This is a genomic window from Gimesia maris, from assembly GCF_008298035.1.
Classification (GTDB): domain Bacteria; phylum Planctomycetota; class Planctomycetia; order Planctomycetales; family Planctomycetaceae; genus Gimesia; species Gimesia maris.
This window is the reverse complement of sequence record NZ_CP042910.1, coordinates 4,145,828-4,203,498: the sequence shown is the minus strand read 5'-3', so window position 1 is coordinate 4,203,498 and position 57,671 is coordinate 4,145,828. Positions and strand designations below refer to the sequence as shown.

The window sequence follows — 57,671 nt, the reverse complement described above, 5'->3', positions numbered from 1 at the left end:
TGTGTTTTACCGTGAGCAATTCCAGTTTAAGCAGTTTCCCGGCTGCAGAATGAGTTAGGATAACAGCATACTTTTGTTCTAATACCTGGAGATTCGATCTCCAGTGGGTAATGGCTGTTTCTATAATCAGCAGATCTTGTGGCAGGATTACAGCAGGCATCGGTTCGCCCTGAAAACAATTAATAGCCTCAATTGCGTAACGGGTTGGCTGATATATTGATGCAGGCAGCGCGAGATTTTGTGTGGTGTGCAGCGCCTTATGTCTTGAGGGGAGGCCAGGAAGTAGAGCATTAGATATCGGGATGAGAAATCTTTCTTCGGACGGCTGAAAAAGTAGTGGTTCTCCAAATCCAGTCTCAAGCCATTTCTGGTTCACGCTTGTAATTGCCGCAATCCTGCTGAGAATCTCTTTTCCCGCTTCTTGTTGGCCGTTAGCAATTTTTGCGATCACTGAATGGGAACAACCAACTTCTCGAGAAAATTTTCTTTGTGAGCCATTTGAAATTAAGTCGATTAAAATAATGATTCGTTGAGATTTTGGTGATAGTTTTTTCATTTCTGATCGTCTTCGATTTACATTTCAATTGACTCTGTTATAAACTTATTCATGGGTAGACAGTGTTGTCAATTATTGTAAACTCGTTGGTTCGCGGAGTCAAATCATCAAAGAGACGGTCACTAACCTAAAATTAAATTGCCCTTCGATAGATTGCTGCAGTGATAGGTAGTAGAGGAGCTAATTCAAAACGATTCCAGTGCGTCTGAATTCTGATTCTCAGGAATGATTTTTTGACTCTCCTCGACACCATACATCCCCGCGCAGCATGATGTCCGGCATTTCTGGGGTAAATGGCGTGATGATCCTCGTGGTATTTATTAACCAAACATGTTCGAGGTTTCGAACAATGAAAAATAAATTTGCTCTACCAGTTGGTGATGGTCCTCAAGATGATGATCAAAAAAACATTGCCGGGGAACTTCTTGCAACTTATCAATTTAAATCTGACTACCGGCCATCAGATGAAGCAAGATGTATGGCAGATTGGTTAAATCGTGCTGTTGCCCTCCGGGGAAAGTCACCGATACGAATGGCAATGCTGTTAACCCAACGGTCGATGAAGCTTGGGCGCACAAAATATCTCATGGTAACACAAGCGATGTTGACAGAGGTGTCGATAAGCCGAGTTTCTGCCTACGAAGCTTTAGAAGCGTTGGCATCAGCAGGATTGATTACTGTGGATCGGCGCCAGGGAAGATGTCCCATGGTTTCGATACTTCATTCTTGTATAAAATAAGTCGCTTTACCTGGATCGCTGAATGAAGTATGAAGGTGGCAATATTCCAGAGGTACAAGACCGTTGTTTACAGGGAGCACGGCATTAACTGGTCGATTATGAAAACGGGCAGTCTGTTTCCGGTAATAATCCAGAGGGCATAGTATCAGGCTTATTTCCAATGCGATAAATAGAAACCAATTTGGAATTTCGGACTTCGCTGAGAGCGGAAGGTGAAGACTCGTCGTCAGTAAATCAAACTGGGCTTTATCTGAGGGACTGTTTACTGTTTCCCGGTAATCGCCCGATTCTATTTACGTTTTTTGCCCCAAAGTTCAGCATTTGTCGAGGTCATCGCGATCCGTCGGGCGAAAATGTGCCCGTCTTCACTGAGTACCTCGATCCCCTGCAGTTCCGGCCCGGCCGGTTGCCAGCAGAGATCTTCGTAATCATCACACACCGGTCCGAACCAGCGATCTCCTTTGCGGACCTCTTCGTGCCGGTGCAGGCGGCGAAACCCCTCGGGCATGTGTTTTACAGCCAGGGCAATGACGGCCGCCTTGACCAGGCCCCGTTCTTTGGCAATATCGGCGACCGAACCCAGGGCAGGCTGGCGAACGTCGAGTTCATCATCGGTCGGGTCGATCGGGTCCATCGGCGGGACAAAATCGGCATAACTCAGGCCAATCAGCCGATCTTCCCGCAGCGGCCGCTCAGGGATGTCAAAGGCTTGTCGAGGCAGGCCAATTCGCGGGTCACCCGCCAGTTCCCAGAGCATCCCCAAAGGAGTCGCACCAGTCTGTTCTGCAGCAGCGGCAATCGCCTGCAGGGCATGCTCCCGAGACGGGAAGGGATCGGCATACCCACCCAGGCCCCCTTCCACGCCATTTTCCACATCATAGTACCAGTTCTGGGCGTTGGGGGAGACAGGCCGGCAGAACCTGGCAAAGGCATTGACTTTCTGGGGCTCGATTACTCTGATCCCCTTTACCGTCTCTGGTACTTCCTGCCAGCCCCCACTGTTTTTGTCGACGAATTTATCGCCCCTGCGGAGGCACTCCCCCGGGTAAACCTGCCTGTGATGTATGGGAATATCGATGACCGAGGGGGAATTAGGGTTCTCAAGTTCTACAAAGAACGTAAAGTCTTGTACGGTATTAACTTCCTTCTCCAGACTGGCTAATACCTCGGTCGGGGTCTTACCTACTATCTCCTGGGGAACCAGCGACCACGCGGACCCCGTCCACCATTGCCACTTCGCCTCTATCACCCGATCTTTCAGTGTGGTAATAAGTTTGTAGAGCAGAGGGGCATCTATTCGGGCAAATGCCAGCTTATCTTTCTCCCATCTGAGGCGAGAGCCGATCTCCCCCTCAGAGATAAACTCCCAGGGACCCTGCTTGTAGTAGATCAGCTTAATATCATACCGCTCCAGGATATGACCAGGCCCCAGAAGGCTGAAGGGCTTCGGAGGAGGATTCTTCAATATCTCAGGTGGCATTCCCTTGAACTTAAACCCGTCACACTGACGCTGTGAGTTGTTCAACCGCGGGGGCGTCTTCGTCATAACAATCTGTCCTCTGCTTCCTGCAAAAGGGGATTTACAGCAGTCACACCAAGCGACTTCATTCACAATAGAAATCATACGTATCAATCAATACTGTGACGATCCCCTTGAACAAAAGCCGGCCCATTCCAGGTTGTACGCAATCTTAATTTTTCCTCCCATCTGGTCTGCCTGTCAGGCACTCTTTCATCGAGATATAGCCAACGACTTTCTCTTGATTGTAATCAACTCAAATAAATCCCGCTGAAGCGTCGTTCCAGTACTTCAATAGCCAATTCGTCCAATGTTATCTCCAATACCATCTACGGGACAAAAGTCTGGTCCTGAACCCCGTCAACAGGACGGATTATATCGCTTCTCCGAAGGGACGACGCTTTCTTTGATAGCCATCTGTCTGAGGTGTGATGCTCAAATGTGGCAGCATCTAACTTAGTTTTATCCACTCTTCAGAGGCTTGACGAAGCCTGCAACAACCCTGCGCCAACCCCTGCAACAACCCGTTATCTGTGAGAGCCCAAAATGCCATATAACCCCGCCCAATACACAGTAGACGCAGACGCGCTTTTAGAGGCAATTGGTAACAGTCCCGTTTTCTTTGGTCGGGATTTGAGCATGTTAGCCCCAGAAACCACAGGTAAAGTGGCATCTCAGCATGCGCCGATACCCCCAAAATGTGAAAATAGGGGACTGAATCAGGCTGGAAAGGCAGCTGAAAGCGGGCAAAAAATACTGTGTGGTAGTGCATATTTAGTGCGGCAAGTCCTTTCAGCTCCAGTACATAAAGTGGATCATAGTGAATACCGGCGAAAGGAGTTTAGGCTCAAAAACGGGCTCCAATTAGCGCCGCACCCAGCCCCTTGTTCTGTTAAAATCGCGTTTGCGGGGCCGATTGTACAGCAGCCGCAGGCGCAAAATGCTATGGTGCCTGTAGTTACGGCACAGCGGCAAATGCAGCAACTTATGCCGGCTAAGACTCCTGTGCTGGGGCAGGGCGTACGGCCCACAGGTTTAGACGGTCCCAATGACACCAGGGCCACAGCATTACCGGGCACACCAGAGACATGCTGAGACCAAGGTGATAGACCAGCAGAAGAACCTGTTTTCGGAGGTTAATGATACGGTTGACGGGACTCTTGACGACGCCTTGGGGATGGTGATGACGTAGAGGAAAGGACAAGCTTCCGTAATGACTTTCTTCAAGTCAAAATGTGTTGAGCCATACACTAGATTTCAAACAATAGTCAGATTTACTGGAGCATGTTTTCGTCAACTTTACCAGAATCATCCACAAAGATGAGCTTCGTACCAGGACACTCAACAATACCCGGCTCAGTTTTCACGCTATAAATTATTATCCAATTACTGGCAAAACGTGATTGGACATTACGAAAAGTCTCTATCATCTCCGCGGAGCATTTCTCTTCGTCCTCCTGAAACCAACTTTTGTCAAAATACCGAACATTAATAATATGATCTACATTTATCGAATTTTTCATCCGGCAACGATGTAGGTATGTTTGACCTGGACTTCGAGGTTGTAAACCGGTTCTGGCGGGCCGCGGGCTGTGATGCTGGTGATGCCGTTTAAAGTCTGCAGCTGTTCGCCCACGGAGAGACTGTCGGCCCGGACGAAGGCTTCCCGATCGACGCTCCAGATAAGGTGATTCGGCGTGGTGCCGATCGGTTTTAATTCCGCTTCAACCGAGATATCCAGTGTCTGAGCGGCTTCATGCTGGAACGTGCCTGTGACGATCTGGAAACCAGGTCCCGGGTTCGCGGCTATGGGGGGACAATTCGCGATCTCAAGAACCTGCGCATTTCCATCGATGCCACACTTTGGCAGACTGACCACCACGTTACCCCGCGTGGTTAACCCAACTCCAGGTGGGGCCCATTTCCGCGCCAAAGTGGGTCCGCTTTACACGCCAATCTCCATCCGGCCATGGTGCTCACCGAACTCTGGTCGTGCCGGCTGGCGTACAATCTGATTCGGTTGAAAATGCTGCAGAGTGGCATGGCGACAGCCCGTGATCCGCGTTCGCTCTCTTTTACCACCACGCAGCAGCTGCTGGGGACAAACTGGCTGCCAGGGGGCGTTACCGGCGTCTGCGTTGAGTTAGCCGCACTCGGACAACAGGTTCCCTGCAGCGAACGTGTGGGACAAGCCGGGCGCGTAGAGCCCAGAGCCAATAAACGCCGCCCTAAAATACTGGCCCTGCTGGAGGAGCCCCGATCTCATCATAAAATGCAGAGGGCACTCGTATGGTAACCGTTTCAGCAAATACACGGTCTATCAACGGTCTGAACTGAATCACTGCCGGTTCAGCGTCGTCGGGGACGGTGGGCTTCCGGGTGATGCTTCAGCCATTGGTCCGGCAGCAGTTCTTCCAGGCGATCGGCGGCGTGATCGGTGATCTGCGCCAACACGTCGCGCAGATAGGCAAACGGTTCTACCTCGTTTGCTTTGCAACTGGCCATCAGGCTGTAGTGCACGGCGGCGGCCTCGCCGCCCCGATCACTGCCGACGAACAGATAATTCTTCCGGCCGATAGCACAGGGACGCAAGGTGCGTTCGGCCAGATTGTTGTCAATCGACAGAATGCCCTCTGTACAATACCGCGTAAAACCGGACCAGCGGCTTAACAGATATTGGATCGCGCCTGCCACCGGACTTTTCGGTAATAGCACACGCGATGTCTCTGTTAACCAGGCGCGGAACTGTTCCAGAACCGGTAACGCCTTGTCCTGTCGCAACTGTCGGCGGTGTTGCCACCAGCGTTCACAGTCCGCCGGCTGTGACAGATCCAATTTCAATTCGCCGGCTTCCCGTTCAATCGCGTATAACTGCTGGATAAACAATAATGCCCGGTGTGCGGCTTCCGGCTGCACGGTCCGCGCATCGTAAAACTTGCGTCGCGCATGTGCCCAACATAAAACCTGATGAATTCTGCCCGAGCGGTACAGCTCTTCGTAGCCGGCATACGCGTCAGCCTGCAGATAACCGCGAAAGTGTTTTAAAAACGCCTGGGGACCGGCGCGTTCCCGGTTCGGGGTGAAATCATAGACCGAATACGGGTGCGCGGCATCGCCGCAGTAAACCCAGAACCGGCCGGTCCGCGTGCGGGAAAGCCGTTGGTCCTGGACGGGAATCGTCGTATCGTCCGTATGCACGACATGCGACTGCAGAACCCGGTTCTTTATCAGATCAGTCAGCGGCTGCAGTAATTCCGCGGTTTCCAGTACCCAGCGGCTCATCGTACTCCGTGAAAGCTGTACGCCATTCCGGCTGAGAATAGATTCATGACGATACAGGGGGAGATGATCTGAGTATTTCCCCACCAGGATCGTCGAGAGCAAGCCGGGGCCGGCGAAACCTTTGGCAATCGGCTGGACAGGAGCAGGAGCCAGTGCTACATGCTCTTCACACTTCCGGCACGCGTATTTGAAACGCACGTGCTCGATTACTTTCAGGCTGGCAGGAATGAATTCCAGCTGTTCGTGGCTAACCTCTCCGATTCGCTGCCGCGTCTGGTCACAGCAGGGACAGCGTTTTTCGGATTCCGTCAGGTCATGTTCTACCCGTTCCCGAGGCAGATGATCGGGCAGCTTGTTGCGGCCGCCGCCACGACGGTGATGTGCGGAAACCGTCGTGGGAGGAGGTTCATCATCCTCGGGGTCGGTTGCTTCCTCGGCAGCCTCGGGTTCGTCAAACAGGCTCATTTGATTGGGGGCGATCTTTTCAGAACGGGCGCCAAACCGTTGTCGCAGCAGTCGATCAATGAAATGTTTGAGTTGCTCGACTTCCCGCTGTTGCTCTCCCACGGTCTCACCCAACTGGTGAATCATATCATGGCAGGATTGGACGTCGTTCGGCAATGAGGATCGTTTCTGGTTCATGTTCCACGTCTTAACATAATCGTTGTCAGGCGGGAACTGTTTTTTTATGAAGTCGATACTTTTTCTGAAATCTGATAGCGCTTTCTGCGCTGCACGCTGGTCAGGTCGATGCCCTGCAGCAGGAGTGCCAAATCGGTGGACGAAAGAGACAGACCATGTGTGCCTTCTGGACCGGAAAGACGCTGGTACGTGCCCGCTTCCAGCCGTTTATACCAGATGGCCAGACCATCGTGGTCCCAGTACAGCAGCTTGATGCGATCCTGTTTCTTGTTGAGGAACACAAACAGCCCCCCGTCGAGTACGTTTTGCTGTAGGTAGGTTTCGGTCATCCGCAGCAGGCCGTCAAAACTTTTTCGCATATCGGTGGGGACCGTGCAGAAATAAATGCGGGTGGGCAGATTCAGCATGTGCGCTGCTCCAACGCGGCGAGCACGGTTTCGAGAGTGATCCGATCACAGCCGTTTCCGACGCGAACCGTGGTGCCGTGTGAGAACACGATTTCAATCGGCGTGGGAAGCGGTTGGTGAGGGAGCTCGATGGGCAGGAAGGAAGTTGCAGCGGTGTTCTCGGCATCTCGCTTTTTCAATTCGCGTCGCCAGTAATGGTAAGCTGGTTCGCTGAGTCCCTCACGCTCACAAAAGGCACGGATCGAGAGCCCGGACTGCAGCCTGTCTGAAATTGTTTGTCGCCAGAACGCTTCGCGGTCCGGGTTCCGCCGCTGATCGGCACGTTGTGTTGGCTGGGATATGGGCATCGCATTCGCTCCTGAATATGCTGGGGTTGAAACACATTCAGAATACGATACACGTCAAGGTGTATTTCGTGGGCCGGTTACGTTGGACTACAACAAAAACCGCCCACACAGCTCACTGGGAAACCAGACCCCGATGGAATTCGCGAAAAAATCATCCCTGGCGTGACAGGGATGATTTAAACTTGGATCTTTAACATTCCAACTGGTACAAGGTTGGGGGCAAGGTCAAATCCTGATTAGTATATCAAGTTCTGGCTGCGGTTAAGGGGGGGAGTTCAAATCATTGATAAGTCCCATAGTAAATAACTGAAATGAAGTCGGCACACATTGAACAGTCTCTTCAGATATGATATTTCCGTTTAAGTCTTGTTTATTATCACACAAATCGCATTGACAAATAACTTTGTTACTTTTTTTATCCCACATGTAAATTAACTCTTCACCGAGACATTTGTTGCAATCACCAGCACGAACTGTAATGGCTAACTTGATAATCTCAATCACACCAGCGATGGCAGAATCTTTTTGCCCCCAAGTAACACATTTTACTAACCGATCAAGATCTGATATGACCAATCGTGAGGCAGCTAGCGGAAATTCATTTCGTTTACTTAGCCAAGCACTAAGCATTTTTTCAGCATGACTTTTAGTGACTAAAGTCACAAGTTCTTTGTTCAAACTCTCAAAGAGTGACTGGAGCAAGGCTCTTTTTTGTAGACTATCGTCAACCTTGTTTGCTTCTATTATTGCTGCTTTTAGAGATCGTTCTAATAACTTGGAAGTTATCATTTTCTATGTACCAGGTATGGGGAATGTCGAAATTAAGTTACCTGCCTCATCAACAAATATTCTAATCCAAGAAGTTGGATTGGCGCCATCAGCTGCACGAGTCCGTCCCATTATCTGTTTGACATCAACGTCACGAGACCACATAGCCTGTCGTCCAGTACCTATTTGTTTCAATGGTGCTTGTCGCACAATTTTGCTCTGTAACACTTCTTTTAATTTGTCAACAGAAACTGTGAACTTTGATTGAGAATTATTACTTCCTGGAAAGTGCCTTGCCTTCACATGGTCCATTCCAGCTGCAACAGGATTTCCATTGTCTCTTAGTGGGGTAAATCGAGTTTGTCCATTTGCGGGTTTAATTTGCCTTATTCGTCCATTTAGATTTACAGGTCTCCCTGTATTAGGACTTATATGGCAAGTCCCCCCGTTATGAACTAGCACTCCGGAGTCAGTTACGAAATAGGTGTGTTTCACCTGAACTTCGAGGTTAAAAACCGTTTCCGGCGGGCCGCGGGCTGTGATGCTGGTGATCCGGGCGATGCCGTTTAAGGTCTGCAGTTGTTCGCCGACGGAGAGGCTGTCGGCCCGGACGAAGGCTTCCCGATCAACACTCCAGATCGGGTGATTGGGTGTCGTGCCGATCGGTTTTAATTCATCCTCAACCGAGATATCCAGTGTTTGAGCGGCTTCATGCTGGAACGTGCCGGTGACAATCTGAAAACCGGGGCCCGGGTTCACGGCTATTGGGGGGCAATTCGCGATCTCAAGAACCTGCGCATTTCCGTCGATGCCACATTCGGGGACAGAAATATAAATGGTCTCTCCCACAGCGGCATGATGCAGACTTAACCAGAGATCCGGACGCAGGAGTTGTACGCGGGCCTTTGTGCCGTCCAGTTTTGGGGCGATGCAGGTCAGCAGTTTCCAGGTGGTTGGGTCCACGTGTCTGCCGAATTCCAGGTCGTCCTCTTCAGCAGGGTTTTCGGCTTTGACCCATTGGCCAGGCTGGATATCCTGAATCTTCTTGTGAGTCAGTGGAACTGTCGTTGAGGGGGCTATTAAAGCCTGTTGCTCTGTCTCCGGAGCCGCCAGCCAGAACAGGCTGCCGGAAATCAAAAAGGTTCCCAGCAGACACAATAGTCCCATCATGCTGACACCACCCCAGAGGCGGGAATGGGGGCGCGGAGCAGCGTTAGCAGGATGCTGGCTGCCGGAAGTTTCGGGGGGGCTGTTGTGCATTGCCTCTCGCTTTCTGAAGCTGCGTTTCCGTGGATTGAATTTACCGCCAGGGGCAATGGAAGTCGCCCCTGTTTCTGGATGCAGATCCCGGGCGACACGAAAATAGGGGGATGTTGAATTTTTCGGGGCTTTCTGACGAGGGTGCCAGAGCTCTTTGAAATCATCTTCGACGAAGATGCGGTCCAAGTGGGCAAACGGCTGTTGTTTCTTTTTCTGCCGTTCGATCATACCGAAGCCGATTAAGCCGACTGGGATCGCTATTGAAGCCATGATCACAGTAGAAAGATCCCACTCCGTTTTTGAAGATGCATCTGGCAGCAGACCAGCCAATTCCGGTTCAAACTGTAATTCCTCGGGGACCACAACAAGTGTATCTCCAACAAAGCAACCGCCCATAGCGCGTTTCAGTCCAATAATGGAGAGTACAGCGCCGGCGATATTCATTAAACCGCCAGCACTGGTGTCACCATTGGCAATGGTTTCTGCAGCAGCTCCCATACTACCGGCAAAATTAGCAAGTTCATAGCCTTGCAGAGCTCGCTGGGCGAGCGAGCCGCATTGCACGAGGCCTGGACCAAAGACACTCAGTGCAATACTGGTCCCAATGCCAACGACAGCACCAGCATCGTAACCACTCTCGTAAGCTTCTTCATTGCCAAAACCGACACCTAAATCGGGGATACTCCAGAACTGATCTAATGGATTAATTTTGTCCAGAAAACCATCTATTCCGCCTCTTGCTCGATCAAAGAGTGCACCATTTTCAAACTCGACTCCGACTTGTACGATGATATCATTTGCGTTGTAACCAAAGAGATCGAGAATCGATGCCATCTCAGGATTTAGAATTGCAAACCAGTTCTCTGCCAGCAAATCCATCAAACCAGAGGTAAAACTTGGATTTAGATCATCGACTTCCTCAAAAGTCATATAAGTCCCAAAACCATTAAGGGCGATCGGAGTTAACCCCTGATCCTGAATCCAGTCGACATGGTCAATTCCATCGAAATAACCATCAAAGTAAGCAATTACAAATGTAAACTCATAGTAAAATGGAATCAGATGTGCAAATTCATAATCAGAATCGTAAGTGAATTCCTCAACAGCGACTGTTGGAACATGGACAAATGAGAGATTTTCTGTGGCGGGATCATAAGAGTCACTCAGGCTCACTTTTACCGTCTGCGAGCCACTGCTGTAAGCTGAAATGGGAACCATGACGCCTGTGGGATTTTCGGGATCATCGGGATCCATGCCGATATAAAAATAACTACCCGAAGAATAGCCATCTTCGTGGAAAGTCATATCAATCGAAACGGTAGCAGATCCTGTAATCGAACCTGTCTCAACAGAACTACCAGGACCGATTGTAAAGCTTTGTGTCGCTTTAGATTCATAAGAGTTTTTTGTATTTCCGTTTTCGGTTCGATAATGATAAAAATCGAGTTCACCTACTTCCAGTGTTTCATCTTCTGTAAAATCGTAGGATGATTCAATCTTAGCCTCCATACTAGTAATTTGTTCTCCAGTTACAGTCTGTGTTTCAGAATTCCAGCGCTGCTTTTGTATCGATGAGGATTTACTTTTTTTATGATACTTACTGTTACCCGAGTTGGTCAGAATCTGTTTTCCTGAAACCATGATACCGTTCTGGTTCATTTCAATATCATTTTCTACGGAATATTCTTGGGTTTTGGTACTGATCAACAGATCTTTAATCGTTGATGATTCATTTTCAGTACGTAACGTACTCGTAACAACAACGATTCCTTCAGTATTCAAGACTCCCGTAGTCGTTCTGATGTTTTTTCTGGTAGATAATACCACCGTCTTTGACACAGAGTTTTGTGACTTCTTGGATGGTTCCCATTCGTGTGATATGTTTTCGTCAGTTGTCGTCTTGTCACTTGCAACAGTGAGAGTTTCTTCGAATTCATGCTCTCCATTCTGATGCATTGTTTTTTTATATTTACTCTCACTACCGATGATTTCACGAGTTGTATTATAGACTGTATGCTTAATTGAATCCGCTCTTATATCCCATTCGACCCAATTGTGATCTGTATCAACTCCTGATTTATTATAACCGTTTTCAATTGATACCGTCGTACTTGAGTCATCGGAATAAAGCTGTTGCACTGGGCTCTCGTACTCTCCTTCACTATTGAGCGTAAGACTGGTTTTTGTTTTTGTTTCCTTTTCCGACATTTCCTCAGTAAAGTTGCTTACACTTTTTGTGTGGAATTCTTCTACTCCATTCGCATTCTCATCCGCCCAGTAGACTCGTTCATTCAGGAAGGAATTTTCGGGAGGCGTTTTCTGGATGATCCTTTTCCATTTATAGTGATAGTCAGTTTTGTCTACTGTTTTAGTTCCTGACCAGACTTCCTCACTATTTGTGTCATAATCGAGTTTCGCGTAGCCGCTAGTAATTATACGTTCTCTGTCTACGGATTTTCGTTTCTCTACTACATCAAGAAATGTCGTATTAGATGTACTCCATTGCCCTTTCAACTTTGTTGTCTGGCTCTCGGTTGTTACCGTCTTCGTTTCGTCTCTATCTGATTTGGAAAAAGCTGTACCCTCTTTTTGAGTTCCTCCATTGGCACTTGTTGTTACTGCTGTGTTAATAAATGCCTGAAAGCTGGACTCTCCATCTACCTCCGTTGTATCTATTGAAAAACTACTGCCGTTATCCACCTCGACACGCATACGATCCAGAGAACTCCAGTTCGAATTGCCTTTGATTTTTGCGACAGGGCCTGAAAGTACAATCGAAACATTCCCTCCCACATCAATCTCGATATTCTCTGACGAATTCGGGTCTTGGGCTGTTGTACCAGAAACAGTCGTAGTGTTCCCCGCTAAATCGGTGGAAGAAGTTGTATAAGTAGTCATGTTCTGGACTACCTGGGAATAATTATAATTGTTTTTCTCAGAGATGATTTTTGTCGGGATTGATTCCCGGGTTGTAAGAGCTGTTGTATTCTCTTCAGTATAATCTTCTTTAGTAATCGTTGTTTCAAATGAACTGGAACTTGAGTTGGAGGATGTTCCGGAACTTGTTTCTCCACCACTCGAAGTTGTTGTTGTTGTTTGACTGTTAGAAGATTTTGAAAACGTCCCCCCTCCCTTGTTTTCAAAATAATGTTCCTCAAAAACAGAATCTAAAGTGATTGAGGCATTCGGATCTTGAGGGCTGGTTGTTGATCCGGTTTTCTCCCCGAATGACTTTTCAAAGTTATTCCAGGAATCTTCTCCCGATGACCAGGAATTTGCAATTACTGTAACACTTTTCGATCCATTAACGGGAGTTCTACTGTCAACCGACTGATGTGATCCGGAACTTACATTCTGTGTCCTGTATTCGTCATGGACATGTGAGTTACCAGACGAAGTAAGTTCATTACTCGTTTCTGCACCCGCAGAGTAGCGATCTTTGATCTCGATGCTGCTCGAATTACTTCGTGGATCGCTGTGGTAATAAGAGCTGGAACTGGAAGTTCCATTACTGAATGAATCGCTTCGGCTGTGTCCTCCTTCAGAGATTGTTCCCGTACCATTGCTCTGATTAATTCGTTTTTCATAGTTATTTTCATCAATCCGTGCTTCTTTTGTTGAATCATTATCAAATGAAGTCTGTCCATTTGAAGTGAAATGATCGAAATTCCAACTGGTGTTTCCAATAATTCCCTGTGTTCTATAATAATCTGAATTGATTGTTTTAACATTATCAGTCACGTCGGAGTACTGGTAAGAATTTTCCGTTAGCGTGAGATTCTCTTGACTGGTATCAACAGTATTCACTTCCGAGTAATCGGAACTGTTGGTGGTAATAGTGACTACCGATCCCCCCTGGCTGATGGTTGAAGAGAGACTGCTTCCATCTGTATATCTGTCTTCAGTCCCGTTGACATGATCATCATAAAAACCCACAGATACTACATTGGAGGAACTGATTGATGAACGATCTCCAGACAGGCCATTGACATTGTTCATGGTAACCAGTTGGTCTGTGCCTGTATCATCTGTTGTTTCATACTTACCATCTACATCGTAACGAGTGACTGTTGTAGTGGCACTTGAACCGTCTGCATAAAAACTTCCGTCGACATTAGAACTACTGCGCTCAAGCTCAAACGTCTCTGATGAATTCTTCTGATTACGGGAACTCTCTTTGTATAATCCTGTTTGTGGTGATACGGTGGTTTGGGAATAGGCGGACGCATTGACTGTGGTGATTGTAGTGGTATCGGCTGAATTGTCATCGTAAAAAGTCCCTGTACCATCTATATCATCCGAACCATTATCATATTTGTAAAAAGTACCTGACTTCACGGTCTCTACTGATGTACTGATGCTGAAATTTGAAACACCACTTCCACCATCAAACCCTGTCCCACTAACTGCTCCATTGTTATCAATGATTCCATCTACAGTAGATTGATCAATAGTTCCCTGGAAATCAGAGCCATCTGAATTCTGAAGACTGCCTGTCAACTTACCAACAGATATTGTTACTGACGATCCAGCATTCCCATTTCCACTAGATTCATAATGTGTAGTAACAGAAGTCGAATCATTATCAATATTTGAGTTGATACTGGATGAAAATTGCCCATCCCCTTTATCATTGTTACCGGTTTCCTTTGAGTAATATGAAGTGGTTCCACCTGCTGTTGTATCAACCACAGTCACACTGGAATCTGACTGGCTGAACCATTTTGATTTGCCGGCTTCGTCATAAGAGGTGTGACCCGTCGTGGTTGAGGTCTCGCCTACTGTGTGCACGCTAATGTAATTGTCAATATTAAAAGTACCGCTCGTGTTATTATCGCTAACACCATTCGATGTGGTTGAGATTACCTTTTCAGGATTGGATGTGTCTGTCGTACTTGAATTATGGTGGCTGTTCCCACCGTTTCCAAACTTTCCTTCACCGATCGGTACACGATAGCTGTTGGTTACAGTCATGTCGATTACACCATCAGTTATAGTCGCATCTCCATCTGTTGTCGTAGAAAATGTACCTGTTCTGTAGTCATATGAATGGCTGTAACTATTTGAATCCGGCGTGACAACATTGGTGGTCACTTTGTGGTCATACATGTTAATGCCGCCACCAATTCCCTGAGTCTGGACTGTTCCATTGACTGAAATAACACCACCGGAATTAGACTCAGTCAATAATGTAGTTGCACTATATTCATTGTTTTCTGAATTCATTGAGTAGCTATCTGCATTGATCTCAGGCGTGACCCGAGAACTAGAGGCAGAATTCATACTGAAATTCTCTCCCGTGGTAAAATCGGTTATGGATTTTGCGCTAACAAGATTGGAATACCCAATCCCAAATGAACCATTCATATTGACTGTGATCAAACCATCTTCAGATGAATTTGCCATAGTAATTGTTTCAAAAGAAAGTGTTGTGCTCCCTTCGGTTCGGCTACCATTCGCGTGTGCATCGATAGAGTATGATGCGAGATAGGATGTTTCGTTTGTCCCCCAGACTGTTCCTGAAAATGTAACATTCCCAGAAGTATCCGTATCTGTAATCGTTGTCACATTATCAAGATAATGCCGTGTGCGGTTGATTGAATTATTGACCACAGAAGTAGAAATCACGCTTTCCCCTGGCACACTATAGTCATCAACATTAACGGATTTGGTGTAGTCGAGTATATAAGTGTCATCAATATCAGTTGTGACCGACTGCGTCAGAGAAGACGATACAGAACCATCATCGTACTCTGTTCGAGAACCGAATGTTTGATAGGTAACAATCTTGGAGCCTGTAAGGCTGGAATAGTGGTCAATAGTCGTTGTCGTTGTTGAATTTGTTGTCGTTGTGTAAGAATCAATTAGCACATCAATCGGAGTGAACACAGTATTGGAATATTCGAAGTTCGTGGTAGTATTAGATTCACCCTCTGTGTCAGTTTCAGTGGATTGCGAATTCTCAAGAGACCAGCCCGGATTATTGGTAACACCGTCACCTGTTGTTCCTGAGGCCGTATAACTGCTGGAAGTAAGACTTCCCAATGCTGCAGTTAAGTAGTTCACTTCAGCTACCTCAGGAGCAGAGAGGTCGACGGAATCAAAAAGACTGCCTACGGGCAACTGTGTCGCGATAAAGGTACTACCTGATTTAAGCAATCCATCCTCATTCGCTTTCTGGTATCCACTGGACGCTGTTTCAAACTCTTGAATACCTGTGGTAGTATAAATTGTTACTGGGTCAGCCGCGGTCCATTGTTCATTCACATACTCATCAGAGCGTGTCTCGCTGACCCGATAAGTCGCGTTCCCGTTATATCCATAGGATTCGATGGTATAAGTGTAGTCCCCAAACTGCTCCAGTTCATAACCAGAACCATCCAGGGCAGTGTATGTGGTGATAATGTTATAGGAATTATTAAACAATTCCCGTCGATACCATTCACCATCAGCAGTTTCTACTCCGGAAACGATGAGCGTCGTCAATACTGTCGTGACCACTTCAGTGATATTTCCCTCTGAGTCAGTCGTTGTAACAGTATCAGTAAAGGGAGTGGACTCATTTGTATCGACAGTCCCAATGGTAGAAAGAAAACTTGAATCAACTACAAGGTCACCTGTCTTGCCGTATTCACTGTGATATACAGCAGCGTCTCCCATGGACTCAGTCTCTCCAGAAATCGGAGGGGCCAGGGGATCCGTGAAAAAAGTGATATGTTCCAGATCTTCCGGATCAAACGGGCCTTCTGTTTCACCGAGAGGAGGTTCACTTCCCTCGAGATCTTCAAACAGCTCTGTCTCATAAGTAAAGGTAATCGAAGACCATTGCCCAAATTCATATTCACCGGTTGTTTCATTCCATTGTGCTGCCCGAACCTGGACCGTATAAGTAGATTCTCCATCCAGATACGGGGCAACCTCAATCAAAAAACCACCGTCTCCAGTAATATTCGCATAGGTTGTTCCCTCAGCTACTCCATCGCCATTGATATCGAATTCCAGTGGGATGCTACTTAAATCAGAATCACTGTCAGTTACAGTGCCAATGAGAACGGCATCACTGGTAATCAGGTCGTCCGGGGTTCCAGTATCGTTAAACAGAGAAAGTGCAACTATTTCTGGTAAAGCATTCGTTTCAATAGCTGGTTCGTAGCTAAATGAGCAATTTGACCAGTCCCCATATTCAAAACCCACGATCGAGAGATTCCAGATACCAGCCCGGACAGACACTGTATGAGATCCTGCCTGTAATTCATACAACGCCAGATCCAGTTTGAAGGAGCCACTTTCATCTTCACTTGGTAGAACCGAACCATCTACGTTTCCATCACCATCCAGGTCATACTCAATGATCACGTTCTCAAGCAAACTCACATCAAAAGAAACCATCCCTGTAAGTGTCGGATCTGAAGTGATTTGATCATCGGGTAAGTTGGTATCATTAAGTAACTGTAGATCTGATATCTCGGGCAGTCCCAAGTCAGGAGCTTCATAAGTGAATGTAAATCCCGTCCAGGGGCTTGAGTCGGCAGTCAAATTGTCTACATCCCAACCCCAAACCTTCAGATAAACTGTATATTGACCCGAAGAACTGACATATTCTGAAAGATCAATGATTACTTCGCCTGTAATCGGGTCGATTGTATCAATGCCTCCATCGGCGATACCATCAAAGTCCACATCGAATAACACTGTTTGATCAGTCAGTCCGGTCAGATCACCAGATACAATTGCTGAAATTCTTGGATCAGTTGTAATCAGGTCATCTGGAGTATCAGTATCATTAACCAGTTGTAACTCAGAAAGCCCTAGTGGAACTTCTTCGACTGGCTCAAAAGTAAATGATATGGTGGCCCATTCGCTGTAGACATAGTGTTTAATATTATCATCCCATTCACGAGCCCGAACGGATATCGTATTTTCACCTTCTTGAATTATTTCTGGAAGAAAAGAAATTGTGAACTCACCCGATCCCGATGAATCCGTATAGATAAAACCGTCTGAAGATAGATCGCTATCCAGGTCATATTCAACGATCAGATTGTTCACGGAACCGTCTGAATTGGTTATTGTACCAGAGATCGTAGAGTTCGCGGTTATACCATCACCATCTACATCGGTATCTTCCTGTAGATTCAATTGCGAGACGATGGGGGGATCATTGGCAGGAGCATCACGTGTAATCGTTAGAGAAGTCCAATCACTGTAGATATATTCCTGACTAATCTCGTCCCAATCTTTAGTACGTGCCAGTAGTGTAATCTCACCATACCCGATTTCTGTAGTATAATCCTGGCTGAAACTTCCTGCTGTAAGAGTCGTATTAGTATCCGCCACCATATCCTGATTAAGGTCGAATTCAATCAGTGGGGAATCACCCCCATTTGTGTTTGCAGCCACTCCTGTCAGGCGCACCAGTTCGGTGGTAACAATTTCCGCTGCGAAATCAGTTACCAGATCGGCATCGGGATCGATTTCTTCAGGGGTTTCAACGATGGCTATTGTTTCCACATACTCAAATGTGAAATAGTTCCAGTCCCCGGAATTGATGATATCTCCATTTGAGTCTATTTCTACCGCGCGTACCAATAGACTTATGTTGCCATGGGGGAGATCTAACCCCACATCGTATCGAAAATAATTATCATGAGGTGTATAGAGACTTGTAGTCTGATCAGCTAGATAATCTCCATTGTAATCAAACTCTATTTTGATGAATTCATTTTCGCGTGTGGAAATAACTTCTCCGGTCAGTGTTGCATTTTCAGTCTGTCGATTTAATAGTCCAAGATCTTCAACTAATCCAAGACCAATTAATTCCGGCTCAGGCCGTTTATTGACGTGAATCTTCAGGATCCCCGTCGTAGTTCTGCCGAATTCATCCTCTAAAGTATATTTTACAGTTTCAATGCCCATAAAATGTTCATTTGCAGTATAAACAATCGTACCGGGATCTGAGCCCTCAGGGTTCACTTCGATCGTACCAAACAACGGTGTATCGACGGACTTGATGCTAAATGTCTGCCCATCGGGATCAGAATCATTCTCAAGTACGTTTACTGCAATGGGATCTGTTTCATACGTTTCAATAGTATCATTTTCTGCGAGCGGAGCCGCGTTGGCGAATACAGTAAAAGTGACCGTTGTCGTCGATACATTCCCGGCGGCATCGGAAACGGAATAGGTGAATGAATCTGTGCCGGTAAAGTTTTCGGCAGGTGTATAAGTAAAGGTTCGCGTCAGATCAGCATTCGTTTTCTTGACGATCGTTCCGTTCGCCGGTGAAGCTGTAATCGTGATCACGGCATGATCACGGTAATCCGCATTTTCCAAAACCGTGAGACTGGCAAGAGTATCCTGCGAGAGTGAGATCGATTCGTCTGACAACTGAAATCCAGTCAGTACGATCCACTCAAACGAAAGCGTAGACCAGTCTCCAATGGCACCGGTTGTCTGATCAACCAGACGCACAGCAATGGTATTTTCTCCGATTGAGATCTCCGCAGACGGATCGACTGTAAAAGCGCCATTCGAGTCAACGCTGGTCGTGCTGTCAACAATTCCGTCATTTTGGAAATCGAGTTCAACTGTCAGATTTGAATAATCTATGCCGGCACTGACTTCCCCCTGGAACGCGGGGTTAATTGTAATCTGATCAGAGTCAGTCCCGGAGTCCGTCACCAGTTCCAGTGAGTCAATCGTGGCGTCGAGGACCAGGGGCGCCTCATAAGTAAAAGTGAGTGCAGACCAGACACCGTAGATGTAGCCATAACCTTCTGACGAAAGTCCGATCGCCCGCACCTGGATCGTATGGTCTCCTGATTCGAGCTGATCCCACAGATCCAGGCTGAACGCGGGCGTTGCTCCCCATTGTTCTGTGTAATCAGCGAAGCCATCATTGTCGAGATCAAACTGCAGGAGATAGTCGCTATTCGTCCCATCATCGACGATGAGCCCCCCCACAGTTGCATCAGAAGTAATCAGATCACCGGGAGTGTCTGTGTCATTGACGAGTGAGAACCCTGAAACGAAAGGAGTGCCTGCACTCAGTGGAGCATCGTATGTGAAAGTGAACGAAGACCACTCACCGTAGAGATCAGCCTCGGTCTGCGTATCCCATTCTCCCGCACGTACCTGCAGTGTCACTTCTCCGTCATCCAGATATTCCGTCAGATCCAGTTCAAAGAACTCACTGGCACTGACCGAGAAATCTTCGACACCATCGTTATCGAAGTCTACCTGTATTTCATATGTCGCACTGGATTGATCCGTATCGGAGACGGTTCCCGACAGATGGCCATAAGAGGTAATGAGATCTCCCAATGCCCCCGTATCAAGGACCAGATCCAGATCCGTGATTTGTGGTGGCTCGTTGGGTGCCGGTGGTTCCACTGTCAGGGTCACTGTCGCCGTCGATTCAGCACCATAAATATCTGTAATCGTATAAGTAAAACTATCCGTACCTGTAAAATCGGCGTCTGGTGTATACTCCACCGTTAATTCTGAAGTCTGACCATCAATACTCCAGACGACGGTCCCGTTTGTCGGCTGAGTCACTCCGACTAACGTTACGGTATGATTGTCTGAATCGAGATCGTTTGCCAGCAGATCAATACTGATAGTGCTATTTTCTTCAAGAGTATATGAGTCGTCCGTTGCGACGGGGTAATGATTCTGACCGAGAGTGAGCTGCAGTTGATATCTTCCTCCACTGGCAGACGTCCCACTGCCGGCAGTGGTGGCATCATAGCCGTCATTGGACGCCGCAGAAATCCCAAGGTAATACATACCTGCAACAGGAGCTGTAAACCGAAGCAGCGCATCGGTTGAAGCAACTCCTGTATCAGGATCACTGGCATCATCGTTCAAAGCCAACTCATTACCATTGGCATCAAACAATCGCAACAAACCGTTCAAATTGCTGAGAACTGTGCCGCCATCCAGGTAAGCAGCATCCAGATCTGCCAGTATCATCTCTCCAACATTCAGTGAGATTGCAAACAGATCCACATCCAGATCGGTCTCGGGACCATCAGAAATTGTTCCCGCATAAGTTACAACATTGTCCAACACCAATGCCGTGGCTCTGGCTGTTGCAACAGTGTCATCGTGTTCGTGCACGGTCACTGTTACTGAAGCAGTGCTCGTTTCCCCATTTCCATCCGTGATTGTATACGTGAAGGTCTCGGTCCCCGTGAAACCAATCGCTGGCGTATAAAGCAAGGTGTCAGGCGTGCCAGCCTGGATCGAGACTGTCCCGGATGCCGGTGAAGAAACAGCGGTGATACTCAACCCCATCCCGAACGGATCGGTATCATTTCCGAGGACTGCCAGCGATTGAGTCGGAGATTCCTGTTCGATTAAAAAAGCATCCGTTCCGGCTATGGGAACAAGAGTCGGCTCATTCTGCAGTTCGAACGACAGACTGGTCCACTCGCCATAATTCATCGACATCTCATCATAGGCGCGAATCGAAATCGTGTAGTAACCGGGAGACAGTGATTCCGGCGTGTAAGTGAACTCACCCGTCATCCCATCGATGTAAGCATAATCGTCCATGACCTGGTCGCCGTTCAGATCGATTTCCAGCATGACGGAGTACAGGTCACCCATGTACGAAACCTGCCCGCTCAGTGCCGGGTCGGTGGTGATATTATCCCCCGGCATATCCGTGTCGTTGGAGAGCTGCAGCGACGTGATCTCGGGAGTCATCCCGCTCATTTCTTCTTCCAGCGTGAACGAAATGCTCGACCACTCACCATAATTCATCGACATCTCATCATAAGCGCGAATCGAAATCGTGTAATAGCCCGGACTCAACGATTCCGGCGTGTAAGTGAACTCACCCGTCATCCCATCGATGTACGCATAATCGTCCATGACCTGGTCGCCGTTCAGATCAATTTCCAACATGACGGAGTACAGGTCACCCATGTAAGTGACCTGACCGCTCAGTGCCGGGTCGGTGGTGATATTATCTCCCGGCATATCCGTATCGTTGGACAGTTGCATCGATGTAATCTCGGGAGTCATCCCGCTCATCTCTTCTTCCAGTGTGAAGGAGATACTCGACCACTCACCGTAATTCATGGTCATCGTATCCTGTGCACGCACATAAATCGTATTTGATCCCAATGTAATCAAGCTTAGTGGATTATAAGTAAAATACCCTCCCATATCCGGCCAGGCTGTGGCGTCAACAAATCCATCGCCATCGACGTCTATCTCCACCGCCACTTCAATCATGTCCCCCAGATAAGTAATCTGCCCCGTTAAAGTGGGGTCGGTGGTATAACCATCGCCAGGAACATCAGTATCATTCCATAACGAAAGTGATGTAATCTCAGGGCTTGTACCTGTCTCCCCTCCTGATCCTTCTTCCAGATCAAAGCTGAGATTGCTCCACTGACCGGAAATCCCCATCATCTGATCTACGGCACGGACACTGATTAAAACGGGACCTAAAGAAACATAAGCAGAGGGGTCAAAACTGAAGTAGCCCTCAAAATCTGGTGTGACAGAAGTCTCAATTGTGCCATCGCCATTGATATCGATGTCCACACTTACATATTCGATGCCGGCGGGATAGGAAACGTAACCCATGATGGTCGGGTCGGTTGTGAATCCATCTCCCGGCATATCCGTGTCGTTGAATAGCTGCAGTGACGTGATCTCAGGCGCACCGCCACCCATCATCTCGTCTTCGAGTGTGAAGGAGATACTCGACCACTGTCCGCTGACCATCGTCATCTCGTCAAAGGCACGGATCGAAATGGTATGTGATCCGGGCGATAGAGATCCCGGTGTATAGCTGAACTGGCCTGTCATCCCATCGATATAAGCATACTCGTCCATGATCTGGTCGCCATTCAGATCGACTTCCAGCATCACAGAATACAGGTCACCCATGTATAAAACCTGGCCACTCAGTGCCGGGTCGGTGGTAATATTATCTCCCGGCATATCTGTGTCATTGGACAGTTGAAGGGACGTAATCTCTGGCTCACCACCACCCATCATTTCGTCTTCGAGCGTGAAGGAGATACTCGACCACTGGCCGGTGACCATCGCCATCTCGTCAAAGGCACGGATCGAAATCGTGTAAGTACCGGGAGTCAACGATTCGGGTGTGTAGGTGAACTCGCCCGTCATCCCATCGATGTACGCATAATCGTCCATGACCTGGTCGCCATTCAGATCCACTTCCAGCATCACAGAATACAGGTCACCCATGTATGAAACCTGGCCACTCAGTGCCGGGTCGGTGGTAATATTATCCCCCGGCATATCTGTGTCATTGAATAGCTGCAGTGACGTGATCTCAGGCGCACCGCCACCCATCATCTCGTCTTCGAGTGTGAAGGAGATACTCGACCACTGTCCGCTAACCATTGCCATTTCATCAAAGGCACGGATCGAAATGGTATATGATCCGGGCGATAGAGATCCCGGTGTATAGCTGAACTGGCCTGTCATCCCATCGATATAAGCATACTCGTCCATGATCTGGTCGCCATTCAGATCGACTTCCAGCATCACAGAATACAGGTCACCCATGTATGAAACCTGGCCACTCAGTGCCGGGTCGGTGGTAATATTATCTCCCGGCATATCTGTGTCATTGAATAGCTGCAGTGACGTGATCTCAGGCGCACCGCCCCCCATCATCTCGTCTTCGAGCGTGAAGGAAATACTTGACCACTGTCCGCTAACCATTGCCATTTCATCAAAGGCACGGATCGAAATGGTATGTGATCCGGGCGACAGAGACCCCGGTGTGTAGCTGAACTGCCCCGTCATCCCATCGATGTAGGCATAATCGTCCATGATCTGGTCACCGTTCAGATCGACTTCCAGCATCACAGAATACAGGTCACCCATGTACGTGACCTGGCCGCTCAATGTCGGGTCGGTGGTGATATTATCCCCCGGCATATCTGTGTCGTTGAATAGCTGCAGTGACGTGATCTCAGGTGTACCGCCACCCATCATTTCGTCTTCGAGCGTGAAGGAAATACTCGACCATTCGCCAGCAACTAATGTCATTTCGTCAAAGGCGCGGATGTAAACGGTGTGCGATCCAGGCGACAGAGCTCCCGGCGTGTAACTGAAATCTCCTGTCATCGAATCGATATAGGCAAACTCATCCGTAATTTGATCACCATTCAAATCAACCTCCAATATGACTGCAGCCAGGTCACCCACATAGGTAACCTGACCATGGAGTGCTGAATCCGTGGTGATATGGTCCCCTGGTATATCCGTGTCGTTAGTCAATTGCAGAGATGTGATCTGGGGCGATGATGCCGTATCCGTTTCATATGTAAACGAGATTGAATACCAATCGCCAGCAATTGTTGTTTGTAGATACTCATCCCACTCCAGTCCTCTGACATTCACAGTCACCTCTCCAGGAGTTAAATAACTACCTGCATCAATGGTAAAACTGCTACCATTCCCTGCGAGTTGGGAATCATCGGCATAGCCATCATTATTGAAGTCAAATTCAATCGTATATTCATAATTGGAAACATCATCAATCAGGACACCAGAAACACGTGCATCCGTTGTGATGAGATCTCCGGGGGTATCTGTATCATTGACGAGAGTTAAATTACTGATCACAGGAGCTTCATTGACTGGTGCTTCATAGGTGACATGCACTGCATACCAGGGAGATTGCAGCGAACTGCTGGTCATGAAATCATAATCGCTTGCTCTGACATAGACGGTCAGCCCATCACCAATGAGGCCGGGGTCAATTGCCTGACTGAAGAAATTTTGGCCGTCCGGGTAAGCAGTATCATCGACAGTGCCATCACCATCGAAATCAAAGTCGACTGAAGGCATATAAACACCAGAATCATTGGCAACATATCCCGTGATCGTGCCAGTCGATGCGGACTGAATATTCTCCACTTTTAACGCAGGTGCGGCTGGAGCAGTTCCAACAGAAACTTGTAGATAATACTCTCCAACCTCCGCCATGCTACCACTGTAACTAATTTCTGGGTCGTAGCTTAAGTTGGCTGCTCCCGATATACCTATGAAATAGGTTCCATGAGCGGGGGCAATAAAAGAAAGAATGGCATCATTGCCAGACAATGCAGTATCGGGATCGATACCATTATCATTGGAAGCCAATTCTGTCCCGTCAGAACTAAAGATGCGAATCAAGCTGTCGAGAGAACTCAGAGAATTGATTCCGTCATCCAGCAGCAAAGCGTCTACGTCAACTATGAGCTCCTGGCCATCCAATAGCTGAACCTGATAGATGTCTACGTCCAGATCCATGGTCGCTTCATCCCCAATTTCAGCATGAAACTGGGTTGATTCTTCTGCAACCAGATCCAGGTCATATGCTGAGGCAATCTCGTCGCTCACAGGAGCAACGGTCAGCATGGTCCGTGGTTCCAGGAGATCGATAGCTCCAGCCAGACGGGGACTGGATTTTCCTGAGGTTGGGAATCGTGAATGTTTCTTTCGTGATTTTCGACGAAAGGACATTCGAGAGTGACACAGTGAATTAAGCCAGTCAATAAGTAACATCCAGTAAAACTCCTTTTTTGAAAAGAAGCTTCTGTTACTTGCGTGAAATCACGCACCGAACCAGGATTCGTTCGAAGTGCCTGCGAACTGAAAGCCGATATCGTTTTTTATTGAGATGTAAATTGTTAGTTATAATTCAGGACCAATCAGATGATCCGGGAGAGGTTTTAATAAAATAAGAATAATGGTAGTAACATTATGACTGCACTCCTTTGCTACATTCTGATGATTCAAGAATGAGTGTGTGTCTCTCGATAATTTCGTGAAATTAATATCAGCAATTCACCTCCAGTTCAAATAAATAATTAAAAGAATCAGAAAATTAATAAATTTACTCGACTTCAAATTTATCAAAAATGAATGATTACAAGACGCCGTTTATCTCTAAATGGCTTGGTTGATACATGAATGACTGTTGATCTTGAGGCGTGTCATATTCAAATTGAACTAACATTTTGAAAAGAATTACATGTCACCTAATGATTAGGGCGGATTGATACCTCTGAAAAATACTAGTCACAATATTAAAAACGAGTTTGGAACAATGATTTTCTACAGTAAAGCAGAGTTCAACTCAGCAGGGACGCAACCGAACAAGGAATAGCTGAACCGACGATGCGCTGAAACGCGTACCGTTGATGATCATGGTTCGTTTCGACATCGGAGTGATGCCTCATAAAATCCGAGCTTGCTTTCTCCGCACCACGGTTTGCGATAGATAAAAAAAAGGCTAGTGGGCTACCGAAACCGGTAGCCCATCAGACCTTCTCTTTTTTTGTGTCACACAATTCAAATCTGATATTTACAATCAATAGACCATAATTTCCCCAGACAACAGATTGAGTGTCAGATCCGCATCATCTTGAATTTGACGCAGCCAACGTGTGAACTGATGCAGCATCAATCCCGCGGCGATACTGGCCGTGTAAATCGTACTGCGAGACGTGCAGGCACCGGTTTGTGCTTCCGCCTGGGTGAACAATGATGAGTCATAGTGGTCCCGCGACTTCGAATCCACGGCAGTCAGAATTCTCAGCACCTCGCCTCGCATCCGCCCATCACACCAGAACGAACACCGATGTTGTAATGCCCGCCAGATGGCGGCCCGACTGCTGATGGAATCCACGCAGACAAACACAGCTTCTCCTGTCACCAGGCCAGGCCGAAAACGATCCGTACTTGTTTCTGTTTTCAGACTGGTATCAATGGCTTGCAGCGCACGCGCTGTAGCTTCCACTTTGAGCTTCCCAAGATCCGCCGCAAGGTATCCCTGGGTGGTGATGTTGGTCGGCTCAACAATGTCGAAGTCAATTAACTGCAGCTGCCGAACTCCCAATGCTGCCAGTTGCAACGCCACCTGACGACCAATGGCCCCCACGCCAATGACGGTGACAGACAACGATTTAAGTTTTTCCTGAGGCACCAAATCTGACTGGCGGACAAAACGATCGGATAGAAGATTCATGGGCGATCCTTTTCTATTTTGAAGTAATAAATTCAGGGGGATAGACTTAGAGGGGCATAACGGGCCACTGTTCTGCATACAAAAATTCTTCTTCCAGCCACTCAGCCAGACTCCAGAGGGGCGGCAGAGGTGCTTCCTGTACACAATCCAGGTACTCAGCTTCCCAGGCACTTTGATCGCAGGCGGGGAACTCCGGTTTGAAATCAATGCCGACAGACAGTTTCTCCGCCTTCGATCTGTCTGGGCGCTTTAATTCAGCGTAGGTGGCACCATTCCGGGCCAGAATAAACATCACCGCCCAGTCACAGTTACCAAACACGCGGGCGAAGGTTTCCACATCTACCTGACTGGGGCATGCCGAATTTCCGGGGTGCGTGTGAATCCAGATCCGGCCAAAGTTTTCGGGATGACGGCCGACATCAATCTGGTCATCAAAGAAGTCAGCTACGGCGGCATCATCGAATGCGACAGTCACGTCGGTACAAATCTGCTTGATCAGAACAATGTCTGTCACGAACCGCAGATCGTCTGGTTCAGTAATTCCAAAACCACCCACTTCGGTTGGCCCCAGGTCACGCAGGTAGATCAGTTTGGCCCACGCATACGGGCTGAACCGAAGTGTGCGGCGTTTGCGCTGCTTCGGGCGTTTCTGACGAGGACGCTGCAGCAGACGGCGCGTGAGGGGTTGATTCCTCGGGTAAGGCATTTTCATTCTCCTTCGCTTCTTCAAGACAGGATGAACAGGTTTGATCAGACAGGCAGGAACGACAAAAGCAATCACTGCAAGCGTCACATTCAGAAAGACAATCGCGACAGAACGTGTTATGGCAGGTCTCACAGGTGTCAGCACAACTGGAACAGAGGTGATCTCCGCAAGTCGTACAATTGCGACGGCAGTATTCACAGATCTGGAGTTCGCAAATGGAACAGGGGCGACTTTCTTCCTGGGACATCGAATCGTCGCAGTCAGCGCAGGATGAATTCCACCAGCGATCGAGGGGAACATACGCGGAACCCGGGTTATACGTCTGCAGAATCTGCTGCACCAGCAGAAAGAAATCTCCCAGTCGGCCCTCTGCCAGTGCCTGACTGATAGGGATTTTTCCTTCCCCTTCGCAGAGAGTGTCCCCCTGGACGTGGGGATGATGCACATCGTCCGTCCCGCTTTGAGAGAGCGAAATGATCCGATAGGGTTGGGGATCACCGAGCTCACTCCAGCGAAGCCGGATTTCAAATTCGCCCAGGTTGATCTCTCGCAGGACAACAGGCGGAGTACGAACTACGATTTCCTGTTCCGACCAGTCGATGGATGTATTATCAAATTCGTTCGACAGAGAACTGAGTTCATCGACCAGGTCCCGTAGGGAGGGGATCTCAGGCTTTCGTTTGATCGTAGTGATCTCATTGTGGCAGGCAGTTAATTCCTGGATAAGCCGAGCCATGGATTGTTGATATTGTACCAGGCAAAACGCGAAGGCAGCTGGATAGTGATACTGCTGGGCTTTTGTCAGCAGTCGTAAAAGACGCATGACCCGCGTCCACTGGTCTACCGGGGGCGAATTCACGTTGGGGAAAACAGTTGTCTGTGACTGGTACTGCTCCCGAATTTTTGTAGCGGCCCGTATCCAAGGCCGCTGCTGTTGTTGTCGGTTCATCGAAAGGGGGCTCCTTAAATAAAACGAGGCCACCTGTCACACCAGGTGGCCTCTGTAAAATCAGTTCAACTTCAGTGACGCTTACGGCTGTTGCGGCGAGTTTGAGGTGTAGGGCGGATGTCTCCACCATGGATCAGCAGAGTGGTCATGATGGCCGCACTGATCAGGAACAGCAACCAGGACTGGGCAGCTCCACCAAGTATGGCGGCGGCGATCAGAACGGCAAATAAGTAGAAGCTGTTAAGGCGTTGTCGGGCTCCCATCGGGCTCCTTTCAATCGGGGATAAGGAAAACTAAAGATTGCATTGGAAGGTCCATTTGTCGCACCCTCGATCTTGGTCGGAGTAATCGAAACACGATCACCTTCCTGCAGCACATAACCAGCGGTAGTTGGCTGGCGGTTCACGCGGATCAGGTAGTCCTGCGGACGACCGTGAGGCAGCCGCTGCTGAAACAAAGTTTTTACCGAGGTACCGGCCTCGATCTGAATCTGATCGGCGAATCCGGAACCGTCATTGTTGATGAATAAAATCTGCATACAGAACTCCTTGTGTAAAATGAAATGGGAATCTCGTTGCTGCGAGTAGCGTTTCAGTAATCTTCGGGCAGCAATACATTGGTCACCGAGCGGTCGGCGACCGTGATGATCCAGAACTTGATGCCGTCAGCCGTGTGGTAGACTGAAAGCAGTCGGTCCCCTGTCTGCAGGGCCGCGTTATTGGCGTCCGCATCAGCGGGACAGCAGTCGCCCCAGTCACCTGTTCGGTGCCGGCTCAGGGCACGCTGGATTTCGTGCTGGGGCAATTGCGACAGGGCATTTTGTGTGGCGAGTACCAAACCCAGTGAAACCACCGGGCGATTCTGTTGAATCATCGTCGCTCCTTGGAAATAGATAGGTTTACCTGGATTGCCCCTGCTGCCAGTGGTCGTCAGTGGCCTGCGCACTCAACGTCTGACTGCAGAAATGCCACATGTCCCAGATGAGACCGGCCGCTGCCACTAACAGGGGCCATCCCAGAAAGCAGCCGGTAAGCAGACAGACCGTCAATCCAAGGCTGGTATAGCGAAGACAGAGTCTGATCAGTTCCGACGATTGAGGATCATGCTGCTGATTTGCCACTGTCTTATACCAGCCCCGGCAACCGACCGAAGGGCTGGTGAAACAGGGGGACGTTTCGTTCCAGTTCCCGCGCATCCCAGTCCACGATCTGGGGGCGACGGTTGTCCGGTTCCGGATCAAAGTTCACTTCCAGGGGATCAGCCAGGCTGAAACCCCGCTGTTGTATGGCGCGCAGATCTTCGCCGGTCGCATTTGCCACCGCGCGGTTCAAGTCTCGTGGGGTCATCGTTTGCTCCTTGTTAAAAAACAGAACGACCACCCGCACAGGATGGTCGTGAGAAAAACACAACCACCCCGCACCATGCGAGGTAGAGTTACTTCACCGGCCGGTCAACAGCCAGTGTTGGTTCAGCCAGTCCTGTTCTGCGGTCAGTGCGGCAGAACGCTGGGGAAACGGTCCCAGCAAGGGGCCGGCTACGGGTGAGAGATCGGCCGTCCATAAACCATCGCGCGTGGGTTCCACATGTGAGCCCCGGCTGATCTCAGGTGTCCCCAGTGGCAGCAGTTCGATAGTCTCATCATAGATACAGCGGATCATTCCGCTCTGTGTGACAATCAGGTCCATGTTTACTCCTGTGGGGAGCGGCGGAGTATATTTCTCCGCGGTCGATCAATGAGCAGTCCGTCCAGGGAGGACTGCACGCCTGCCAGCTGGCTGGCTACCTGTTGCCGCAGAGTCGAGTTGTCCCGCAGTTGCTGGGGTTTGATACCAGCGACGATTTGCTGGGCACGATCCACGAGCGCATCCAGCTGCTCGTTGGAGCGGACATTCAGAGTCCGGAACCGCTCAAAGAACTCGGTCAGATTGGTAATCGCCGTATCCCTGAAGACTTTGGGGCGGCCATCTGACTGGCCACTCAAACGCTCACTGGCATGTTCGACCAGTTTGGAGATCTCTTCCAGAAAGGCCTGTTCGGCCAGTTGCACTGCCACATCGAACCGCTGCTGCATCCGCTGGCATTCCAGTTCGTAGAGTGCAGGACTGAGTTGCTGCAGGTAAGGGGGCGGTTCTACAGAAGGAAAATCGTGTTCAATGGCAAACATGCCGATCAGAGACGGAGGATAGTCAGCCGAATTGAACAGGTCTCCCAGTCGTTTCCGGGCTGCGGACCGGAGTTCATCAAAGTGGCGATCCAGATCAGCCACCGCTTCGTCCAGTTCGTCCCGGAAATCTGCCATACGTTGATCAAAGTCCTGAATCTCAGACTGTCTGATCAGGCGGATGCCCGGCTCCGGATAGGGGAGCGAGACCCCTTTCCAGTAGGCAACAGCGCGTCCCCGCACCGCCGTGACGACTTTGAACGCGGGGTGCGAGGTATCCAGCAGTTTTTTACCGGCGGACAGAAATTTGCCCTCGGCACCAAACGAATCGGCGGCCTGGTCCTTCTGAGACGCTGTCAGGGATTTGCGGCCCCCCAGCCAGGTAAAACTGAGCCGGGCGGCCGCCATCGTGGTTCGGAGCCGCGTTGCAGCGGCGCTGACTGAAGGTGCGGTCTGTGGTTCTTCAAGAATGGAATGGCTCATAAGGTTCCTTTGTGAATGTAGTGGGAATGAAAAAACGTCGCCAGGATAACAGGAACCAGACGACGTTTCTTTTAAATACCAGTTGTGTTTGAGGCGATCAGGGGGAGCGATCCAGGTCCGGTAAATTAAATCCGGTACCCGGATAACGTTCACGCATGACCGCCTGCATGATTTCTATTTCATGGAATTGTTCTGACTGTCTCTCATTTAATTCATTGTAGAGGTTCAAGAATTGAAGTTGATCCTCGTTCAATTTTGAAAGATCAAGGTTCGCCATCGCAGCTGCACTCTCTTCGAGTTCCTGGCTGGTTGGTGCTGTTTTATTCATCACCGTTTTTCCAGAGATCTTTGTCATCAGGTCTTCTAAGAAAGCAAGGCATTGCTTGTCTAACTCAAGTTGCTGTTTGACCATCTTTACCAGTTCCGAATCTGGTGGCCTGGATGATGCTGTTCCCACGGCCATCGAGTTCGATGTCAGGGAAGTTTGTTCCACGGCCTGCTTATAGCCACGCAGAAACTTCAGAAAGTATTCATTAAAAGGTTCATCACTCTCATGCTTGCGGAAGCGATAAGTGTGAAGTGGAACCACGTTTGAATTCCAGTAAGCCTCGCTGCTTTTTGCGACTTCCTGTTTTACTTGTTTTGCAACATCCAGTTTTGGCGCTGAATTAAAACCTGGTCTTGGTGGATACCAATTTGAATTGATTGGTTTTCTATTTTCCTGTAAGGAGTCTGACCAAAGTTTAGGGACACCGAAAATGAGCATTAACAATGCTAAATTGCGCCAGAAGTTTCCGGAATTTGATTCCTCAGGCTTCTCTTCTTTTTTTTCAGGATCAATTTGGTTCATGAATATATCTCCATTTGGTTAGACTGATTGGGTTCGGTCCGATTATGAACTCCAAAATATAGTTCAAATTGCAGCTCCTGAACCGTGATCATGGTTCAAGCATTGGTTTCGCTATCCTGGTGGAGAACTCAGTATTTGAAGTCTCAGATCTGTAAGTTGTCATGTGTATGCCATCAACGTGTGGTACTTATAGTCCGTGGTAATATTGTCGCTGTCAAGTGTTAAATGCCCTCATGGCAAAACGAGCAGACATTTTGAAGCGATTTGGAGAGCGGGTCCGGGAACTGCGAAAGAAACAGGGCTATTCCCAGGAGAATTTTGCCTATGCCTGTGAGCTGGACCGGACCTATATGGGTGGCATTGAACGCGGCCAAAGAAATGTCGCCCTGCGGAATATCGAACGCATTGCCGATACGCTGGGGATCAGTGTGGCGGAACTGATGGATGGCGTCTGATTAAGCCTGTTCTGTAGTATCAGGCAGTAATAGAGTACCCACCTGAGCGGTAGCCACGGTTTTGGCCTGATCAGCAGCTTGCGGTGTTGAAAACAGTTCTGTCGTCAGGAGTTCTGTTCCCGAAGCATTGGTCACTGCGTATTTCAAACGGGCTGAGCTTAACTGTTTCCTGAGCCGCTGAATCTCATCCGGCATCCAGACCTGATCCGCTGCCGGAACACCCGCGTAGAGTTTCAGCATTTGTGTGTTCTCTGGATCCATCTCCTCAGCCCAGAACTGGAGCGCCGCATTGATAAGCAAAATATCCTGTCGTGTGAGCATGGGGCTCCTTTCTCTGACGAGTGCGTCAGTTGATCGATGCCAGGTGTTTGAGGCTTCGACGGGATTTTGGTCTGGGATTTTCCCAGTGAAATATACCAGGCCGATCGGCATCCAGGCAGCGACCATTGGCCCACTGTCGTAAACGTGTTACCGACTCAGCAGCAGTTACGGCGACTGGAACCACATTTTGTCGTGCATCGAGCAGAGAGACATCCAGCAATCCCGCCAGTCGGCAGCAACTGCGGATCTCGGCCCCTGTCCAGTCGGTATCTTCGGGACGTGCCTGATCCGGGTTGAGACCGAACAGCCCAATGTACTGAGACCAGATCTGATTCTTCTGCTCCTGGCCTGGCAGGTCCAGGAAGAAGATACCATCAAAGCGTTCGCTACGACTGAATTCAGGTGGTAATTTCGTAACATCGTTGCTGGTCGCTACAACGAACACATCTGACGTATGATCATTGAGCCATGAGAGGAAAGAACCAAACATGCGGGCCGAGACACCGCTGTCGCTCTGGCCAGAAGATCCCACACCGGCGAACGCTTTTTCGATTTCGTCGATCATTAATACACAGGGAGCCATGGCGTCCACGATCTGCAGCGCCTGCCGTGTGCGTTTCTCGGATTCGCCGACGAGGGAACCCATCAGAGCACCGACATCCAGAATCAGGACCGGGCGACCGACTTCATTTCCCAGGGTTTTACAGAACTGGGATTTTCCACAGCCGGGAGGGGAGAGTAACAGGATTCCCCGCGATTGCAGGCCACGAGCATGGGGCTGCAGGATTCGTGTCGTAAACTCTTTGAGAGAGGTCAGTCCTCCCAGGCTGTCGAAAGACTCTGCACCACGGTGTAGTGTCAGCAGACCTGATTTTTTGAGGGTCTGGGTTTTCAGTTCCCAGATCGCGGTGGGAGTGATCTTTCCCTGCCGTACCAGTGACAGCGAAAACGCCCCCTCTGCTTCAAAGCGGCTCAATCCGCTGGCTGCATCCAGGATGGTTTCCAGTTCAGCCCCTTCTGGCAGTTCCCCTGGTTCCGTGGCAATATCTTGCGCGATCTCAGTCAGCTGACGTCGATCCGGGAGTTCGTGTTCCAGGACGACAAACAGTTTTTCGAGTTCGGCGGGGATGGCAACCAGGGGGGAGAGTACCACGATAAAGGTCCGGTTCTGTTTTCCGGAGAGGATCTGCTGCGCCAGGGCCTGCATGATTTCGGTGGACTGGATGAAACGATGAAAATTCTGGAGTACCAGGATCGCCGTTCCTTCCGGCGTCGCCAGTCCGTTGACGGCTTTGATGGCGGCCAGGGGATCCGTGTTCCCGGCCTCGGTGGTTTCTTCCGCGAGTTGCAAGCCCTGGTTTATATCCCAGCTGACCAGACGCCAGTCTTCCTGGCGGCAGAGTAGAGCCAGGTCAGCCAGTGCTTCCTGGTGTTCGTGGCTTTCGATCCAGATGCCGGTAAAGCAGGCCCGGACGTATTCTGAAAAAGTACTGGTGAGTGTCATAATTTGTCTCCTGTAAAAGAGGATCGGTAGATAGGAACCAACTCAAAGGCCTTCCTGTACGTGCTCTTCTTCTGAAGCACTCAGGTAGAATTCCGGTTTGAGTATTTCTGAAGTAGTCTGGCCCAGGGCCTGTTCCAGGAATCGACTGGCGATACGACAGTCACTGCCGGTAAAGCCTTTGGTTTCGACGCGGGTCTGTCCGTCAGCGGTGATGATGATTTCGATCGTCTGATTCATAGGGCTGCTCCTGCCTGGATGGTGAGTTTGATGGAACCGTCTTCCAGTGGCTGTTCTAGTACAGAGTGGCCCTGTTTTCTCGCGACCAGCTTGGTTTTTTCGACGGCGTAACTCTGCAGGAAGCGATCCAGTTCTTGTCGCGCTCCCCAGCGGCCTTCGAAGTTATCGAAGGCCAACCTAGCAGTGTTGACATCGCAGACGACGGGGTACCTCCAGTCAGGCAGTTGCACGGCCCAGCCGGTGGCTTTGCTGCTGAAAAGTTGGTTTTCTCCAAAGACAGGTGCTGGCAATTCAAGCCGCTCACAGGCGGCGCGGATCGCGACGGGATCACGGATTTCGGTTTGAATCTGCACGATGTGTGACATGCTGGTGGTCTCCTCTAGTAAGGGAAATATAAGGGGAAGAATCAGTTCGGGACCTGAAACGAAAACAGCCCGCTGAAGATCGGTTGTAATGGGTCTTCAGCGGGCTGAATTGACTGAAAGTGGGAGTCGCTGAGAGATATGCCAGAGGACTCACCTCATATGCCGCATTTTGGGGCTGAATTTAGCATTTATAGAACGAAAACAAAACAGGTAGCAACCTCTCGGGGAATCTGGCGGCAACTACTTGAAATTGATAGAATCGAACTTCGATAACCACAAGGAATCTATTATGCTCACCCAAAAACAGATTCAACCCGGCGAGAAAATCCCACTCAAACTGACCGCTGCCGAGCGGAAGTTGATCCTCGACGACCTGCTGTGCCTCGACCAGGATTACGAGCAGATCATTCGGGAAACACCAACCGGCAAACCGGTGATGATGACTCTCGACGACCTGTGCGACTTCGGCAGCTACTTTGCTGCCGAGTTCAACAACTGCAAAGACAGGAAGCAGCAAAAGAAACTCGACATTATATTCAAGAAGATTCAGCACTTACTCGACACGTATATTGATGAAGAGCCTCCACCGATTTTGAAAATAGAGGATGCACACAAGATAAGGATGATTTCCGATCAGGCAGTGCAGATCGCTAATTTTGCAGGGGCGACACTTGTGGCTGCCGAACAACTTCGCATCAAAACAAAGCCGCTCGAAAACTTCTGTCTGGAAACGGGGCAGCGAGATGTTCTGCTGCTGATTCCCGGCCTGTCGAAACGCATCAAGAACAAGCTGATGAAGGAGAAGCCTCTCACTGTAGCGGAAGTAGCCAGTATGATGCTGTCCCTGGCGGAGGACCTTGTGGATGGTGAGACGCAGAAACAGATGGCATTGCTACTGGTTGCCAGCCACCTGATGGATCAGATTAAAGAGGGAATCATGGCGAGGGCTGGACAGTTGGTGGATATAGAGTTGCAGCCCAGGCTGAAGGCGAACCCTGATCTTCTCTATCAGTTCAAGATTACGTTGCTCGGATTCGAACCAGCGATCTGGAGGCGGATTCAGGTTCAGGATTGCACACTCGATCAACTGCACGAGCACATCCAGACCGCAATGGGCTGGACCAACTCGCACCTGCATCAGTTCGAGATCAAAGGGGAACGGTACGGTGATCCTGATCTCCTGGACGATGGTTTCGGAAATTTTCATTGCTTCGACTCGACGGCTACGATTCTCAGTCAAATTCTTCCTAAGACAAAGAAGCGTTTTTCCTTCAAATACGAATACGACTTTGGAGATGGCTGGGAACATGAAGTCTTATTCGAAGGCCGTCTTCCCCTGGAGAAGAGCAGGAAGTCCCCACTCTGTCTGGAAGGCGAACAAGCCTGCCCTCCTGAAGACATTGGCGGGGTCTGGGGCTATGCGGATTATCTGGAAGCACTGGCCGACCCGAAGCACGAACAACATGAAGAGTTCATGGAATGGGGCGGTTCATTTGAGCCAGACAAGTTCGATCCCAAACGAGCAACCAGGGATATGAAGAAGGGGCTACCAGACTGGAGAATGATGTGATGAGCCTGAAGGTAACATGTTGCTCTGGCGCGGCTTATCACGACTCACTGATAAGTGCTTCAGCCTCCTGGAGTGCTTGTTGGGGCTCATTGTGGACCAGGGAATCAAGGGCTGCATCCGCCGCGATCAATGTGGCGTCGGTCATTACGCTACAGGACTCTCTCACCAAGCCGTATTGCTGGCAAAGTTTCACAATCTCATGAAAGACCTGCTCGTAAATCTCTTCTCCATACCGGTCTCGGATTCGACTGAACGACGAATGGTCCGGCACATCATCTTCCAGAGAGAGTCGACAAAACCAGCGATAGGCGAGATTGAAGTGGACTTCCTCACACAGACGTCTGTCCGAATCAATGCCGTAGAGATACGCCACCAGTACCATTCGAAAGTAGACGACCGGATCAATGGAAGGGCGACCTCGTCCCTCTGCATAGCAAGATGTGGTCAGTTTGCGGATGAATGCCGGTTCGATAAAGCTGTTAACCTGCCGGAGCAAGTGGTCTTCTGGGATGAACGATTCCAGATCAATGACCGTCCTGGTTCGGGGCTCAAAGACATGCAATCCTTGCATCAGCGTCTCCATGATCGAAAACAGGGAGATTGGACAACAAAGCAAGCCTGCTCATACCGCCAAACCGCTCCGCAGATCAAGATCAATCACCCGTTGAACCGTTTATTTCAAAAAGACTTTTTCAACACGCCCGTTCGTTATGAAATACTGTCCTGCATATGACGAGTTTCGCAGATAAAAATGAGCTTTCGGACTGGCATGGATCAGTTTCATGTCAGATCTAAGTAGCGCGAAACCGTTTAACGGTGGTATTAAGGCAAGTACCGGAATACGTATGAGTTGATCGGATTGCAAAAGCGACCGAGATGGGAGAACCAGAAGTTTTTCAAATGCCGGAAAGTTTTGTAAATATGAGTGGCTGAGTTTTTAACCTACGAGCCTGTTGCCCGATACGGCGAGTCGCTTTTCTCGTTCTATTCTGGACTGGATTCGGCGACCACGCGCTTCTCGGATTCCTTTAGCTGTTGTTCAATATTCGACGAAAAAGATACTGGCGGCAACGGTGGTCAAGTACGGCATCACGTTGCGTGTCAACAGAGGCCCGGTTCTGTGTCAGGTCATGCATCGCTGAGTCATTTTGACGTTATTTGCGAACGTGATTAGGCGAATTCAGGTACTCTTCGAGGTTGGTGTAGCCGTTGTCGTCTTTGTCGTGCGACTGGTCGCGCGGATCAGCGGGATTCAGACCATGGTCGCGTTCCCAGTCGTCCGGTAGCCCGTCCTGATCTGTATCAACCGGAGGCATTGTTGATTTGAACTTCGGCCAACCACCGACCTCGCGCTGCGAGTTGACCAGTTCACCCGTTCCGTTACGAATTTGACCGATGACACGAGTGTCGACAGAGTCCCGTTTTGGAAGCGTGGCTCCACAGTGGGCGAGAACCCGTTTGAACGCTTCCTCTGCAGAATCAGTCTGTACCTTCGCGACCGGGAACGGATTGGTCATACGACTGTCGGTCTTCTTGCCGGAGATCAGACGCCAGTTGTCGCGCGTAGCACTTGCATTACCATCAAGGACGTTGCCGCTGACAAACAACTTCGTCGTCGGTCCTCCCACTTGAAACGCGGAAGACCCTGTGCGTTTAATGTAGTTTCCCACATAATTCATTCGCACGGGGTCGGCAGCTGAATAGCCCTTCGTGTTGTAAATCACGTTGTTTCGGAAGTCGAGTACAATACTGCCATCGCCATATGTACCGGGCCGCGGACTTCGCGACTTGTGATGTGCGTAGATATTGTGATGAAAACTCAGATTTCCGTTGCAGCGCAGTAACGATCCATATCCATGCTCGCCTTTGGGGTGAACGCTATTGTTAAGAGATTCACTGATGATGCACCATTGAACGGTGATGTCAGTGATTCCTTCACCCGACACAGAACAGCATTCATCGATCGACCAACTGGCCGAACAGTGATCGAAGATCACATCGTGGCTCGGCGCACTAATACTGATCGCGTCGGGAGTGAAGTCTTTCTTCCGCTTTGCGAACTCCTTGGCTGGTTCGTCACCGGGACGAATTCGCAGATATCGCACGATGACATCATGAGTTTGAATCACAAGACCAAAATTCTTCAGACAGATTCCATCTCCGGGCGCGCTTTGACCAGCCACAGTCACGAATGGCTCGCTGATTTTAAGCTTTGATTTTAACTCGATCAAACCTGAAACCCGAAACAGAATCGTGCGAGGTCCCTTCGATTCGATCGCCGAACGAAGACTTCCTTTACCGGAATCATTGAGGTTCGTAACAAATAGTACGTTTCCGCCACGTCCCCCTTTGGATCGATTCCCGAATCCTTCGGCTTCAGGAAACGCGGAGATTTCAGCGTCTGCGGCGAGAAGTAAACCAGCCGAATACACGAACATGATCGTTATGATCTTAAAACCGGTCTTCATTCAGTCAATCTCCAAAATCCATCTCAGTACAAACTACTTAACAGTCTCAGTTTTTGGTTCTGGTATTTCAGGCAACAATTTAACCATCTGAGCGCCGCGAACGTATGACACAAAATGTTGTCCCCAATGGGGAACACGGGAGTCAAATGGTGCGGGGTAGAAAATGGCGATCTTCGCTTTGTTCCACGGAGCAAAGCGTTCGCTACGCTCTGGCACGCCGTACCACGGATGATTCATCTCGACACCAAGTTGCCATGAATAAATCAGATCGTAGTTCCAATCCAGCACAAATTCGTGAAACTTGTCCGTTTGTCGGCGGTATCCAGACGCTAGTGCAATCCACGGTGTGACTTCGTTACAACCATGCTTCTCTGCATTTTGAACGGTCCTGCGGAAAATTTCACGCGTGTATCCGATCTCAGGCACCTGATACAGTGGACAACCGAAACTCTCTCCCTTCTCGTCGAGAGCAAAGTAAGATGCAGTACTCCATCCGGTAGGCGAGGCGCCCGGGTGAATGGCGCCACGGGCGTACCATTCGATCTGGACTTTGGGAAAAATCCTTTGGACTATATCGTAAGCAGCGTTGTACTTTTCTGTCATCGCTTTATTCCATTCAGCATTGTCGGAACGTGTGTGAAAGTGTTCTGAGTCGAACAGGGCCGCCGTCAGCTTAATGTCAGTCTCATACTTTTGATTCGCAGCCGTCAGCGCATCCCGCATCGATTCCATCTTCTTTAGCAGGTTCTCAAGTTCCGCTCGATGAGTCGGACCAGTATCAGTCGGTGGCAGATCTTTCCCGAAATGGCGATGCCAGACTGAGTAATTGACCGCGATCGATGCCGGGATCTTAGGTTTGTCAGCATTGACTTGTTTGCAGATTTTCACCGCCCGGTCGACCTGCTCGCTGGTCCCCCACTCGCCGCTCAAAGAGATCGCGTGTGATATCCGAGCGTATTCGAATAGTAACTCATCGGAGAAGTTCTTAAGCGCCAAGGGAAATGAGTAATGGACCTTCGGTAAAGGTTTCAGTTCTTTTAACCACGTCAGAATTTGTTCGTCAGACGGCTGCGCATTTTTGCCGACTGCTAAGGCTGGCGTTGCAAGTAATAAAATGAAAACGACACTGCGCATAACTGTTACTCCAGGTTGATTTTAACTTCGGGTTAATCGAATGTCAGACCGCATTCCCCGAATTGCCTTCAATGACCTCGTATAATACCTTGAATGCAGTCATTATACTATTTTATGAAGGCTGATATTTGTCACCGCCCAAACTACACGAAGTTGGTCTGAAAAACGTTCATTTTCGTATTCTGTATCATAGACCGCAGTCTGAAAGAGAGGTTTTGAACGCTGCAAGAAGATGGTGTTTGCTGAAAATGAGACCAGCCATCAATCGATCAATTCAATTGATGGCTGGTCAATCATTTCGTCACCTGGGTGCCTGCTCCTGGTGACATTCGTCGGGGGGCTGATGCCTACTGTGGTTATAATATCAGGATTGATGTCCCCGTCAACTTTTTATCATGACCAGCTAAGATAATAGGTTAAATACCAGTGTCCATTTCAGTGATAGATACTTTGCGATATCATAGCGGGATGCTTTTTGCGGATCATCTGAATTCACCCCGGGAAATCGAGTTCGTCTACTCCAGTAACAGTGAGAGATCAAATGAAATTGTCAGTGGATGTGATTTCAGATGTCATCTGCCCCTGGTGCTATATTGGAAAACGCCGACTTGAAAAGGCAATCAGGGATCTGGATGACCAACATGAAATTCAGGTGCGCTGGCATCCCTTTCAACTCAATCCATTGATGCCAAAAGCCGGGATCAGTCGCAAAGAGTATCGTACGAGAAAGTTTGGAAGCTGGGAGCGCTCAAAAGCACTGGATGCCAGGGTGGTCGCCGTGGGTGCAGCGGAAGGAATTCATTTCCATTTTGACGCGATTGATAAAACACCCAATACGGTTGACGCGCACCGACTCATTGGGTTGGCCGAGCAGCATGGTTGCCAGGATCAAGTTGTTGAATCCCTGTTTCAGGCCTATTTTGTCGAGGGTCAGGATATAGCCAACCACCAGACGCTCATACAAGTCGTGTCTGAAGCAGGCCTGAATCCACAGACTGCAGAGGCCCTGCTGTTGTCTGATGACGGCATGGATGCGATGGACCAGGGCAAAATTCTGTCTCAGCAACACCAGATTGACAGTGTTCCCTGTTTTATCATTGACCGGAAAATAACCATCTCAGGGGCAGAGCACCCTGAGGTATTCCTGGCTGCATTCACGCAGATCGCTGCTACTTAGCCCTGGAAGCATTCCCATCCTGTCTTTTAGACTGTGTCCAGTTTAACTGTAGCGTCTCCAGGTTCATTCGGACCGAGTATAATAGATCGAGAGACGCTATGGTTAATTGCGATACGCTTTAGAAAGATCTGGTCATGCCTCCGTTAAAACTGATATCGAAGTATCTGCTCGCAATGTTCATGATCGGAGCGGGCACAATGCACCTGGTCAATCCTGGTTTCTTTCTGAAGATCATGCCGCCATACTTTCCTCTGCATGATGAACTGGTATTTGTGAGCGGTGTCTTTGAGATTCTGCTGGGGGGACTGTTGCTGATTCCCCGGTTTTCTCATCCGGCGGCATGGGGGATCATGATTTTGTTGATTGCGGTGTTCCCCGCAAATATTTATCTCTATCAGCATCAGGAGATCCTGCCGGCCCCTCCGATCATTCACCTGCTGCGGCTCCCATTGCAGGGAGTATTCATTCTCTGGGCATACTGGCATACGCGAACTGCAAGCGGGAACGGTCAGGTACATGGACTTGAAGTTGATGCCTCACGAGAAAAGCTTGATTGATTTCAGTGTACGGCATGGGTACTGTAGTGTAGGGTTTTTTAAGGGCAGGCGTCATGATGAGATTATGCCTGCCAGTGTTTTCACTCGCTGAGCTGTATTCAGGAAGAAACTGTTCAGGGAGAGTCAGATTGCCGCTCTCAGAGAGTCTGCGGCGGATCAGCGGCACACAGAGCCCAGACAAGAATCAGGGAGGGATGCATGTCACGTTGAACGTTGAGACAAAGGTGAGCCCTACCATGACCAAACTGACTGTGAGAGATCTGCGCCGGCGGTGGAAACCCCATAAAACACGTTTACAGGATCACCAGCCGGATCATCCCACGAATATCCGCTTTCATCGCTGTTGCAGCTGGCTGGACCAGTCCCAGTCGCTGATGGAGGCGACGCAACTGGATCAGGCTCTGATCAATCAGTGGATTGCCTTTAACGCTCTCTATGGTCAATGGGATCCCGACCGAAACGACCCCCGTGGTGATCGGGAGTGCTGGAAACGCTTTTGTGAAGTCGTTCTGAATCTCGATCAGTCAGAAGTGATCAGTGCGACCCTGCAGGAGCATAAGCAGCTGGTGATGACTCTGCTGGAGGATGAGTACCTGAGCAATTTCTATTGGAAAGAACCTTCCCTGAAACGAGCCCGGCAGTCCAAAAAGTCGATGTTTGATGCGCGGACCTGGTATCTGGAACAGCGCTGGGTCATGATCCTGGAACGCTGCCTGGAGCGCGTTTACCTGTTGCGCTGCCAACTGGTGCATGGAGCTGCCACTTACGGCGGGAAGTTGAACCGAACCTCCCTGAAACGCTGTGTCATGCTGCTGGACTGCCTGCTGCCGGCCATGCTGCATGTTTTTGCCGATCATGGAGCGGACCGGGACTGGGGACTGTTGTGTTACCCTCCGCTCAAACCGGCCAGATCCTGATCAGAGATGTGGAATTCCCTCTTGTGCTGTCAGTCCGTTAATTATGACGCCCGATTCCCGGCGTCACCCACCACATAGAAAGTCCAGCATGTTTCGTGATCCCGACTCCCGTCAGCTTTTTTACTCACCCTCCGACCTGATACGATTCATGGAGTCTCCCTACGCCAGCTGGATGCAGCGTATGCGCCTGGAACAACCCGAGAGAGTGACACCTGACGAAATGAGTGAAGAGGGGCGGCTGATTACCGATGCCGGTAATCAGTATGAGGCAAAATTTCTTGCCGGTCTTAAAGCAGATGGTCGGGATGTCTGTGAAATTCCCCGCGTCGATCGCGGGGACTGCCAGGCCACACTTCAGGCGATGCAGCAACAGCGTGAAATCATCTATCAGGGGACACTGGAATCAGCGCCTTTTCGTGGTATGACCGATTTCCTGGTACGCAGTGCTGATGCTGGCTCGCTGTACGAAGTCTGGGATACCAAACTGGCCCGCAAGGTCAAACCCTATTTTTTGATTCAGCTGTGCTGCTATTCCGAAATGCTGGAAGCCCTGCAGGGAACCCGGCCTGAGTGGATGCAGGTGGTACTTGGGAATGGTGAGCAAAAACGGTTTCGGACAGATGATTATTATTACTATTACCTGAGACTCAAACAGGCCTTTCTGCGTCAGATGGACGAATTTGATGCCGAGACGGCACCTCCGTATCCTGACCCCCGGGCTGATCATTTTGACTGGCAGTCCCATGCAGAACAGATTCTGCTGGAACACGATCATCTGTTTCAGGTGGCCGGTATTTCCAAGGGCCAGATCAAGAAGTTGAATGCAGCCGGTATTCAAACCGTTGCAGAACTGGCGCAGGCGACAGACCAGCACGTTCCGAAACTGAGCGAGGAAATTCGCTTGCGTCTGGTCGAACAGGCTGCATTACAGGTCATGACCCGCCAGAATGAGGAGTCGGCGCCGGAGGGGGCTGTTATTCAGCCAACCTATCGTATCCTGCGTCCCGACCCGCTGAACCCTGGTTCCGGGCTGACCATGCTGCCGCCTCCCTCAACGGGAGATGTGTATTTTGATATTGAGGGGTATTCACTGGTCGATGGAGGCCTGGAATATCTGCTGGGGGCAGTGACCCTGGCAGATGGGCAACCCGTATTCCATGACTGGTGGGCTCATAATGAGCGGGAAGAGCGGCGTTCCTTCGAAGCGTTTATTGACTGGGTTTATCAGCGCTGGCAGGCAGATCCCGCCATGCACGTCTATCATTATGCCCCTTATGAACAGTCGGCCCTGAAACGCCTGATGAGCCGCTACGCGACGCGGGAAGAAGAAGTCGACCAGTTACTGCGGCAGGGAGTCCTGGTCGACCTGTATCAGGTAGTTCGGAAAGGGCTGTTACTGGGGGCACGCAATTACAGTCTGAAGACAGTGGAAAAACTCTACAAGGAGAAACGGGCAGGGGATGTGCAGGATGCGGTGGGATCTATAGTGTTCTATGCCAACTGGCTGGAGCGGGGGGAATCACCCGACTGGCGGCAGTCACCCCTCCTCAAGCAGATTCGGGATTACAACGAAGAAGACTGTGTATCGACCTATGAACTGGCGGCCTGGCTGTGGGATCGTCAGCGTGAACAGGGAGTGGATTATGTCCCCGGTACCAATGGTTCCCGCCCGGCGAATGATCCTGCACAGGCAGAGCCCCCACCCCAGAATCAGGATGTTTTGGAACGTCAGCAGTTAGCCCGACAGCTCAAAGATGAGATACCTGAAACAGATAAGGAACGGGCAGAGCAACAGGATCACTGGCAGGTTCAGGAGATGCTGGCGTACCTGTTGGAATTTCATCGGCGGGAGGCCAAACCGGTCTGGTGGGCGATGTTTGACAGGGCTGACAAATCGGAGCTGGAGCTGATCGAGGAACTGGATTGCCTGGGGGGCCTGACCCTGACAGGTGAGCCGCCGGTGACAATCAAGCGTTCTCGAGGTTATCGCTACGAATTCGACCCCCAGCAGGATACGAAGCTGGCTGCCGGCAAAAAAGCATTTTTCTCGCATGATCTGAGTACCCGCGTCGAGATTCATGAATTTGATTCTGAGGGGAGTGTGGTACTCAAGATTTCTGCGGCCAAGGTAAACCAGTTGCCAGACGCAGCCATGCCCGAGCGACTGTCGCTGATCCCTGATGAATTTGTCAGCCCCGGAGCAATTGAGAGTGCCATTGGGCGGCTGGCTGAACGCTGGTCAGAGAGCCGAGACATTCCAGGGGCTTTTCACAAATTCCTGCTCCGGCAGCCTCCTCAATTGGGGAATTACCCCGGATACAGGAAATTAAGTGTCCTCAACAGTGAGGCGGACTTACTCGAAAACTGCCTGGAAGTGGTTCGCGAGATGGAAGACTCAACACTCTGCATTCAGGGACCCCCGGGAGCCGGGAAAACCTATACTGCGTCGCATATTATCACCGATTTGTTGCAGAATGGGAAAAACGTGGGGATCACTTCCAACAGCCATCAGGCCATCCTGAATGTGATGAGTGCCTGTGGTGAGCGGATGGGCGATGTGTTTGAGGGGATTAAAGTCGGCGGATCAGATGAGGAACCCCTGTTTGAGAAATATGCGGGACTGCAGCATATTCAGAGTGGCGCGGCAGCTGCCGACGTTTACCAGGGGGGACTGATTGGAGGCACGGCCTGGCTGTTCTCTCAACCCGAAATGGAGTCACGGCTGGATTATCTGTTCATTGATGAAGCAGGACAGGTTTCGATTGCCAATCTGGCCGGGATGTGTCAATCCGCACGGAATCTGGTGTTGATCGGGGATCAGATGCAGCTCGGTCAGCCGACGCAGGGGGTACACCCGGGAGAAAGCGGGCAGTCACTGCTGGAGTATCTGTTAAGGGACCATGCCGTCGTTCCTGATCAGCTGGGAATCTTTCTGGATCAGACCTGGCGGATGCATCCCGGGGTCTGTGAATTCATTTCCCAGATGGTCTATGAGGGGAATCTGAAATCTCACCCCGGAACCGCCCACCGGATCATAAAAAGTCCGGGATGGGCCGGACATTTGGGAGACAGACAGGCGGGGGTTCTGTTTTCTCCGGTAGAACATACTGGCAATACGCAGGCCAGTGATGAAGAGGTCGAGCGGATTGTGGAGTTGACGCGGGAGTTACTGGCGTGCCAGCACACTGGAGAGGACCAGAGCCTGCTGGGGACACTTCAGATCGAAGATATTCTGTATGTTGCCCCTTACAACATGCAGGTGCGAAAATTGCGTGACCGCTTGCCTGAGGGAGCCCGCGTGGGGTCGGTGGATAAATTTCAGGGACAGGAAGCACCGGTGGTGATTGTCTCGATGTGCTGCAGTGCAGGGGAGTATGGCAGTCGCGGGTTGGAGTTCGTCCTCAATAAAAACCGGCTGAATGTTGCTGTTTCCAGGGCAAAAAGCCTGGCAATCATTGTAGGAGATCCGGCGATTGCACATACCTCGGTCAATTCCACGCGGGAAATCGAGTGTGTGAACCTGTTTTGCCGACTGTTGGATGAAGCCCGCTGAAATCAGATTAACGCTATTTCCTGAGTGTGCCAACGAGGGGAAAGATGAAAACTGGGTTGCGGAAGAGCCAGGTGTAGTTAAAGAATTCAGGGAGCGGCTGATCAATTGGCATCAGTAACTGCCGATGGCACGCAAGTAGAGTTACTACAGGAAGTCTTACTGGTGCTGACACTGGTCGCCGTCGATGTTGTCGGCATCTGGAACGGGGCAGGTCAGTGCGCAGATCAAAAGGAACCCACTTAGATGAATTCAGGCAGACAATTACAGGAAATCCTTTCCTGGCGGCTGATAACCGAGTTTTGGAGACGATTTCCGGATCGTTTTTTCCTGATTGAGACACACCCCGGTGGCGGGCAGTATGACTGCCTCAGCCTCATTGAACTGGAAGCAGGTTTCTCCTCAGCTCTCAGTATCAATCGAGAGGGGAGCCTTCACTTATCATATGGATGTACTCCAGGAGTCTGGCCGGACTGGTCAGAGCGTATGGCCGTTGATCCGGGAGTCTTTCTGGATGAGTTATGCCAGTCCATAGGGGATGATGTTCCGCAGAAGCTCCCTCCATCGACACCATCAACGATCGCGTTTCGATTTATCTGTGAGTTTCTAACACACGCAACGGGGCGGCTGGACAACTGGGAATGCCGAAATGGATTCCTGGACTCATCAGGATTTGGTTGTGGGAGGCAGGATGCGTGGTTCAATTGTTTCCCAACATTGAAAAATTCAGATTACCTCAAAAGACTGGTTAAGGGAGAGTTGGACCCTGCCTATCGCTATTGGTTCCTGTTGAAGGATATGATGCCACAGCTCTGCATTGACATCGGAGGCAAGCTCTACACCCGGGGAGGGGATACACATGACCTGGCGGCGATCTATTTCCAGCATAAAAAGGTATGGCCTGTTATTGCAGAGACGGCGATTCAGCTTTTACCTTAAATGGAAAAATCGATGGATTTAACAATCAGTAGGGAAGTCGTTTTATCGAATCCATTGAGCAGTTGATTGAAAACATACCCTATGAATCGATTTCCTATCGCGCATCGGATCAGCGAGTTTGTCAGATAAGAGGACATTCTCAGGTTTAATGTTCCGGATTCTCCAAGACGGGTAGAGTAAGGCTCAGGGGATTCGGTTCCAGAATGTTCAAGAGCTGCTGGCGGATCTCCTTCCAACTGGTATTCAGATTCAGGGTTACAATGCGGATGGAATGGCCGTGAATTTCATAGTTGAGCGATAGAGATTGTCCCGTCGTGGGATAGAGCAGTATTCCTTCGATCGGACGGGAATCACCATTTTGGATATTTTTCAGATAAAAATTTTTCAGATATGCAAACAGTTGATAAAGGTTTTCGGAATGCACAGATGAGTTCCCGTGGAAGCTCTGTAAACTGTCCTTGTAGTATTTGGCATCCAGCACAATTTTACGAGTAGAGGAGTCCAGTGAGACATCGGTTCGCATGCGGGGCAGAAACTGTTGATCCTCGGGCGTGGCGTCAACGCCCTGCCAGGTAAGCAGTTCACTTTTGACTTTGAATACCGATTGCTCCTTGCGATAAAAATTGAACACGAAATTTTCAAACAGGCGGGCCATCTGTCGTTCATCCCGCAAAAAATCCCGAAATTGTGAATCGCCGGTTTCTTCGTTGATCAGGAGATTGTCATAAATCAGGCGACAGACCTGCAGCAGAAAGCCGTACCATGCGTTATTGCGGTGTAGTTGCACGTTGTTGAAATCTTTGGGAGTGAGTTTGATATCACTCACATCATGCAGACGCCGGTAGAGACGCAACAGGCGATCGCGCTGGTCCCGATCCAGTTCCCGGCAGCGCAGTAGATTGCGAAGTGTGGCTTTAATGATGCGGTTGTGGGGTACGTCGTAGCTGAAAGAATCAACCACACAATGAACCCGGCTTTTGCGGAGCAGGTTCTGTTTGATCGTCGTTGTGATATCAAATTTGCCACGCAGGCTGCTGGTCTCAATCTCTTCGGAAATATAATTCCGGTCGAGTCCCCGTTTCAGAAGGTGGGTGACGCCTGAATCCAGGACCCGGGCAAACAATTCCGCAGTCGTCTGGCAATCCTCAGGCGAGACCGAGACGATCTGCCCCTCCTGAAGTTTGTCCCAGGCATAACAGAGCAGATAGTAGATATTTTGGATAGGAATCGTCATTGGAGCAGATCCGAAATCTGTGCTTCTGCCTGGTCCAGATCATCAAACCAGTACTCGCGTAATAATGGGGCGATTTCAGTACGGATGATCGAACGGTACCAGTCCATTCCCAGTTCGTCTTCTGTTCCTTGAGGACAGAAAAAGCTATGCCCGACTTCAAAACCGGGGCCCAGGTTGGTTTTTTCTGCACGGATCTTACCGTTTAGTTGATGCATGCGATTGACCAGCAGGTCAATTATCTGGCTCTCGACTTCGTTCTTCTCCATAAAATGCCGGAATGACGCGGTTTCAAATTCAGGCTGGAGGTCAATAAAGGTAAAACGCCGACGCAGGGCATAGTCTACCATGGACAGTGAACGATCAGCCGTATTCATCATCCCTATGATATGCAGATTCTGGGGGATGAAAAAACGTTCGCTCTGGTCTTTCGCATAGGTCAGAGGGATTGAGAATTCGGAACCTCGTTTGTCCGCTTCGATCAGCATCAACAGTTCCCCAAAGATCTTGCTGAGGTTGCCTCGGTTGATTTCATCAATGATGAAAACGTAGTTTTCTGATTCATCGGCAGCGGCTTTTCCGCAGAATTGATGGAAGATGCCGTCCTGACGCTGGAAACCACCCGTTTCTTTAGGACGGTATCCCTGGATGAAATCCTCGTAGGAATAGGATTGATGAAACTGCACCATTTCGACTTTGGATTCGTCCTTGTAACCGAGCAGGGAGTAGGCCAGTCGCTTTGCAATATACGTTTTCCCGACTCCCGGTGGACCCTGCAGGATGACATTCTTTTTCCTGGCCATGGAACTCAGGATATTTTTAAAACGTTCCTCTGACAAAAAAACTCCATCCAATGCAATGTTGAGCGTGTATGGAGGAGTCTCATCGATGGCAATCGAGACGGCCTCATCTTTATGACGTGAAATTATTGGCAGTACAAAATTCATGAATCGCGGATAGTCGGTAATATCAGTCAGGGTTTTGACTGGCCATTTGGGGTTTCCCGGCAGTGCCCAGTTGCCTTCTTTCAGCCAACGCACTTTTCGAATACTTTTGTATTCTGCACGCTCAGGGGAAAAGATGTAATCAGACTCAATGACACCAAAGCCCAGTAGTTCAGTTCTTCCTTTTTTGGAGAGAACATAATCTCCCGGTTTCATTTCATGCACAAACTGAAAACAAGCATAGGAATCGTTTGTTGGAGTCGTACCATCATCGCGGTACTCACTAATTGCTTTGGAAAAATCTTCCTTTGTCTTGTACTGGCTGTAATCGCCAAGTTCATCCCAACCGATTGCAATCATGCCCTGCTGATAGCACTCTTTCCATATCCTCGATCCCTCCCCCAGCGCGATAGCCCAATATCGTTTACCGGGTTCGAGGGTGAATGTCTGATCTGTCTGGTTGATTTGGATTATGTTTTGATTGACCAGGTAGAGAAACCAGTCCAGTTCCAGGAAATCGCTCGCTCCGACTTCCTTTCGTAACTGGCAGATCGAGGACTGAAAGGTGGCAAGATCCTGACAGTCATAGCCCAGCTTCTTGAGGGCTCCTGTTGACTGAGCATTCCAGATGGCGAATTCTTGGGGATGATACAGCATCGTCAGGCCGGTTGCCCAGTTGCTTCCAAATCCGGGGACCGTCTGGATCTGTTGCGCCTTTTCCATGGAGGACAGCTCAGTGGAATTCAGGATTCGTAGTGCTGTTTTTACACGATTCAGTTTTTCGGCATCGCTCAGGTTTTTCAGGCTCGATGCGAAGACTTTACTGCCTGAACGCCAGAGATAAATCCCATGTAACTCCAGCTTATCTGAATCCAGAGCGGAGTGGACCTCAGCAATGAACTCAGGCGTGAATTGCTGATCGGAAAAGATTTGTCCGGTGATGTCCTTCCCGTCCAGCAGTGTCTGGGATTCGATATTCCAGATATCCCAATTGAATTGCTCCAGGGACATGGTCTCTCCCTGAGGAAGTAGTTTCCGAAGCTGTTCAGCCCTGTGTCTGCGAATCCGGACCCTCAACTGTTCGGCCGGATCTTTGCGAAAGTTGTTGTAAGCAGCCTGCAGTTGACTCTTAGCAGGGAAATCCAGGGACTGCTGACATCTAGTCTCTAAAGCCGCTGCTTCTTCTGGGGTCAATGGATAGTTTGTCATTTGTGCTGACTTTAGGATGGTCAGTGATTGTAGCTCTGGGTCATTGAGCAGGTCAGAACGTGAGATTGGCTGGTTGAAACGCTCTTCGATATGGAGCATGACCCGCAGTTCTTCGGTAGGTTTCTGATTTACCTGGTGGAATTTCAGCTCTTCGGGTGGTTCTTTCATTAGTTGTGGATCTGATAAGACAGTTCCTTGTGCGATGATTCCCGCTTGCTTACCTGAAACCCAGAGATAGACTTGATCTCCCTCACGAATCTTATTTTTGTGTTGATTGACCGACCAGCAGAAATGATCAAGATGCTTTAGTGCTTCGACGATATCATAATATTTCGGGTTTGCCTGGAAAATCCATGCCTGTCTGTGCGCGGGTCTTGGCACTGCAGCATCTTGTATTACTTCTGACTCTTTGAGATCTTGTGAAGGATCGTGGGGCTGATTCATGAATTTACTTCTATCAATGTTCAAGATGTATCAGGATTTGGTTGGTGAAAAAGGTCGGAGCAGGAGCAAGTCTACTATAGTTCTTTTTGATCTGACATGCGTTCCAGAATCTCACTATAGATGGTTTCGTAACTGGCCTGGATCGGGTTTAGTTTTAACAGGCTTGATAAACCAAGCGTTGACTGCCGGCCCAGTCGGTCATTCAATTCGCTGGTTTGTATAATGTAGAAATCCCATTGTGACACATTCAATGGATCGACACTGGCTTTATCCTTGTGTTTTAATACACAAAATACATAGATGTCAGCCTGTCGTTTCGACTGGGGGGAGTAAGTGTTATTGGTGGCATTCCAACCCAGGCTGGGTTTGATGGAAAACTGAATGGTTGAGTAGTCCTGTTGGGACCAGCTTTGTATATAGGCGGCGGATTTGACTTCTACTGTGACTCCCTCTGCTGTTACCAGATCGTAAGCATCCCATTCCTGTCGGGGTTGCTGATCACAACCGAGGGCGGTGGCCACGAGGTATTCTGCCAGAACCCCGCGGAGTGCGTTATTGACCAGGTCGGAACTGGTCCACTGCCAGAAATTAAGTAATGTTCGCGGTAAGGCCTGTCCGTCACAGTGGAAAGGTTCTGTACCGGATTTCAGGCTGACATTGAGGGGACCCATTGGATTCATGATGGTGTGCCTGCCCCCATTTCAAGTGACTGCTGTTGAAGGCAACCGGCGACCCCAAAGTGATCAGACAGCCTGACGCCCTCGGTTGAAACACGATCCAAAACGGTCAAACCATTAAACTGCAGATCTGAAGTTGTTGCCATGTGGTCGATGAGTTGTGCTCCCTCAGGGCCCAGGTTGCCTGACGTATGGACTGTCAGACCAAGGGAAAGGACTGCATTCATTTTTTCGTAAGCATACTTAGGCTGACGCGAGCGCGGCAGACGCTGGTTGAAATCACCAGTGATGGCCAGAGGAACCTGCTGATCCAGTTCGGTCAGGAGCTGTTGTAAGGCATCCAGGTAGAGCAGGTGGTCTTCCCAGTTCTTGCGGTCTTTGCGTCCCGAGCTGACATGGGCGGCATTCCAGGGGATGCAGACCCCCAGCATGCGGACTCCCCGGGTAATCCCGCTGACGATGCGCCCCAAGGGAAAATTCAGCTGCTCATGCTGTGAAACTTCATTCCAAGGGTGTTTGCTCCACAGGATCACTTTGCGTCGCCCCGGTTTGATGGGATAACCATAGTCGGGGGAGGACTCGATCACATGTCCGTCACGCGGGAGCAGGCCCGCCTGGGCTTCGGTCAGGCAGATCAGCTCCGGTTGTTGCTGCTGGATCAGTTCGGAAAGTAGCAGTCCCCGTTTCGAACCGGGGACTGCCCATTGGGTATTCCAGACGACAGTTTTCATGTTGGGATATTACTTTCCAAGTTTCTGTATAGGATGTTCTGACAGCTTTCCTGTGATCTGTCAGCCGGTGAAAGTCAGTTCGTGGAGATTGGTCACGTGCAGATTCTCGTCAGACAGGTTTTCTTCAGCGATTTTGACCAGGTGTGCGTGATGCGTGAAAAACAGGACCTGGGTCTGCCGGGCGAGATCAGAGAGAACCTTAAGGGTGGCAACGGCACGTTCGTCATCAAAATTCAGCAGGATATCATCGACAATCAGGGGAAGGGGCTCATGATGTTCCAGCCAGGTTTCCAGGCTGGCCAGCCTGAGTGCCAGATAGAGCTGGTCGCAGGTGCCGTCGCTCATTTGTATCACTTGGATTAAATCGTTGTTGCGCACCGCGGCCAGGACCGGTTGAGCCTTCTCGTCAAAATCGACTTTCAGCCCCTGGTAAGCGTTCATTGTAATTTCGCAGAAGATTTCACTGGCCCGCTTCAGGACCGGTCCTTCATTTTTCTGTCGGTACCGATCGATGCCTTCGTTGAGCAGGCTTGAGGCTAGCTTCAGGACTACATAATCATGCACCTGTTCTTCCAGGCGGGCAGTCACGCTTTCGCATTCGGCCGCTTTTTCTGCAGCCTGGGCACTGCCATCGATTTTGGCCAGCTCGCTGGTCTCGCTCACAATCTGCCCGATCAGTACATCTCGTTCCTGGTTCAGCTGGTTCAGATCGTTTTCCAGTTCTGCCATCCGCGGGGGAAGAGTGTCTGCTTCCTTGGCTTCCAGCTCTACCTCAGCCAGGAATTCTTCGAAGACGCTGCCACTGCTCTGCAGCAGGATTTGTTCCTGCAGAGCACGGCTCGTCTGTTCCAGCTGTTGCCGTTTTTGAGATTGCTCGACGGCCTGTGACAAGTTCTTATGGTTATCACAGCCGGCCTGGCGACACATTTCCGTCAGGGCTGTGTTCAGGCGGGAGAGTGAGCTCCTGGCCTCTTCACATTCATGCTCAAGTTCCCGTTCCTGCTGTAGCAGACCGGTCTGCTTTTCCTCGGTCAGACGCGCTGCCTTCAGCTCACCATCCAGTTTATTGACGGCTTCAGAAAGGGGCAGGGATTCCAGCTCCGGGTCTATACGCTGGATCAACTCTCGGGTTCGCAGTGAAAATTCCTCCGCTTCACGCTGGATATCATCAATCCGGATTCGCAACTGTTCCACCTTCTGAAATTTGCTCATTAAGTCATTGATGTCAGCAAGAACCTGATTCGCCTGGGCGGGTAACGCTTCGGCATCCAGCCCGATTTCCTGCACGGCCTTTTCCCAGTTGGACTTCCATGTTTGCAGCTCATCCTGTGCCTGGCTGGCCTGGGACAGGGAATCGCACAGCTGTTTTTGCAGTGAGTCCCGTTCCTCCTCGTATTGTTCCCGCTGGTTTTCCAGTTTCTGGTAATGCTGACAGCGCTCATCGGCAATCTCCAGCAGCTCTTTGAGCGACCGCTGCTCACACTTCAAATCAGGTTCTGTCTCTGTCAGGACTGTGGTGAGCTCTGTTCGGGATGTGGCGACTGTCTGGATTTGTTCATCGATGGCAGAGCGTTTCAGACGAATCTCTTTCGACAGAACGCAGCATGCTTCCTGCTGACGCAACCAGTCACTCATCTCCTTGGGAGAGCGAGGGTTGATTTGCAGACCGGTCCAGAGTTCCTGCCAGCGTTCTTCGCTTGCCTGTTGTCGCTGCTGCAGCTCTGCGATCTCTTCCAGTAATGTGGCTTCCCCTGCTAGATTCCGCTCGCGTTGTTGCAGTAACTGGGCCTTGGTGGCAACGCGATCGGCATCAGAACGCAGCTGGTCGGCAACCTGGTCCGCATGTTCCACGCTTTGATGGTAGGCTTTGGACAGGTGGTCCTTGCCGGGGAACTGGTCCAGGAATTCTGCCTGAGCCGCAGCATCCTCCTCATTTTTCTGCCAGGCATCCAGGACCAGCTGCCAGCCTTGCTCGCGGAGCTGGCGTTTTTCAGTCAGTTCTGCGTCAGTGGGGACGCTTTGCCCCAGTTCCAGTTGTTCCAGCCGGGTTTCAATGGACTCCTGATCCTGGCGCTGCTGCTGTAAATTCTGCTGGAGCGATCCCAGCTGACGTTCCTGTTCCCGGAATTCCTCGGCAAATTGATCAACGGTGGTCGAGGAAGGGACCGCCAGCAGTTCAATTTCAGCAAACGCTCCCTTCCAGAGGGGAAGTTGCTGTAACCGGACTTCCGCTTCTTGTTCGAGTTCCCGCAGTTCGCTTTGCGATGTCTGCAGGAGCTTCTCCAGATCCCCCTGCTGCTGGATCAATTTGAGTTTCTGCTGCAGCAGTCGGTAATCGGGTAAATCCTGAAGTGACTGGAGTTTTTCAACGATCTGCGACCGTTCAAGGTTGATGCGTTCGCTTTCCCTCAGGGTAGATCGCTCCCGTTCGACTACCCCCTCTTTCTGCGTGCCCAGAGTCTGGATGAGAATGGTCTTGTCCGAAGTCAACCTCAGGCTTTCAATCTCCGACAATTCAGGAGGACGCCCCAGTTTCTGCAGCAGTTCATGCACATCATTCTCTGCTAAGTTTCGTGCCGTGGTCAGGCGAGGTAAATCCGCTTTGGCTTTCAGGTAACTGCCCAGTTCGTTGCGGGCCGTTTCGATCGCCGTTGCTTCCTGGATGATTTGTTCTGGGACCACGGTCAGCTTCAATTTTGCCAGAATCTGCTGGTGACGTTCTGCGAGATTCGCTTGCTGCTGCCGCGCTGTTTCGAAATCGATGATGGTTTGACGGTACGTTTCGGAAAATACCTGATCCAGCAGGGGGACCTGCCGGACGGCTTCCCATTCCGCTTGCGCCTGTTTCCAGCGTCCCACGATAGGGATCGTATTCCTGATCCGGGAGAGGCGATTGAATTCACTCTGTTTCTCGCGTATAGCCTGATCACACCGTCCCTGCTGTGCTCTGGCTGTCTGGAGGGCTTCGTCATGTTTCTTCCATGATTCCAGTGGTACCTGGGATTCTTTGACGGAATTCTGCAAATCCCGAAGTTGATTGGCACTTTCAGCGATGTAGCCGCTGCGGCCCGTGGGTTTGAGTAACTGTTCGGTCTCCTGGGTGAGCGTGGACTGCACATCCTGAAGATTGGCAACTCCAGCCCCCGCGGCGAACAGCAGTTTCCCGATTTCTCCCTCGCCTGCGAGGATCTGGGCTCCCCCTTGGCGTAATCGTGCGTGATCGATACCGAACATCAACTCAAACAGCGTGCGGTCGATGTTTCCGAGGAATGCCTGGAGCAGGGATTCATCAACCGGATTCTGATCGTCTTCACACCGTAGAGTCTTCTGATTACCTTTGCGGCGGATGATCTGCAGTCGTTGACCTTCGCTGCCCTCCAGTTCGGCTCCAATCCGTAATTTGCTGTATTGATGGATGAAGTTATCATTGGAGCGGCCGGGGATTTCAAATAAGAAATCCGTGATGGCACGCAGGGTCGAACTCTTGCCTGCTTCGTTGGGACCATAAATCAGATGCAGTCCCTGGGCTGGTTGGGACAGGTCCAGGCATTGATCTGTGAACGGGCCAAAGGCACGCAGATCCAGTTTCAGAAATTTCATTACTGGTCTCCCCTTCCTGTGAGTCGGCTCATTAACACCGATTCTGCTTCCGTGAGCAGTTCATTCAGCCATGCCTGATCGTTCAGCCGGAGTGCCGAATTCCTGACGTTGGCAGGCAGTTTCTGGTTCAGCTTACTGAAATCACAACCTAGTTCTGCCAGCAGCAACGGGTTGGCTTTGACCTGAGCGAATACCTGGTGGATTTCTCCCAGAGCATCGTCAGAGATTTCCGTGTTGCCGGATGCAGGATCAGACGTGTTGATTTTGATTTTTTCAATCCAGATCTCACCCCCACCGACATCCAGGGCACGTACGCGGATCTCGGCAATCAGCTGATGCCGCCGGGCGAGCAGTTCGTTGTGAGCAGGGCAAGCCCCCTGGAGATCGATCCGGAGTGCCAGGGTTCTGCCTTCCGCCTGGCCAAACAGGGTTTCCATCGTGGTCGAGACCCGCTCCAGTGCCTCTTCAAGGGAACGGGCACCATCAAGGTCAACGATTGCCCGTTCCCACCGTAAGATATCCAGGGCACGGAATTCCGTGCGAAGACGTCGCTCATCGTCCACGGTAACCAACAGGCAGCCCTTGGGGCCGGTCTCGCGGATGTGACGTCCCTGGATGTTCCCGGAAAACGCAATTAAAGGATCTTCGCACAGGATTTCCCGTTTATGGATATGTCCCAGTGCCCAGTAGTCATAGTTGTGTATCTTGAGGTCTTCCAGGGTACAGGGGGCATATCGTTCATGACCTTCACTCCCGGTGGCGCAGGTGTGCAACACTCCGATATTGAAACAGCCGGAGTGGGCTGCCGGGTAGTTCTGTGCGAGGTTATCGTAAACCGCTGCGGTCGCAAAACTCTGACCGTGGATGGCGACATCCAGTTCCGGGATCAGTTTTGTCTCTGCCTGGGTGGGAGAAAAAAAGGTGACGTTTTCCGGCAACTGCAGGCTGCGGGTGATCCGGTTGGCGGCATCATGATTCCCGGAGATCAGGTAGAGGGGAATCCCGGCATCACGGAGCCGCTGTGCCTGACGTATGAAAAACAGGCCTGTGTTAAAATCCCGCCAGTCTCCATCGTAAAGGTCCCCCGCAATCAGGACGAAGGCGACGCTTTCGTCAATGGCCAAATCTACAAGATTGACGAGCGCCTCACGAGGGGCGGTGCGGATGATCTCGACAGGAGCTCCCTCGTATTGTTCCAGTCCTTTGAGTGGACTGTCGAGGTGGATGTCGGCGGCGTGGATAAATCGAAACATTTGGTTGTACTTTCTTGGGGTTTACTCAGTCGGTCGCTGGTATTTCACGCTGCCTTCGGCCCAGTTCACATCAAATACGCCGCTACACTCACAGCAGGCAAAGCTATCTTCCCCCATTGGATCGTTGACGGGGACGGTCAATAGTACGCGGCAGTAGGGGCATTCGAGCTCTGTTTCTCCGGTCAGTGATCCCGGAAAGCAGAGTTCGAAGTTGATCAGGTCATCGGGGTCGAACATGTTTTTGTCTATTCTGATAATTTACTCAGATCAGGATCTGAACAAGGTTGTTCTCTGAGATCTCAAACTACTCAACCTCAACAGGGAATACAATCAATACCCCTGACGTAGGTCGCCTCAAGGAAGGCCGGAGAGCGCCTCTTGTGAAAAGGCTGTATTAAATTCAAGATTCTGTGTAACTCTGGTTCCAGATGCACTTCTGATGCCAGAATGATAAAAATGGATTCCGAGAGTCTCTTTGTTATCAGTCAGACACGGCCAGATGTTTTCTCGGTTGGATTGAAGTGAGTTGGTTTGCGATTTTTGTACACTCTCTGTACAATCAAATTTGTGATTCCACAAATGCATCAGTGACGGACAGCAAAGATATGGCAGCAAAGAGACGTATCCTGGTTCAATGGATCGGCCACAGTGACTTCAGAGCACTGGCGACCGCCGCGTCTCCTGCACGGCAGAAAATAATACAGG

General features: G+C 49.9%; 42 protein-coding genes (2 of these 42 running past the window's edge). 11 read left to right on the top strand and 31 right to left on the bottom strand.

Annotated elements, in window-relative coordinates; genetic code table 11:
- Nucleotides 1-556, bottom strand: partial view of a helix-turn-helix domain-containing protein gene (locus GmarT_RS15485; RefSeq protein WP_149302951.1) — the 5' portion only. 233 nt of this gene lie to the left of the window's left edge; the window shows 556 of its 789 coding nt (coding positions 1-556); it begins with the start codon at nt 554-556; its stop codon lies beyond the left edge, outside the window.
- Between the two features lie 349 nt (nt 557-905).
- On the opposite strand from GmarT_RS15485, the gene GmarT_RS15480 reads away from it, so the two are divergent.
- Nucleotides 906-1,295 carry a hypothetical protein gene (locus GmarT_RS15480; RefSeq protein WP_149302950.1) on the top strand — a complete coding sequence of 130 codons (390 nt, stop codon included), beginning with the start codon at nt 906-908 and terminating at the stop codon, nt 1,293-1,295.
- 289 nt (nt 1,296-1,584) lie between these two features.
- Here GmarT_RS15480 and GmarT_RS15475 read toward each other — a convergent pair whose 3' ends face one another.
- Complete coding sequence (locus GmarT_RS15475) at nt 1,585-2,841, bottom strand: hypothetical protein (protein ID WP_002643591.1); 1,257 nt, start codon at nt 2,839-2,841, stop codon at nt 1,585-1,587.
- 1,492 nt (nt 2,842-4,333) lie between these two features.
- Nucleotides 4,334-4,693 (bottom strand): Hint domain-containing protein, encoded by a 360-nt coding sequence (locus GmarT_RS15470; protein WP_149302948.1) that lies wholly within the window; start codon nt 4,691-4,693, stop codon nt 4,334-4,336.
- 90 nt (nt 4,694-4,783) lie between these two features.
- Here GmarT_RS15470 and GmarT_RS15465 point away from each other — a divergent pair, with 90 nt between their 5' ends.
- Nucleotides 4,784-5,110, top strand: coding sequence for a hypothetical protein (locus GmarT_RS15465; RefSeq protein WP_002643595.1), 327 nt, complete (start codon nt 4,784-4,786; stop codon nt 5,108-5,110).
- A gap of 53 nt (nt 5,111-5,163) precedes the next feature.
- Here GmarT_RS15465 and tnpC read toward each other — a convergent pair whose 3' ends face one another.
- The 14 genes from tnpC to GmarT_RS15385 form a co-directional block, all read right to left on the bottom strand.
- Nucleotides 5,164-6,738: an IS66 family transposase gene (tnpC, locus tag GmarT_RS15460; protein WP_044235910.1), complete on the bottom strand. Its 1,575-nt coding sequence runs from the start codon at nt 6,736-6,738 to the stop codon at nt 5,164-5,166.
- Between the two features lie 44 nt (nt 6,739-6,782).
- Complete coding sequence (tnpB, locus tag GmarT_RS15455; protein ID WP_002643597.1) at nt 6,783-7,145, bottom strand: IS66 family insertion sequence element accessory protein TnpB; 363 nt, start codon at nt 7,143-7,145, stop codon at nt 6,783-6,785.
- A complete protein-coding gene (gene tnpA, locus GmarT_RS15450) occupies nt 7,139-7,492 on the bottom strand; it encodes an IS66 family insertion sequence element accessory protein TnpA (RefSeq protein ID WP_002643598.1) in 354 nt (117 codons plus the stop codon). The genes tnpB and tnpA overlap by 7 nt, the downstream gene beginning before the upstream one ends.
- Nucleotides 7,493-7,753: 261 nt before the next feature.
- On the bottom strand, nt 7,754-8,281 hold the full coding sequence (locus GmarT_RS15440; RefSeq protein WP_002643599.1) for a hypothetical protein: 528 nt from the start codon (nt 8,279-8,281) through the stop codon (nt 7,754-7,756).
- A gap of 17,596 nt (nt 8,282-25,877) precedes the next feature.
- Entirely contained in the window at nt 25,878-26,534 is a 657-nt protein-coding gene (locus tag GmarT_RS15430; RefSeq protein WP_002643601.1) for a ThiF family adenylyltransferase, read from the bottom strand.
- A gap of 46 nt (nt 26,535-26,580) precedes the next feature.
- The gene (locus GmarT_RS15425) at nt 26,581-27,090 is read right to left on the bottom strand and encodes an MPN domain-containing protein (protein WP_002643602.1); all 510 of its coding nucleotides are present in this window, start codon (nt 27,088-27,090) and stop codon (nt 26,581-26,583) included.
- 16 nt (nt 27,091-27,106) lie between these two features.
- Nucleotides 27,107-28,189: an RING finger protein gene (locus GmarT_RS15420; protein ID WP_002643603.1), complete on the bottom strand. Its 1,083-nt coding sequence runs from the start codon at nt 28,187-28,189 to the stop codon at nt 27,107-27,109.
- A 214-nt stretch (nt 28,190-28,403) separates the two neighbouring features.
- On the bottom strand, nt 28,404-28,727 hold the full coding sequence (locus tag GmarT_RS15415; protein WP_002643605.1) for a hypothetical protein: 324 nt from the start codon (nt 28,725-28,727) through the stop codon (nt 28,404-28,406).
- 53 nt (nt 28,728-28,780) lie between these two features.
- Entirely contained in the window at nt 28,781-29,062 is a 282-nt protein-coding gene (locus GmarT_RS15410) for a hypothetical protein (protein WP_002643606.1), read from the bottom strand.
- A 25-nt stretch (nt 29,063-29,087) separates the two neighbouring features.
- On the bottom strand, nt 29,088-29,309 hold the full coding sequence (locus tag GmarT_RS15405; protein ID WP_002643607.1) for a hypothetical protein: 222 nt from the start codon (nt 29,307-29,309) through the stop codon (nt 29,088-29,090).
- A 4-nt stretch (nt 29,310-29,313) separates the two neighbouring features.
- Entirely contained in the window at nt 29,314-29,535 is a 222-nt protein-coding gene (locus tag GmarT_RS15400) for a hypothetical protein (protein ID WP_002643608.1), read from the bottom strand.
- A 93-nt stretch (nt 29,536-29,628) separates the two neighbouring features.
- Nucleotides 29,629-29,874: a hypothetical protein gene (locus GmarT_RS15395; protein ID WP_149302946.1), complete on the bottom strand. Its 246-nt coding sequence runs from the start codon at nt 29,872-29,874 to the stop codon at nt 29,629-29,631.
- A gap of 2 nt (nt 29,875-29,876) precedes the next feature.
- Nucleotides 29,877-30,833, bottom strand: coding sequence for a hypothetical protein (locus GmarT_RS15390; protein ID WP_002643610.1), 957 nt, complete (start codon nt 30,831-30,833; stop codon nt 29,877-29,879).
- Between the two features lie 97 nt (nt 30,834-30,930).
- On the bottom strand, nt 30,931-31,683 hold the full coding sequence (locus tag GmarT_RS15385) for a hypothetical protein (RefSeq protein WP_002643611.1): 753 nt from the start codon (nt 31,681-31,683) through the stop codon (nt 30,931-30,933).
- A gap of 233 nt (nt 31,684-31,916) precedes the next feature.
- Between GmarT_RS15385 and GmarT_RS15380 the strand changes: the two genes are divergently transcribed.
- Nucleotides 31,917-32,138, top strand: a complete 222-nt coding sequence (locus tag GmarT_RS15380) for a helix-turn-helix domain-containing protein (protein ID WP_002643612.1) — start codon at nt 31,917-31,919, stop codon at nt 32,136-32,138.
- On the opposite strand, the gene GmarT_RS15375 is transcribed toward GmarT_RS15380, so the two are convergent.
- Genes GmarT_RS15375 through GmarT_RS15360 form a run of 4 tightly spaced genes read right to left on the bottom strand, consistent with a single transcriptional unit; the run spans nt 32,139 to nt 34,565 of the window.
- Nucleotides 32,139-32,459, bottom strand: coding sequence for a hypothetical protein (locus tag GmarT_RS15375; RefSeq protein ID WP_002643613.1), 321 nt, complete (start codon nt 32,457-32,459; stop codon nt 32,139-32,141).
- A 25-nt stretch (nt 32,460-32,484) separates the two neighbouring features.
- Nucleotides 32,485-33,963: a Ycf46 family AAA ATPase gene (locus GmarT_RS15370; protein ID WP_002643614.1), complete on the bottom strand. Its 1,479-nt coding sequence runs from the start codon at nt 33,961-33,963 to the stop codon at nt 32,485-32,487.
- A gap of 42 nt (nt 33,964-34,005) precedes the next feature.
- A complete protein-coding gene (locus tag GmarT_RS15365) occupies nt 34,006-34,200 on the bottom strand; it encodes a DUF2997 domain-containing protein (RefSeq protein WP_002643615.1) in 195 nt (64 codons plus the stop codon).
- Complete coding sequence (locus GmarT_RS15360) at nt 34,197-34,565, bottom strand: hypothetical protein (protein ID WP_002643616.1); 369 nt, start codon at nt 34,563-34,565, stop codon at nt 34,197-34,199. Before GmarT_RS15360 ends, GmarT_RS15365 begins: the two co-directional genes overlap by 4 nt.
- 289 nt (nt 34,566-34,854) lie before the next feature.
- On the opposite strand from GmarT_RS15360, the gene GmarT_RS29740 reads away from it, so the two are divergent.
- Complete coding sequence (locus GmarT_RS29740) at nt 34,855-36,135, top strand: plasmid pRiA4b ORF-3 family protein (RefSeq protein WP_002643617.1); 1,281 nt, start codon at nt 34,855-34,857, stop codon at nt 36,133-36,135.
- A 37-nt stretch (nt 36,136-36,172) separates the two neighbouring features.
- On the opposite strand, the gene GmarT_RS15350 is transcribed toward GmarT_RS29740, so the two are convergent.
- From GmarT_RS15350 to GmarT_RS15340, 3 genes are all read right to left on the bottom strand, one after another.
- Nucleotides 36,173-36,706 carry an IS1182 family transposase gene (locus tag GmarT_RS15350; RefSeq protein WP_052301189.1) on the bottom strand — a complete coding sequence of 178 codons (534 nt, stop codon included), beginning with the start codon at nt 36,704-36,706 and terminating at the stop codon, nt 36,173-36,175.
- 583 nt (nt 36,707-37,289) lie between these two features.
- Nucleotides 37,290-38,603: a hypothetical protein gene (locus GmarT_RS15345; protein ID WP_223123516.1), complete on the bottom strand. Its 1,314-nt coding sequence runs from the start codon at nt 38,601-38,603 to the stop codon at nt 37,290-37,292.
- 33 nt (nt 38,604-38,636) lie between these two features.
- A complete protein-coding gene (locus tag GmarT_RS15340) occupies nt 38,637-39,737 on the bottom strand; it encodes a hypothetical protein (RefSeq protein WP_002643620.1) in 1,101 nt (366 codons plus the stop codon).
- A 541-nt stretch (nt 39,738-40,278) separates the two neighbouring features.
- Between GmarT_RS15340 and GmarT_RS15335 the strand changes: the two genes are divergently transcribed.
- The 6 genes from GmarT_RS15335 to GmarT_RS15315 all read left to right on the top strand — a co-directional run bounded on the left by GmarT_RS15335 (nt 40,279) and on the right by GmarT_RS15315 (nt 46,877).
- Nucleotides 40,279-40,914 carry a DsbA family oxidoreductase gene (locus tag GmarT_RS15335; protein ID WP_149302944.1) on the top strand — a complete coding sequence of 212 codons (636 nt, stop codon included), beginning with the start codon at nt 40,279-40,281 and terminating at the stop codon, nt 40,912-40,914.
- Nucleotides 40,915-41,048: 134 nt separating this feature from the next.
- Nucleotides 41,049-41,471 (top strand): DoxX family protein, encoded by a 423-nt coding sequence (locus GmarT_RS15330; protein WP_002643623.1) that lies wholly within the window; start codon nt 41,049-41,051, stop codon nt 41,469-41,471.
- 236 nt (nt 41,472-41,707) lie between these two features.
- Nucleotides 41,708-42,388 carry a HEPN domain-containing protein gene (locus tag GmarT_RS15325; RefSeq protein ID WP_002643624.1) on the top strand — a complete coding sequence of 227 codons (681 nt, stop codon included), beginning with the start codon at nt 41,708-41,710 and terminating at the stop codon, nt 42,386-42,388.
- Nucleotides 42,389-42,476: 88 nt separating this feature from the next.
- The gene (locus tag GmarT_RS15320; protein ID WP_002643625.1) at nt 42,477-45,941 is read left to right on the top strand and encodes a TM0106 family RecB-like putative nuclease; all 3,465 of its coding nucleotides are present in this window, start codon (nt 42,477-42,479) and stop codon (nt 45,939-45,941) included.
- A 105-nt stretch (nt 45,942-46,046) separates the two neighbouring features.
- Nucleotides 46,047-46,184 carry a hypothetical protein gene (locus GmarT_RS29545; RefSeq protein WP_155367845.1) on the top strand — a complete coding sequence of 46 codons (138 nt, stop codon included), beginning with the start codon at nt 46,047-46,049 and terminating at the stop codon, nt 46,182-46,184.
- Nucleotides 46,185-46,877: a TY-Chap2 family putative peptide chaperone gene (locus tag GmarT_RS15315; RefSeq protein ID WP_002643628.1), complete on the top strand. Its 693-nt coding sequence runs from the start codon at nt 46,185-46,187 to the stop codon at nt 46,875-46,877. It begins immediately after the preceding gene.
- Between the two features lie 145 nt (nt 46,878-47,022).
- Here GmarT_RS15315 and mcrC read toward each other — a convergent pair whose 3' ends face one another.
- From mcrC to GmarT_RS15280, 7 genes are all read right to left on the bottom strand, one after another.
- Entirely contained in the window at nt 47,023-48,111 is a 1,089-nt protein-coding gene (gene mcrC / locus GmarT_RS15310; RefSeq protein ID WP_002643629.1) for a 5-methylcytosine-specific restriction endonuclease system specificity protein McrC, read from the bottom strand.
- Nucleotides 48,108-50,705: a DUF8426 domain-containing protein gene (locus tag GmarT_RS15305; RefSeq protein WP_149302942.1), complete on the bottom strand. Its 2,598-nt coding sequence runs from the start codon at nt 50,703-50,705 to the stop codon at nt 48,108-48,110. The genes mcrC and GmarT_RS15305 overlap by 4 nt, the downstream gene beginning before the upstream one ends.
- Before the next feature lie 74 nt (nt 50,706-50,779).
- Nucleotides 50,780-51,385, bottom strand: a complete 606-nt coding sequence (locus tag GmarT_RS15300; RefSeq protein WP_002643632.1) for a hypothetical protein — start codon at nt 51,383-51,385, stop codon at nt 50,780-50,782.
- Nucleotides 51,382-52,113, bottom strand: a complete 732-nt coding sequence (locus GmarT_RS15295) for an endonuclease/exonuclease/phosphatase family protein (protein WP_002643633.1) — start codon at nt 52,111-52,113, stop codon at nt 51,382-51,384. The genes GmarT_RS15300 and GmarT_RS15295 overlap by 4 nt, the downstream gene beginning before the upstream one ends.
- Before the next feature lie 60 nt (nt 52,114-52,173).
- Nucleotides 52,174-55,713 (bottom strand): YhaN family protein, encoded by a 3,540-nt coding sequence (locus GmarT_RS15290; RefSeq protein ID WP_002643634.1) that lies wholly within the window; start codon nt 55,711-55,713, stop codon nt 52,174-52,176.
- A complete protein-coding gene (locus GmarT_RS15285) occupies nt 55,713-56,966 on the bottom strand; it encodes a metallophosphoesterase family protein (RefSeq protein ID WP_002643635.1) in 1,254 nt (417 codons plus the stop codon). Before GmarT_RS15285 ends, GmarT_RS15290 begins: the two co-directional genes overlap by 1 nt.
- Before the next feature lie 21 nt (nt 56,967-56,987).
- On the bottom strand, nt 56,988-57,203 hold the full coding sequence (locus tag GmarT_RS15280; protein WP_002643636.1) for a hypothetical protein: 216 nt from the start codon (nt 57,201-57,203) through the stop codon (nt 56,988-56,990).
- 368 nt (nt 57,204-57,571) lie between these two features.
- On the opposite strand from GmarT_RS15280, the gene GmarT_RS15275 reads away from it, so the two are divergent.
- Nucleotides 57,572-57,671: the beginning of a sigma-54 interaction domain-containing protein gene (locus GmarT_RS15275; RefSeq protein ID WP_002643637.1), read on the top strand. The gene runs 1,523 nt beyond the window's last position; 100 of the gene's 1,623 nt are visible here — the first part of the coding sequence; the start codon lies at nt 57,572-57,574; its stop codon lies off the right edge, out of view.

Coding starts and splice junctions, on each gene's coding strand:
- GmarT_RS15380 (WP_002643612.1), top strand. CDS start 31,917: ATGGCAAAACGAGCAGACATTTTGAAGCGATTTGGAGAGCGGGTCCGG.
- GmarT_RS15385 (WP_002643611.1), bottom strand. CDS start 31,683: ATGAACCAAATTGATCCTGAAAAAAAAGAAGAGAAGCCTGAGGAATCA.
- GmarT_RS15440 (WP_002643599.1), bottom strand. CDS start 8,281: ATGATAACTTCCAAGTTATTAGAACGATCTCTAAAAGCAGCAATAATA.
- GmarT_RS29740 (WP_002643617.1), top strand. CDS start 34,855: ATGCTCACCCAAAAACAGATTCAACCCGGCGAGAAAATCCCACTCAAA.
- GmarT_RS15330 (WP_002643623.1), top strand. CDS start 41,049: ATGCCTCCGTTAAAACTGATATCGAAGTATCTGCTCGCAATGTTCATG.
- GmarT_RS15360 (WP_002643616.1), bottom strand. CDS start 34,565: ATGTCACACATCGTGCAGATTCAAACCGAAATCCGTGATCCCGTCGCG.
- GmarT_RS15475 (WP_002643591.1), bottom strand. CDS start 2,841: ATGACGAAGACGCCCCCGCGGTTGAACAACTCACAGCGTCAGTGTGAC.
- GmarT_RS15370 (WP_002643614.1), bottom strand. CDS start 33,963: ATGACACTCACCAGTACTTTTTCAGAATACGTCCGGGCCTGCTTTACC.
- GmarT_RS15290 (WP_002643634.1), bottom strand. CDS start 55,713: ATGAAATTTCTGAAACTGGATCTGCGTGCCTTTGGCCCGTTCACAGAT.
- GmarT_RS15365 (WP_002643615.1), bottom strand. CDS start 34,200: ATGAATCAGACGATCGAAATCATCATCACCGCTGACGGACAGACCCGC.
- GmarT_RS15340 (WP_002643620.1), bottom strand. CDS start 39,737: ATGCGCAGTGTCGTTTTCATTTTATTACTTGCAACGCCAGCCTTAGCA.
- GmarT_RS15400 (WP_002643608.1), bottom strand. CDS start 29,535: ATGACCCCACGAGACTTGAACCGCGCGGTGGCAAATGCGACCGGCGAA.
- GmarT_RS15480 (WP_149302950.1), top strand. CDS start 906: ATGAAAAATAAATTTGCTCTACCAGTTGGTGATGGTCCTCAAGATGAT.
- GmarT_RS15395 (WP_149302946.1), bottom strand. CDS start 29,874: ATGGACCTGATTGTCACACAGAGCGGAATGATCCGCTGTATCTATGAT.
- mcrC (WP_002643629.1), bottom strand. CDS start 48,111: ATGACGATTCCTATCCAAAATATCTACTATCTGCTCTGTTATGCCTGG.
- GmarT_RS15415 (WP_002643605.1), bottom strand. CDS start 28,727: ATGCAGATTTTATTCATCAACAATGACGGTTCCGGATTCGCCGATCAG.
- GmarT_RS15375 (WP_002643613.1), bottom strand. CDS start 32,459: ATGCTCACACGACAGGATATTTTGCTTATCAATGCGGCGCTCCAGTTC.
- GmarT_RS15315 (WP_002643628.1), top strand. CDS start 46,185: ATGAATTCAGGCAGACAATTACAGGAAATCCTTTCCTGGCGGCTGATA.
- GmarT_RS15300 (WP_002643632.1), bottom strand. CDS start 51,385: ATGAATCCAATGGGTCCCCTCAATGTCAGCCTGAAATCCGGTACAGAA.
- GmarT_RS15335 (WP_149302944.1), top strand. CDS start 40,279: ATGAAATTGTCAGTGGATGTGATTTCAGATGTCATCTGCCCCTGGTGC.
- GmarT_RS15390 (WP_002643610.1), bottom strand. CDS start 30,833: ATGAGCCATTCCATTCTTGAAGAACCACAGACCGCACCTTCAGTCAGC.
- GmarT_RS15350 (WP_052301189.1), bottom strand. CDS start 36,706: ATGCAAGGATTGCATGTCTTTGAGCCCCGAACCAGGACGGTCATTGAT.
- tnpA (WP_002643598.1), bottom strand. CDS start 7,492: ATGCCCATATCCCAGCCAACACAACGTGCCGATCAGCGGCGGAACCCG.
- GmarT_RS15280 (WP_002643636.1), bottom strand. CDS start 57,203: ATGTTCGACCCCGATGACCTGATCAACTTCGAACTCTGCTTTCCGGGA.
- GmarT_RS15465 (WP_002643595.1), top strand. CDS start 4,784: ATGGTGCTCACCGAACTCTGGTCGTGCCGGCTGGCGTACAATCTGATT.
- GmarT_RS15420 (WP_002643603.1), bottom strand. CDS start 28,189: ATGAACCGACAACAACAGCAGCGGCCTTGGATACGGGCCGCTACAAAA.
- GmarT_RS15325 (WP_002643624.1), top strand. CDS start 41,708: ATGACCAAACTGACTGTGAGAGATCTGCGCCGGCGGTGGAAACCCCAT.
- GmarT_RS15305 (WP_149302942.1), bottom strand. CDS start 50,705: ATGAATCAGCCCCACGATCCTTCACAAGATCTCAAAGAGTCAGAAGTA.
- GmarT_RS15295 (WP_002643633.1), bottom strand. CDS start 52,113: ATGAAAACTGTCGTCTGGAATACCCAATGGGCAGTCCCCGGTTCGAAA.
- tnpB (WP_002643597.1), bottom strand. CDS start 7,145: ATGCTGAATCTGCCCACCCGCATTTATTTCTGCACGGTCCCCACCGAT.
- tnpC (WP_044235910.1), bottom strand. CDS start 6,738: ATGAACCAGAAACGATCCTCATTGCCGAACGACGTCCAATCCTGCCAT.
- GmarT_RS15320 (WP_002643625.1), top strand. CDS start 42,477: ATGTTTCGTGATCCCGACTCCCGTCAGCTTTTTTACTCACCCTCCGAC.
- GmarT_RS15410 (WP_002643606.1), bottom strand. CDS start 29,062: ATGATTCAACAGAATCGCCCGGTGGTTTCACTGGGTTTGGTACTCGCC.
- GmarT_RS15345 (WP_223123516.1), bottom strand. CDS start 38,603: ATGAAGACCGGTTTTAAGATCATAACGATCATGTTCGTGTATTCGGCT.
- GmarT_RS15285 (WP_002643635.1), bottom strand. CDS start 56,966: ATGTTTCGATTTATCCACGCCGCCGACATCCACCTCGACAGTCCACTC.
- GmarT_RS15430 (WP_002643601.1), bottom strand. CDS start 26,534: ATGAATCTTCTATCCGATCGTTTTGTCCGCCAGTCAGATTTGGTGCCT.